The organism is Pseudomonas sp. Kh14, from assembly GCF_900291005.1.
Lineage (GTDB): Bacteria > Pseudomonadota > Gammaproteobacteria > Pseudomonadales > Pseudomonadaceae > Aquipseudomonas > Aquipseudomonas alloputida.
In genome coordinates, this window is sequence record NZ_OLKJ01000012.1 from 113367 (window position 1) to 169973 (window position 56607).

Consider the following 56607-nt stretch of genomic DNA (forward strand, 5'->3'; position numbering starts at 1 on the left):
TCTGAAATTTTTTTTCAGAATTCGTCAAAAAAGGTATGAACGGTCTTATGGCGTTTGGCGATAAAGGTGGGTGTGCTGGATTTCTGGCGTCGGATTAATGGCGTTATGGCGGTTTGCAGCGTGCCCTGTTGCAGGGCAGAGAGGGGGTATGGGCTGCTGGCCTCTTCGCGGGTGAACCCGCTCTTACAGGTAGCGCATTACCTGTAAGAGCGGGTTTGGCTGTGAAGGGGGCGTTCCAGGTTCACTCCGAGGGGTGATCGCGCAGGAACACCAAATGGTCCGGCCTGGACTGCTCGGCACTGTAGTAGTACCCCTGAGCATCGAACTGCTTGAGCTGTTCCGGGTTGCTGATGCGCTGCTGGATGACGAAGCGGCTCATCATGCCGCGGGCTTTCTTGGCGTAGAAGCTGATGATCTTGTACTGGCCGTTTTTCTGGTCCTTGAAGTCGACGTTGATCACCTGGGCTTTCAGTGCACTGCGTTTCACTGCACTGAAATACTCGTTACTGGCCAGGTTCAACAGCACGTCATCGCCTTGGTCGGCCAGGGCCTGGTTCAGCCATTCGCTGATGCGCGTGCCCCAGAAGGCGTACAGGTCCTTGCCGCGGGCGTTGGCCAGCTTGGTGCCCATCTCCAGGCGGTAGGGCTGCATCAGGTCGAGCGGGCGCAGCAGGCCATACAGGCCCGAGAGCATACGCAGGTGGTCCTGAGCGTAGCTGAAGTCGTCTTCACTCAGGCTCTCGGCATCGAGGCCGGTGTATACATCACCCTTGAACGCCAGCAGCGCTTGCTTGGCATTGGCCGGGGTGAAGTCTGGGGTCCAGCTGCCAAAGCGCGCAGCATTCAGGCCGGCGAGTTTGTCGGACAGGTGCATCAGCTCGCTGATGTGCGCCGGCGACAGTTCGCGCAGCTGCTGGATCAGGGCCTGGGATTCATCCAGGTACTGGGGCAGGGTGAAACGCTCGGTCACTGGCGGGGTGTCGTAGTCGAGGGTCTTGGCGGGGGAAATCACCGTCAGCATCGGGTCGGCTCCTGGCATCGTTGGCCGAGGATTCTACGGGGTGGGCGGTACAAGTCCAAACTATGGCGACGATAGTCACAACCCATGGTCGGTGCAGGCGCTATAGTTCGCGTTTTGCCGTTGCGGAGCCTTCCACTGTGCGCATTGCTTCTGCCTTGCTGGCCGGCCTGCTGAGCCTGGCCGTGCAAGCCGCCCCTTCACCTCAGGTCAGCCTGGACCGCAGCCTGTGGCCGGAACAGCTGGACAGCCCGGCGCTGTTCGATGTTGCCTCTCGGGCAGAAATCCTGTCGTTCGCCCAAGTGCTGCACGAAAGCGAGTTGCTGGATGACGCAAGCCTGGCGGCCCGGCTGGGGCTGCGGCAGATCAACCTGCAGAAGGTGCGCCAGGTTCGGGCGCGCATGTGGCAGCGGTTGTGGGAGGGGTATCAACAGGCGCAGCGCAGTTGTGAGCAGGATGCATCATTCTGTTACCCGGTTACGTCCATGGCGGAGTTGCGTACACAAGCGGCGACGTTCGCTGCTGATGTCGGTGCGTTCTATACCGGCTGGATCGAGCCGAGCCATCAGTTCCATGTCCGCTACTTGGACGAGCAACTGCGCAAGGCGGCGTTGCTGCCGCAGACCAGCAGCGAAATTGAGCGGTTGTCTTCGCGTGAGCGCAAGGGTGACGAACTGAACGACCGCATGTTCCTGCTGACCTTTGTCGGCGGGCCCGGGCCCGAGGGGGGCAGTACGGATCTACTCACCGATTACCTGCGCCGGCAAAAGCTCGAAGGCACGTTCTTCACGCTCGGTAACCGCTTGCAGCAACGCCGTGATGGCGCGGCGGCAAACGCCTTGCGCCAGCTCTATGACGGGCAGTGCGTGGGTATCCAGGGGTGGGAGTACCGCTCCCATGCGCAGTGGACCGACTGGCAGGATTCGCTGCGGCGCAGCCAGGCGCGGGTGCAGGCTGATCTGCCCGATCAGTATGTGCCGCTGTTCCGCCCACCTTATGGCCAGCGCCGGGCTGACGGCGAGGCGTTCATGGCCCGCCAGCAGTTGCGGGTATCGTTGTGGGACATTGATGTCCAGGATGACGGTGCATTGAGCGCAGAGGCATCCGCACAGCGCGTATTGACCCTGATGTTGTTGTGGCGCAAGGGCGTGATCCAGTTTCATGACAGCCTTCCCAAGGCGCAGCCGGCGGTGGATTGGCTGCTGCGCAATACCGCGCAAAGCGGCATCGGCTGGGAGGATTGCCGGGAATATGGATACCGCGAATAGAGGGTATGACTTTTGAGCGTAGTCCCCTCTGACGCTGGCGCCAAGGCCTCTTCGTCAATCGGAAAAATAAACTTCAAAAATACGTAAAAGTGCTTTTTTCGGTCATGGTTTTTGCGGTATGAAGAAACCAGACAGCCGATTCCTGCAGCACAGGTGGCGTCATCCAGGCCCACCTAGCCAGGTTCGCTTCCCGCCCGTAACAACGCGGATACGGGGACAGCGGCAGTCACTCTGCGGCGTAACAGACCACGCCGTGTGGCTTCGACATAAGGTGACCGAGTATGGATGACCAAGGACGCAACCCTTCCTCCAGCAAGCCAATCCTGTATGTGCTCGATACCAACGTCCTGATTCACGACCCTAACGCGTTACTGAACTTCGAGGAGCACCATGTCGCCATCCCGATGACGGTGCTGGAGGAACTCGACAAGCTCAAGACCGGCAAACAGAGTATCGCCGCCGAATGCCGCCAGGCCATCCGCCTGATAGACCAGACCCTCGGTGACGCTTCGCCCAGCGATGTCGAGCAGGGCGTACCGATCCAGCGCAACAAGAGCGGCCCCAAGGGGTTCCTGTCCATCCTGATGACCCCGCGCAACGAGCCGAACAAGCTGCTGCCGGAAAACCTCAACGACAACATCATCATCAACCAGTTGCTCGAAGTCCGGGCCCGGCGCACCGACCTGGACGTCGTGCTGGTCACCAAAGACATCAACATGCGCCTGAAGGCGCGCGCTTGCGGTATAGCGGCTGAGGACTACAGCACCGACCAACTGGTCGATGACGTGTCCTTGCTGTCCAAGGGCTACCATTCGGTCACCGGCTCGTTCTGGGACCGCGTGAGCAAGGTCGATACCCGCCAGGAGCGCGGCCGCACCTGGCATCGGGTGCAGATGATCGACAACCTGCCAGCCGTGCACGTCAACGAGTTCATCATCGATGAGCAGGGCTTCGTCGGGTGGATCAAGGGCATTCGTGACGACGAACTGTTGCTGCTCGACCTGCACCAGGAACCGTTGCTGCACCAGGAAGCCTGGGGCCTGAAACCACGCGACATTCACCAGAGCCTGGCGCTGTTCGCCCTGCTGGACCCGGATATCCACCTGGTGAACCTGACCGGCGCCGCCGGCTCCGGTAAAACCATCCTGGCGCTGGCTGCGGCCATCGAGCAAACCATGGTCAGCAAGCGCTACCGGCGCATCATCGCCACCCGCAGCGTGCAGGGGCTGGACCAGGAGATTGGCTTCCTGCCGGGTACCGAAGCAGAGAAGATGGAGCCGTGGCTGGGCGCCATCACCGACAACCTCGAAGCCTTGCACATGGATGACGAAAGCACCCATGGCAGCGTCGAATACATCCTTGAGCGCGTGCCGCTGCAGTTCAAGTCGCTGAACTACATCCGTGGCCGTAGCTTCCAGCAGAGCCTGATCCTGATTGACGAGTGCCAGAACCTGACGCCGCACCAGATGAAAACCATCATCACCCGTGCCGGCTCCGGCTCCAAGGTGGTCTGCCTGGGTAACCTGGCGCAGATCGACACCCCCTACCTGTCCGCGACCAGCTCGGGCCTGACCTACCTGACCGAGCGCTTCAAGGACTTCCCCCATGGCGTGCACATCACCCTGCAGGGCGTGCCTCGCTCGGTGCTGGCCGAGTACGCCGAGTCGCATTTGTAAACCCTGCAGCCGGGCAGATTACTGCCCGGCCTCTTCGCGGGCACGCCCGCGAAGAGGCCAAACCTGGCGACACATACCTCTGCTCAAACCTGACCCACAGGTTTACACTGCGAACTCCCTTCACAGGAGCAGAGCAGTGCTGACACATCTTGATTCCCAGGGGCGGGCCAACATGGTCGACGTCACTGAAAAGGCCGTGACCGAGCGCGAGGCTACCGCCGAGGCGCGGGTGCGCATGCTGCCGCAGACCTTGCAGATGATCGTCGACGGTGAACACCCCAAGGGTGACGTGTTCGCCGTGGCGCGCATTGCCGGGATACAGGCGGCGAAAAAAACCAGCGACCTGATCCCGCTGTGCCACCCGCTGATGCTCACCAGCGTCAAGGTCGAGCTCAGCGCCGAGGGGCAGGATGCCGTGCGCATCGTCGCCCGCTGCAAGCTGGCCGGGCAGACCGGTGTGGAGATGGAGGCGCTGACCGCCGCCAGCGTGGCCGCGCTGACGATCTATGACATGTGCAAGGCTGTGGATAAAGGTATGGTCATCGAGCAGGTGCGCCTGCTGGAAAAACTCGGTGGCAAGAGTGGCCACTACAAGGTGGAGGCGTGATGAAGGTCAAAGTGATGTATTTCGCCCGTTACCGCGAACTGTTGGGCGTGGATGCCGAGCGGGTGGAGGGTGCGTTCAAGGTGCTCGATGATGTGCGCCAGGCCTTGGTTGCCAAGGGCGGGCAGTATGAAGTGCTGGCCGAGCAGAACCTGATGTGCGCGCGCAACGAAGAGCTGTGCAAGCTCGATGAACCGCTGGAAGAGGGCGATGAAGTGGCGTTCTTCCCGCCGGTGACCGGAGGCTGAACATGGCTGTGCGAGTGCAGGAAGGCGCGTTCGACCCGGGGGCTGAGACCAATGCCATGCATGCAGCCAATGTGGGCGTGGGCGCGGTGGTCGGTTTTGTCGGCTATGTGCGGGATTTCAACGATGGCCGCGAAGTGGCGGGGATGTTCCTCGAACACTATTCGGGCATGACCGAAAAGGCCCTGGCCAAGATCGTGGTCGAGGCCGAGCAGCGTTGGCCGCTATTGAAGGTGGAGGTGCTGCACCGCATCGGTGCGCTGGAGCCGGGCGAACCGATTGTGTTCGTGGGGGTGGCCAGTGCCCATCGGCAGGCGGCGTTCGATGCCTGCAACTTCATCATGGACTACCTGAAGACCCGGGCGCCGTTCTGGAAAAAGGAGAATACCCAGGAAGGGCCAAGGTGGGTGGAGGGGAAGCAGAGTGACCAGGATGCGGCGGGGCGCTGGTAATCAAGGCGCCAGCGGTCGCCTGTAGGAGCGGGTTTACCCGCGAAAGGGCCGGCCCTGCTGGCCAATCTCCACCCGCCGTTCACCGTTGCCGCCACTACCGTATTCGCGGGTAAACCCGCTCCTACAGGGGGACCTTGTGTCGCGAAAGGGCCGCGTAGCGGCCCCCGACAACTCCGCATCAAAGCCGAAATCCCGGGGCCGCTGCGCGGCCCAATCGCGACACAAGGCCGCTCCCACAGGGTGGACCGCGCCAGCTTTTAGAAATTGAGCAAGACAGTTGCTCCCAGCGCGCAGGGAGCCCGCTGAAGGTCAGTGGTGCTTGCGCGGCACCGGCTTGAGCAGTTCATCCGGCGGCATCTCGCACTTGATCTTGCGCCCCAGCAGCGCTTCGATCGCCGGCAACTGATACGAGTCATCTTCACCGGCAAAGCTGATCGACACACCACTGGTGCCGGCACGGCCGGTACGGCCAATGCGGTGCACGTAGTCGTCAGGGTCTTCCGGCAGGGTGAAGTTGATCACGTGGCTGATGCCATCGATATGGATCCCGCGCCCGGCCACGTCGGTGGCCACCAGCACGGTGATGCGCCCTTCGCGGAAGCTCTCCAGGGTTCGGATGCGCTTGTGCTGCGGCACGTCGCCCGACAGCTGGGCCGCATTGATACCGTCGCGCACCAGCTTTTCCTCGATGCGCCGCACTTCGTCCTTGCGGTTGGCGAACACCATCACCCGTTCCCACTTGTTTTGGGTCACCAGGTTATACAGCAGTTTGTACTTGTCGCTGCCGGCCACCGCATACACATGCTGCTCCACCGTTTCGCTGGCCACGTTCTCCGGCTCGATCTCGACGATGGCCGGGTTGGTGGTCCACTGCTTGGCCAGGTTCATCACATCGTCGGTGAAGGTGGCGGAGAACAGCAGGGTCTGGCGCTCGCTTTTCGGCGGTGTCTGACGAATGATTTGGCGGACCTGGGGGATGAAGCCCATGTCGAGCATGCGGTCGGCTTCGTCAAGCACCATCACCTCGACCATGTCCAGGTGCACTTCGCCACGCTGGTTGAAGTCCAGCAGGCGGCCCGGGGTGGCCACCAGAATATCGCAGTGGCGCGCTTCCAGGGCTTTGAGCTGCTTGTCGAAGTCCATGCCACCGACGAAGCTCATCACGTTCAGGCCGGTGTACTTGGTCAGGGCAGCGGCGTCCTTGGCGATCTGCACCACCAGCTCGCGGGTGGGGGCGATGATCAGCGCGCGCGGCTCGCCCATGTAGCGCTCTTTAGGCGGTGGCGTCTGCTGTAACTGGGAAATGATCGAGATCAGGAAGGCGGCCGTCTTGCCGGTGCCCGTCTGGGCCCGGCCGATGGCGTCCTGGCCACGCAGGGTGTAACCCAGGACCTGCGCCTGGATCGGCGTGCAGTACGGGAAGCCCAGGTCGTGGATGGCGTGCATCAGCTCGTTGGACAGCTTGAAGTCGTGGAAGCGGGTTTTGCCTTCCTGTGGCTCGACCACGAAGTCTTCGGGCTTCCACAGGCTGGCCTGCGGCTTGGGCTTGCGTTCGCGGCGCGGTTTGTCCTTGGCCGGTTGTTCGGCAGGTGGCGTAGCGGCGGCAGGTTGCTCAGCCTTGGGGGCGGGGTTGGCCTGTGGTGCAGCCGGTTTGGTCGCGGGCTGGGCTTCCGGCGTCACGCTGGCAGCAGGAGCGGCGGCTTGTGGTGTGGCCTCTCCCTTGCCGAATATTTTTCTGAGTGCTTTGAGCACGGTCGTCTCATCAACTGATTAAGGAATGTACGCCGGGCAGTGTAATGCAAGATCCGGGCGCGGCGTAGCGGAATACGCCCACAACTACAAGCGAGGCTGCCTATTGCAGCTGCTTGCTCAGCCAGTCGTGGATATCGTTCAGTTCTTCGACCACCACTTCGTGTTCCATCGGGTATTCGTACCAGCGGGCAGCGACGCCCCAGGTGTTCAGGTACTCGAAGGCGGTACGGCCCATGGACGGTATTACCACCGGGTCATGCACACCATGCAGGCACAGGGCCGGTGTGCGCTGCTGGCAGGCACTCAACTGGTGCTGGTCATTGAAGGTGGGGGCATAGGTGGACAGCGCGATCACCCCTCCCAGCGCTTCCTGCCACTTTATATAGGCAGTGTGCAGCACCACCGCGCCGCCCTGGGAGAAGCCGGCCAGGAAGATCCGCGACAGATTGATGCCTTTAGCCTGCTCGGTCTTGATCAGGGCAACCACTTGCTCGGCAGACGCTTCCAGCTGCGCTTCGTCGATGGCACGGGCCGGGGTCATGGCCTTGATGTCATACCAGCTGGGCATGGCATAGCCGCCGTTGATGGTCACGGGGCGAGTCGGTGCCTGGGGCATGATGAAGCGAGTGCTGAGCAAGCGCTCCTGCATGAATTCGGCCACAGGTAGGAAGTCGTAACGGTCGGCCCCCAGACCGTGCAACCAGATCACACAGGCGTCAGCGGTTTTCTGTGGTTCGAGAATCAGCGGGTTGGTCATGACTGCTCCGAAAGTGTGCGGGTCTTGTTATGGCGTGCGTGAAAAGAAAGCACCGGAAATGATTGTCGGAAAAAGAATGTCGCAACGATACAACTTTTCCTACTTGACGAGCGCTTAAACGCTACAGCCAGAAAATTTGGTACGCGGTTTGCAAATCAATCTGTGATGCAAAGGGCAGGCCGTGACGGTAACACCCTCTGCACGCGAAGGCTGTCACAGAACAGTCCATTGCGCCAATTGACCCAATAACAAGCCAATACGGGTCGGATACGCCTCAAAAGGGTGCGGTGCAATTCCGGCTCGATACAACAAGAGCGATTTGGAGGTTGTGAATGAAGATGTTGAAAACCACCCTGGCAGTCCTGACCGCTGCCGCCGCGCTGGGCGCCGTGAGCACTGCCCAGGCCGGCGCCACCTATGATGCGGTCAAGAAGAAGGGCTTCGTCCAGTGTGGCGTGAGCGACGGTCTTCCAGGCTTCTCGGTACCTGATGCGCAGGGCAAGATCGTCGGCATCGATGCCGATGTCTGCCGCGCCGTGGCCGCCGCCGTGTTCGGTGATGCCACCAAGGTCAAGTTCAGCCAGCTCAACGCCAAGGAACGCTTCACTGCCCTGCAGTCGGGCGAGGTCGACGTGCTGTCGCGTAACACCACCTGGACCAGCTCGCGCGATGCCGGCATGGGCCTGGTGTTCGCGGGTGTCACCTACTATGACGGCGTTGGCTTCCTGGTCAACAAGAAGCTTGGCGTTTCCAGCGCCAAAGAGCTCGATGGCGCGACCATCTGCATCCAGGCCGGTACCACCACCGAGCTGAACGTGTCGGACTTCTTCCGTGCCAATGGCCTGAAGTACACCCCGATCACCTTCGACACCTCTGACGAGAGCGCCAAATCGCTGGAGTCGGGCCGTTGCGACGTGCTGACTTCGGACAAATCGCAGCTGTTCGCCCAGCGCTCCAAACTGGCCGCGCCGACCGACTACGTGGTGTTGCCGGAAACCATCTCCAAGGAGCCGCTGGGCCCGGTAGTGCGTAAAGGCGACGAGGAGTGGTTCAGCATCGTCAAGTGGACCCTGTTCGCCATGCTCAATGCCGAAGAAGCGGGCATCACTTCCAAGAACGTCGAGGCCGAGGCCAAGGCCACCAAGAACCCGGATGTCGCCCGACTGCTGGGCGCGGATGGCGAGTATGGCAAGGACCTCAAACTGCCCAAAGACTGGGTAGTGCAGATCGTCAAGCAAGTGGGTAACTATGGCGAAGTGTTCGAGAAGAACCTGGGCCAGAGCACTGACTTGAAGATCGACCGTGGCATGAACGCCCTGTGGAACAACGGCGGCATCCAGTACGCGCCTCCAGTGCGCTGATGGCTGCACCCTGCGGCGGCATTCCGCCGCCGCAGGCTGTTCGAATCCCTACTGTCCGGGGCACTTCATGCAAAATCAAATCGGCGCACCCAAGGGCTTGTCCCTTAACGATCCGCGTGTGCGCGCGTGGTTGTTCCAGATCCTCACGATCGTCTTCGTGATCGGCCTGGGCTGGTACCTGTTCCACAACACGCAAACCAACCTGCAACACCGGGGCATCACCTCGGGCTTCGACTTCCTCGATCGCAGTGCCGGCTTCGGCATCGCCCAGCATCTGATCCCCTATGTGGAGTCCGACAGTTATGCGCGGGTGTTCGTCATCGGCCTGCTCAATACCCTGCTGGTCACGTTCATCGGCGTCATCCTGGCGACGATTCTGGGCTTCATCATTGGTATAGCGCGCCTGTCACCGAACTGGATGATCAGCAAACTGGCAACCGTGTATGTGGAAACCTTCCGTAACATTCCGCCGTTGTTGCAGATCCTGTTCTGGTACTTCGCCGTGTTCCTGACCCTGCCGGGACCGCGGGGCAGCATCAATATCGATGACATGTTCTTCATCAGCAACCGTGGCTTGAACATGCCTGGCGCGTCCATGGCCGATGGCTTCTGGCCATTTGTGGTGGCATTGGCGCTGGCCATTGCCGCTATTGCCCTGATGGTGCGCTACGCCAACAAGCGTTTCAACGAGACGGGCGAGCCGTTCCACAAGTTCTGGGCGGGGCTGTTGCTGTTCATCGCCATTCCGAGCCTGAGCGTGCTGTTGTTCGGCAGCCCGGTAACTTGGGACATGCCGCAGCTCAAGGGCTTCAACTTCGTCGGGGGCTGGGTGCTGATCCCCGAGCTGCTGGCGCTGACCCTGGCGCTGACTATCTATACGGCAGCCTTCATCGCCGAAATCGTGCGCTCCGGCATCCGTTCGGTCAGTCATGGCCAGACCGAAGCGGCTCGCTCGTTGGGCCTGCGCGAGGGCCCGACCCTGCGCAAGGTGATCATCCCCCAGGCACTGCGGGTGATCATTCCGCCGCTGACCAGCCAGTACCTGAACCTGGCGAAGAACTCTTCGCTGGCGGCCGGTATCGGCTACCCGGAGATGGTCTCGCTGTTCGCCGGTACCGTGCTCAACCAGACCGGCCAGGCCATCGAGGTGATCGCCATCACCATGAGTGTCTATCTCGCCATCAGCATCAGCATTTCGCTGCTGATGAACTGGTACAACAAGCGCATTGCGCTGATCGAGCGGTGAGGATACGCCCGTGAATGCCCATGTTTTCAAACCCGATATGCCGCCACCGGTGAAAACCGTCGGCGTGCTCGCATGGATGCGTGCCAATCTGTTCTCCAGCTGGCTCAACACGCTGTTGACCCTGTTCGCCATCTACCTGGTGTGGCTGATCGTGCCGCCGTTACTGCAGTGGGCGTTGATCGATGCCAACTGGGTTGGCACCACGCGTGCCGATTGCACCAAGGAAGGCGCCTGCTGGGTGTTCGTGCAGCAGCGCTTTGGCCAGTTCATGTACGGTTATTACCCGACTGAACTGCGCTGGCGTGTGGACCTGACCGTGTGGCTTGCCGTGCTCGGCGCCGCGCCGCTGTTCATCAAGCGTTTCCCACGTAAGGCCTTCTACGGCCTGGGCTTCCTGGTGCTGTACCCGGTGCTGGCCTACACCCTGCTGCACGGGGGGTATCTGGGCCTGGAAAGCGTACCGACCAGCCAGTGGGGCGGGCTGATGCTGACCCTGGTGATCGCCACCGTGGGCATCGTCGGCGCCTTGCCGCTGGGCATCCTGCTGGCACTGGGCCGGCGTTCGAGGATGCCGGCCGTGAAAGTGGTGTGCGTGACCTTCATCGAGTTCTGGCGGGGCGTACCGCTGATCACCGTGTTGTTCATGTCGTCGGTGATGCTGCCGTTGTTCCTGCCGGAAGGCATGAGCTTCGACAAGCTGCTGCGGGCGATGATCGGTGTGATCCTGTTCCAGTCGGCGTACATCGCCGAGGTGGTGCGCGGCGGCCTGCAGGCCATCCCCAAGGGCCAGTACGAAGCCGCCGCGGCCATGGGCCTTGGCTACTGGCGCTCGATGGGGCTGGTGATCTTGCCGCAGGCGCTGAAGCTTGTGATCCCCGGCATCGTCAACACCTTCATTGCCCTGTTCAAGGACACCAGCCTGGTGATCATCATCGGCCTGTTCGACCTGCTCAACAGCGTCAAGCAAGCAGCCGCAGACCCGGCCTGGTTGGGCATGGCCACCGAGGGCTACGTGTTCGCCGCCCTGGTGTTCTGGATTTTCTGTTTCGGTATGTCCCGCTACTCCATGCATCTGGAGCGCAAGCTGGACACTGGCCACAAGCGTTAGGAGTTTCGAAATGAGTGAAGCGATCAAGCAGCCTGCTGGCCCCGAAGGCATCATCCAGATGCAGGGTGTGAACAAGTGGTACGGGCAGTTCCATGTGCTCAAGGACATCAACCTGAACGTGCGCCAGGGCGAACGCATCGTGCTGTGCGGCCCGTCCGGCTCGGGCAAGTCCACCACCATCCGCTGCCTTAACCGCCTGGAAGAGCACCAGCAAGGGCGCATCGTGGTCGATGGCGTGGAGCTGACCAACGACCTCAAGCAGATCGAGGCCATCCGCCGCGAGGTGGGCATGGTGTTCCAGCACTTCAACCTGTTCCCGCACCTGAGCATTCTGGAGAACTGCACCCTGGCGCCGATGTGGGTGCGCAAGATGCCACGGCGCAAGGCCGAGGAAATTGCCATGCACTACCTGGAGCGTGTGCGGATTCCGGAGCAGGCACACAAGTACCCTGGCCAGTTGTCTGGCGGCCAGCAGCAGCGTGTGGCCATTGCCCGCGCGTTGTGCATGAAGCCCAAGATCATGCTGTTCGACGAACCGACCTCGGCACTGGACCCGGAAATGGTCAAGGAAGTGCTCGATACCATGGTGGGCCTGGCCGAGGATGGCATGACCATGCTCTGCGTGACCCACGAAATGGGCTTTGCCCGTACCGTGGCGAACCGGGTTATCTTCATGGACAAGGGCGAGATTGTGGAGCAGGCCGCGCCGGATGACTTCTTCGACCGGCCGCGCAGTGACCGGACCAAGTTGTTCCTCAGCCAGATCCTGCATTGATGCTGTTTGGGCTGCGCGGCAGCCCTTCGCGGGCACGCCCGCTCCCACAGGTTTAGCGCTTGCTTTGGAGCCTGCGTAATTCCTGTGGGAGCGGGCGTGCCCGCGAAGGGCCGCAACGCGGCCCTGGGTTTATTTCTCTTCCTGGCTGGCAGCCGGCGCCGGTGGCGGCCGCAGCCCCACCTCGGCGATCAGCTTCAACTGTTGCCCGTTGCGCATCACCTCGATGGTGATCTTCTCGTTGGGTTTGATCCGCGCTACCTGGTTCATCGACTTGCGCCCGTCGCCGGCCGGCTCGCCATTGATGCTCAGGATCACGTCACCCAGGTGCAACCCGGCCTTGGCCGCTGGCCCTTCGCGGAAGATACCCGCCACCACGATGCCTGGACGGTCCTTCATGCCGAACGATTCTGCCAGCTCCTGGCTCAGTGGCTGCACTTCGATACCCAGCCAGCCACGGATCACCTGGCCGTGTTCGACGATCGACTTCATCACCTCCAGTGCCAGTTTTACCGGGATGGCGAAGCCGATGCCCTGCGAGCCACCGGACTTGGAGAAGATCGCGGTATTGATGCCGATCAGGTTGCCATTGGCATCCACCAGCGCACCACCGGAGTTGCCCGGGTTGATCGCCGCGTCGGTCTGGATGAAGTCTTCGTAGTTGTTCAGCCCCAGCTGGTTGCGGCCAGTGGCGCTGATGATGCCCATGGTCACAGTCTGGCCGACGCCGAACGGGTTACCGATGGCCAGCGACACGTCGCCGATGTGAATGGTGTCGGAACGGCCGATGGTGATCGCCGGCAGGTTCTTCAAGTCGATCTTCAGCACCGCCAGGTCGGTTTCCGGGTCGCTGCCGATCACGCGGGCCAGGGTTTCGCGGCCATCCTTCAGGGCTACGACGATCTGGTCGGCGCCGCTGGTAACATGGTTGTTGGTCAGCAGGTAGCCCTCTGGGCTCATGATTACCGCCGAACCCAGGCTTGATTCCCAGCGGCGCTGTTTGGGCAGGTTATCGCCGAAGAAGCGGCGGAACTGCGGGTCTTCGAACAGCGGGTGGGCGCTTTTGTTCACCACCTTGGTGGTGTACAGGTTGGCCACCGCCGGGGCGGCCAGGGTCACGGCGTCGGCGTACGACACCGGGCCTTGCATGATCCGCGTGGTCTGTGGCGCTTGTTGCAGGTTGACGTCCTGGCTGGGCAGCCCGACCCATTGCGGAAAACGCTGGATGATCAGCATGGCGATCAGTATGCCGGTAAGCAGGGGCCAGCCGAAGTAACGCAAAGCCTTGAACATGAACGAATCCTGGAAAGAGCAGGGGCCAGCGGCCTGGCAGTGGGGCATGAGCGCGCGCGATCATACACCGGTTCCCCCAGTGACAGCGACGGCCCATAATGGCCGGCATTATACGGGCGTTCGTCAGGCGTTGCGCCCGAGAAAAGCGCAGTTTTCGAGGAGATTTTCATGGCCGTCGCTCTAAACACCCTGGTCGAGGAAGCCGAGCGTTACCTGGGCAGCGCGAAGATCCAGGATTATTGCCCAAATGGCCTGCAGGTCGAAGGCCGGCCGCAGGTCAGCCGCATTGTCAGTGGTGTTACCGCCAGCCAGGCATTGCTGGATGCCGCAGTCGAGGCCGAGGCCGATCTGGTGCTGGTGCATCATGGTTATTTCTGGAAGGGCGAGAACCCGTGCATCACCGGCATTCGCCAGCGTCGCCTGAAGACCCTGCTGAATAACGATATCAGCCTGTTGGCGTTCCACCTGCCCTTGGACGTGCACCCGGAAGTGGGCAATAACGTGCAGCTGGCGCGGCAACTGGAGATCACTGTCGAAGGGCCACTTGACCCGGAAAACCCCAAGGTGGTCGGGCTGATCGGTTCGCTCGCCGAATCCATGACCGCGCGCGATTTTGCCCGGCGGGTGCAAGAGGTGCTGGGGCGTGAGCCGTTGCTGGTCGAAGGCGATCAAATGATCCGCCGGGTGGGCTGGTGCACCGGCGGCGGGCAGGGCTATATCGACACGGCGATTGCCGCCGGGGTCGACCTGTACCTGACCGGCGAGGCGTCCGAGCAGACCTACCACAGTGCGCGCGAGAATGGCGTCAGCTTCATTGCTGCCGGGCACCATGCCACTGAGCGCTACGGGGTGCAGGCGCTGGGCGATTACCTGGCACGACGGTTTGCCGTGGAGCACCTGTTCATCGATTGCCCGAATCCCATCTGATGGCAGGGCCGGCCTCTTCGCGGGTGAACCCGCGAAGAGGCCGGCCCTGCCAGCCCAAACCCCCAGTCATATCGTTAGACTTTTTCGATCTAGCCAGCCTCCTAAATAGAAGCAGCCGCTGTGATAAAGNGCCCAAACCCCCAGTCATATCGTTAGACTTTTTCGATCTAGCCAGCCTCCTAAATAGAAGCAGCCGCTGTGATAAAGTGGCTCGCTCGAACACGGCCCGCAGGCCGTCCATAAGATCGTTTTTCGTGAGTAGCCATGGTCGACAAACTGACGCACTTGAAACAGCTGGAGGCGGAGAGCATCCACATCATCCGCGAGGTGGCCGCCGAGTTCGACAACCCGGTGATGCTGTACTCGATCGGCAAGGACTCCGCCGTGATGCTGCACCTGGCGCGCAAGGCCTTCTTCCCGGGCAAGCTGCCGTTCCCGGTGATGCACGTCGACACCCAGTGGAAATTCCAGGAGATGTACAGCTTCCGCGACAAGATGGTCGAGGAAATGGGCCTGGAGCTGATCACCCACGTCAACCCCGAGGGTGTGGCGCAAGGTATCAACCCGTTCACCCATGGCAGTTCCAAGCACACCGACATCATGAAGACCCAAGGCCTGAAGCAGGCGCTGGACAAGCATGGTTTCGACGCTGCCTTCGGTGGTGCACGCCGTGACGAAGAGAAGTCGCGGGCCAAGGAACGTGTGTATTCGTTCCGTGACAGCAAGCACCGCTGGGACCCGAAGAACCAGCGCCCCGAGCTGTGGAACGTGTACAACGGCAAGGTCAACAAGGGCGAGTCGATCCGCGTCTTCCCGCTGTCGAACTGGACCGAACTGGACATCTGGCAGTACATCTACCTTGAAGGCATCCCGATCGTGCCGCTGTACTTCGCCGCCGAGCGTGAAGTCATCGAGAAGAACGGCACCCTGATCATGATCGACGACGAGCGCATCCTCGAGCACCTCTCCGAGGAAGAAAAAGCCCGCATCGTCAAGAAGAAGGTGCGTTTTCGTACCCTCGGCTGCTACCCGCTGACGGGCGCTGTCGAGTCGGAAGCCGAGACGCTCACCGACATCATTCAGGAAATGCTCCTGACGCGCACTTCCGAGCGCCAGGGCCGGGTCATCGACCACGATGGCGCCGGTTCCATGGAAGACAAAAAACGTCAGGGCTACTTCTAATTTTCAGGGTTACTCCATGTCGCACCAATCCGATTTGATCAGCGAAGATATCCTCGCTTATCTGGCTCAGCACGAGCGTAAAGAACTGCTGCGTTTCCTCACCTGCGGCAACGTGGATGACGGCAAGAGCACCCTGATCGGGCGCCTGCTGCACGACTCCAAGATGATCTACGAGGACCACCTCGAAGCCATCACCCGCGATTCGAAGAAAGTCGGCACCACCGGCGAAGAAGTCGACTTGGCACTGCTGGTAGATGGCCTGCAGGCCGAGCGCGAGCAGGGCATCACCATCGATGTCGCCTACCGCTACTTCTCCACCGCCAAGCGCAAGTTCATCATCGCCGACACCCCGGGCCACGAGCAGTACACCCGCAACATGGCCACCGGTGCGTCCACCTGCGACCTGGCGATCATCCTGGTCGATGCCCGTTACGGCGTGCAGACCCAGACCCGCCGCCACAGCTACATTGCGTCGTTGCTGGGCATCAAGCACATCGTGGTCGCGGTCAACAAGATGGACCTGAAGGGCTTCGATGAAGGCGTCTTTGAGTCGATCAAGGCCGACTACCTGAAGTTTGCCGAAGCCATCAATCTGACTCCGAGCAGCCTGCACTTCGTGCCGATGTCGGCGCTCAAGGGTGACAACGTGGTCAACCACAGCGAGCAATCGCCGTGGTACGCCGGCCCGACGCTGATGGAAATCCTCGAAACCGTCGAGGTTTCGGCCGACCGCAACTTCACCGACCTGCGTTTCCCGGTGCAGTACGTCAACCGTCCCAACCTGAACTTCCGCGGCTTCGCGGGTACCATCGCCAGCGGCGTGGTGCACAAAGGTGACGAGATTGTCGTGCTGCCGTCGGGCAAGAGCAGCCGGGTCAAGTCCATCGTCACCTACGAAGGTGAACTGGAAAACGCCGGCCCAGGCCAGGCCGTGACCCTGACCATGGAAGACGAGATCGACATCTCCCGTGGCGACCTGCTGGTACATGCCGACAACGTCCCGCCGGTCACCGACCAGTTCGACGCCATGCTGGTGTGGATGGCCGAGGAGCCGATGCTCCCGGGCAAGAAATACGACATCAAGCGTGCCACCAGCTACGTGCCAGGTTCGATTGCCAGCATCACCCACAAGGTCGATGTGAACACCCTGGAGCAGGGCGCTGCCAGCGCGCTGCAGCTGAACGAGATCGGTCGCGTCAAGGTAGCCCTGGACACCTCGATCGCCCTCGACGGTTACGACAGCAACCGCACCACCGGTGCGTTCATCGTCATCGACCGCCTGACCAACGGCACCGTTGGCGCCGGCATGATCATCGCCCCGCCCGTGTTGCCACACGGCAGCACCGGCCATCATGGCAAGCAGGCCCACGTGTCCACCGAAGAGCGCGCCCTGCGCTTCGGCCAGCAGCCAGCCACCGTGCTGTTCAGCGGCCTGTCGGGTGCTGGCAAGAGCACCTTGGCCTATGCCGTTGAGCGCAAGCTGTTCGACATGGGCCGTGCGGTGTACGTGCTCGATGGCCAGAACCTGCGTCACGACCTGAACAAGGGCCTGCCACAGGACCGCGCTGGCCGTACCGAGAACTGGCGCCGCGCCGCCCATGTGGCGCGCCAGTTCAACGAAGCCGGCATGCTGACCCTGGCTGCGTTCGTGGCCCCGGATGCCGAAGGCCGCGAACAGGCCAAGGCGCTGATCGGCAAGGAACGCCTGGTGACCGTTTACGTCCAGGCCTCGCCGCTGGTTTGCCGCGAGCGTGACCCGCAAGGCCTGTACGCTGCCGGTGGCGACAACATCCCGGGTGAAAGCTTCCCGTTCGATGTGCCGCTGGATGCTGATCTTGTGATCGACACCCAGGCCACCAGCGTGGACGAGGGCGTGAAACAGGTGCTGGACGTGCTGCGTCAGCGTGGCGCGATTTAAGCGCTAGCCTGCAAGGAAAACCCCGCTTCGGCGGGGTTTTTTGTCTCGCGTTCAGGATCCTTCTCAATGCTCGGAAAGACCGTCTCAGATATGTTTCTCCGACACCGGTATCACCCGTCTTTCCTTCACCGCTTTGTACGAAAAACTCGAATAGATCTCCTTCACCCCCGGCAACCGCTGCAGCACCTCCCGGGTAAATTCCCCAAACGACTCCAGGTCCCGTGCCAGGATCTCCAGCAGAAAGTCATAGCGGCCGGAGATGTTGTGGCAGGCGACGATCTCGGGGATTTCCATCAGGCGCTGTTCGAACGCCAGCGCCATGTCCTTGGTGTGCGAGTCCATCATGATGCTGACGAACGCGGTCACGCCAAACCCCAGCGACTTGGGCGAGAGGATGGCCTGGTAGCCGGTGATGTAGCCGTTTTCCTCCAGTAACTTGACCCGTCGCCAGCAGGGCGAGGTGGTCAGTGCCACCTGGTCGGCGAGTTCGGCAACGGTGAGACGGGCATTGTCCTGTAAGGCGGCGAGCAGGGCGCGGTCGGTGCGGTCGAGGCTTGAAGGCATTTTTTGCCCTCCTTGTCCGTTGATTATTGTTTTTGTTCCAACAAGCACGTGTATACGTAGGCTATTTTGGAAAAAATCGGGCAGCTCGGTGGCATAAGCTTATAGCAAACCACAAGAGGCTGTTGCCATGCGCGACTCCCACCACAACAACGGTTTTTCCACGCGGGCCATTCATCATGGCTATGACCCGCTTTCCCATGGTGGCGCCCTGGTGCCACCGGTGTACCAGACGGCTACTTATGCCTTCCCCACTGTCGAATACGGTGCTGCCTGCTTCGCCGGGGAGGAGCCTGGGCATTTCTACAGCCGCATTTCCAACCCCACGCTGGCATTGCTGGAGCAGCGCATGGCTTCGCTGGAGGGCGGTGAAGCGGGGTTGGCGTTGGCCTCGGGGATGGGCGCGATTACCTCAACCATCTGGACCCTGCTAAGGCCTGGCGATGAGCTGATTGTCGGGCGCACCTTGTATGGCTGTACCTTCGCTTTTCTGCACCACGGTATTGGTGAGTTCGGGGTGAAAGTTCGCCATGTCGATCTCAACGATGCCAAGGCCCTGAAAGCGGCGATCAGCAGCAAAACACGGATGATCTACTTCGAAACACCGGCCAACCCCAACATGCAACTTGTGGATATTGCGGCGGTTGTGGAGGCGGTGCGGGGGCATGATGTGCATGTGGTGGTCGATAACACCTACTGTACGCCGTACCTGCAGCGACCACTGGAACTGGGAGCGGACCTGGTGGTGCACTCGGCAACCAAGTACCTCAGTGGGCATGGCGATATCACTGCCGGGTTGGTGGTGGGGTGCAAGGCGTTGGTAGACCGTATCCGCCTGGAAGGGCTGAAGGATATGACCGGGGCGGTGCTGTCACCGCATGACGCGGCGTTGCTGATGCGCGGTATCAAGACCCTGGCCCTGCGCATGGATCGGCATTGCGCCAATGCCCAGCAGGTGGCCGAGTTTCTCGCTCGCCAGCCGCAGGTGGAATTGATTCATTACCCCGGGCTACCGTCTTTTGCCCAGTACGCGTTGGCCAAGCGACAGATGCGTTTGCCTGGCGGGATGATTGCGTTTGAGCTCAAGGGTGGCATTGAGGCGGGGCGGCGCTTCATGAATGCGCTGCAGCTCTTTGCCCGGGCGGTGAGCCTGGGGGATGCCGAGTCGCTGGCGCAGCACCCGGCGAGCATGACCCATTCCAGCTATACCCCGCAGGAGCGGGCGCATCACGGGATATCGGAGGGGTTGGTACGTCTGTCGGTGGGGCTGGAGGATGTGGAGGACCTGCTGGCAGATGTCGAACAGGCATTGCAGGCCTGCCGTTAGGTTGCCTGCACTGGCCCCTTCGCGGGCACGCCCGCACAGGTCCCGCGCAATATTTGAAACCTGCGCGGCCCTTGTAGGAGCGGGTTCACCCGCGAAGAGGCCGGGTTGCATCCACAAAAAAGGCCTCTTGCGAGGCCTTTTGCATCTTCAGCAGATCAACGCTTGAGCCCGTAGCTTTCGTCGAGCATGCCCGGCGAGTTAGGCGCTTTCGGTGCATAGTCGCGCGGCACTTCGGCGGTGTCTTTAGGTGGGGTCAGGCGGTCACGCGGGCCTTGCGGTGCATCGGAGTGCAGCGCAGCCAGCAGGCGTTGGCGGGTGACATCATCGAGGGCCAGGCTGTTGGCGCCTTCAGCCAGGTGATCCTGTACGTCCTGATAGCTCTGGGTCAGTTTCTTGACCAGCATGGCGGTGCTGTTGAAGTGGGTGACCACTTCGTTCTGGTAGCTGTCGAAGCGCTTCTGGATGTCGTCCAGTTGACGCTGGGTGTTGCTCGGTGCCGCATTGGGCAGCAGGCGGGCAACAATGAAACCGACTGCCACACCGATGACCAGGGCCAGGGTTGGCAACAACCAAACAAGGAGCGAGAGTTCCACGAGTCCTTCCTCTATAAACGGCTTTGCTTTACGTTAACGGCTCAGACCTGCGCTGTATACCGCGAGCGATCGCAAATCAGAACAGAATTTCACACCTAGACGAATCGACCCTCCCCGAGGTCACGGAGTAGTGCCTTGCTTGTCCGCGAAACCCCCTTGTTCATCGATGGCCCCAGCGGCCAGCTGGAAGCCTTGTACCTGGACGTGGCGCAAGCCCGTGGCGCGGTGCTGATCTGCCACCCTAACCCGGTCCAGGGCGGCACCATGCTCAACAAGGTGGTCTCGACCCTGCAGCGCACCGCACGTGATGCCGGCTATGTGACCCTGCGTTTCAACTACCGTGGCGTCGGCCAGAGCGCCGGCAGCCACGACATGGGCGCTGGCGAAGTGGCCGATGCCGAGGCCGCTGCAGCATGGCTGCGTGCCAGGCACCCCGGGCTACCGCTGGTGCTGATGGGCTTTTCGTTCGGTGGTTTCGTTGCCACCAGCCTGGCCGGGCGCCTTGAAAGTGCAGGCGTCGGGTTGCAGCACCTGTTCATGATCGCCCCGGCAGTCATGCGCCTGACCGCCGAATTCCCGCTGCCGCAGCGCTGCCCGCTCACCGTGGTGCAGCCGGACGCCGACGAAGTCGTCGCGCCGCAGCTGGTTTACGAATGGTCCGACAGCCTGTCGCGTCCCCATGAGCTGCTGAAAGTGGCAGAATGCGGACACTTCTTCCATGGCAAGCTGACCGATCTGAAGGATCTGCTGCTGCCGCGCCTTTCGAACTGAGCCAAGCCTGAATAAGCGAACACCCATGACCACGCGCATTCTTACCGGTATCACCACCACCGGCACTCCGCACCTGGGCAACTACGCCGGCGCCATCCGCCCGGCCATCCGTGCCAGCCAGCAGCCCGGTGTCGATTCGTTCTACTTCCTGGCCGACTACCACGCCCTGATCAAGTGCGACGACCCGATGCGCATCCAGCGCTCGCGCCTGGAGATCGCCGCCACCTGGCTGGCCGGTGGCCTGGACCCGGACAAGGTGACCTTCTATCGCCAGTCCGACATCCCGGAAATCCCCGAGCTGACCTGGCTGCTGACCTGCGTTGCTGCCAAAGGCCTGCTTAACCGCGCGCATGCCTACAAAGCCTCGGTGGACAAGAACGTCGAGAACGGTGAAGACCCGGACGCCGGCGTGACCATGGGCCTGTTCAGCTACCCGGTGCTGATGGCCGCCGATATCCTGATGTTCAATGCCAACAAGGTGCCGGTTGGCCGTGATCAGATCCAGCACGTGGAAATGGCCCGCGATATCGGCCAGCGCTTCAACCACCTGTTCGGTCAGGGCAAGGACTTCTTCGCCTTGCCGGAGGCAGTGATCGAGGAAAGCGTGGCGACCCTGCCGGGCCTGGACGGGCGCAAGATGTCCAAGAGCTATGACAACACCATCCCGTTGTTCACCAGCGCCAAGGACATGAAAGACGCCATCTCGCGCATCGTCACCGATTCGCGCGCGCCAGGTGAGGCGAAAGACCCGGACAACGCGCACCTGTTCACCCTGTACCAGGCCTTCTCCACGCCTGAACAATGCGCCGGTTTCCGCGAAGAGCTGCTGCAGGGCCTGGGCTGGGGCGATGCCAAGCAGCGCCTGTTCCAGCTGCTGGACGGCCAGTTGGCCGAGAAGCGCGAGTACTATCACCAGTTGATCGCCCGGCCGGCGGACCTGGAAGACATCCTGCTGGCCGGCGCCGCCAAGGCCCGCAAGATCGCCACGCCGTTCCTCGAGCAGCTGCGCGAGGCCGTTGGCCTGCGTTCATTCCGCAGCAGTGTGCAGGCCAACGCCGAAGTGAAGAAAAAAGCCACCAAGAGCGCGCGTTTTGTCAGCTTCCGTGATGAAGACGGCAGCTTCCGCTTCCGCCTGCTGGCCGCTGACGGCGAGCAACTGCTGCTGTCGCGCAGCTTCGCCGACGGCAAGAGTGCCGGCGCCGTGAGCAAGCAGCTGCAGCAAGGTGGCGAGGTTGATGTGCGCGTCGAAGGCCTGAGCTTCGGCCTGTGGCTCAATGGCGAGCAGGTTGCCGACGGGCCGCAGTTCGACAGCGCCGAAGCCCGTGATGCTGCCATTCAGAGCCTGAACGAAGCCTTGGCACCACAGCAGGACTGAGGCCGCCAAACGGTGGGAGCAACTGTCTTGCTCAATTTCTGAAAGCTGGCGCCATCCGTGTGGGAGCGGGCGTGCCCGCGAAACAGGCGCCGCGGTGCATGGCACCGGCTTTGCCGGTGTTCGCGGGCACGCCCGCTCCCACAGACTGATTGCCATTAAGCGGGCCTGTCGCTACAGTGACGGCCCGTTTTTTGTTGCCTCGCTAACGAATCATGACTCCCTTAGAACGCTATCAAGCAGATCTGAAACGTCCCGACTTCTTCCATGACGCGGCGCAGGAAACTGCGGTGCGTCACCTCCAGCGCCTGTACGACGACCTGGTGCATGCGCAGAACAACAAGCCGGGCGTGTTCGGCAAGCTGTTCGGCAAGAAGGAGCAGACTCCGGTCAAGGGCCTGTACTTCTGGGGTGGGGTGGGGCGAGGCAAGACCTACCTGGTTGATACCTTCTACGAAGCGCTGCCGTTCAAGCAGAAGATGCGTACGCACTTCCACCGCTTCATGAAGCGTGTGCACGAGGAGATGAAAACCCTCAAGGGCGAGAAGAACCCGCTGACCATCATTGCCAAGCGCTTCAGCGAAGAAGCCAAGGTGATCTGCTTCGACGAATTCTTCGTGTCGGACATTACCGACGCCATGATCCTCGGCACCTTGATGGAAGAGCTGTTCAAGAATGGCGTGTCGCTGGTGGCCACCTCCAACATCGTGCCGGACGGCCTGTACAAGGACGGCCTGCAGCGTGCGCGCTTCCTGCCGGCCATCGCCATGATCAAGCAGTACACCGACGTGGTGAACGTCGATAGCGGGGTCGACTACCGCCTGCGTCACCTGGAGCAGGCCGAACTGTTCCACTTCCCGCTCGATGACGCGGCGCACCAGAGCATGCGCGCCAGCTTCAAGGCGCTCACCCCTGAGTGCACCCAGGCGATCGAGAACGACGTGCTGATGATCGAGAACCGCCCGATCAATGCCCTGCGTACTTGCGACGACGTCGCCTGGTTCGACTTCCGCGCCCTGTGCGACGGGCCGCGCAGCCAGAACGACTACATTGAGTTGGGCAAGATCTTCCACGCCGTATTGCTGAGCAACGTGGAGCAGATGGGCGTCACCACCGACGACATCGCCCGCCGCTTCATCAACATGGTGGACGAGTTTTACGATCGCAACGTCAAGCTGATCATCTCGGCCGAGGTGGAGTTGAAGGACCTGTATACCGGTGGGCGTCTGAGCTTCGAGTTCCAGCGTACCCTGAGCCGGTTGCTGGAGATGCAGTCGCACGAATTCCTGGCGCGCGCACACAAGCCCTGACGCCAGCGGCAAGCTTCAGGCGGCAAGGAAAATTCAGGGCAATGCGCGATCCGCTCTGGTTTTTCTTGTCGCTTGAAGCTCGAAACCTGCCGCTCTGGAAGCCTTTCAGGCTTCCTGCATGAACTGCTGCCGATACTGGTTCGGCGACAACTCGGTGTGCTGGCGGAACAGTCGCGCAAAGAAACTGGCATCGTCATAGCCCACCTCGTAACTGATGGTCTTGATGCTCTTGCGCGTACTCGACAACAACCCCTTGGCTGTCTCGATGCGTAGCCGTTGCAGGTAGTGCAGCGGCTTGTCACCTGTTGCGCCCTGGAAGCGGCGCATGAAGTTGCGGATGCTCATGCCGTGGTTGCGGGCCACATCCTCGAAGCGGAACTTGTCGGCGAAGTGCTCCTCCAGCCAATGCTGGATCTGCAGGATGATCAGGTCCTGGTGCAGCTTCTGCCCGCCAAAGCCCATGCGCCCCGGGGTGTAGTTGCGTTGCACTTCGTAAAGGATATCGCGGGACACCGCACGGGCCACGTTGGCACCGCAGAAGCGTTCGATCAGGTAGATGTACAGGTCGCAGGCTGAAGTTGCACCGCCGGCGCAATAGATATTGTCGGCATCGGTCAGGTGCTTGTCCTGGTTCAGGCGGATCTGCGGGAAGCGTTCGGCAAAGCTGTAGAAGAAGCGCCAGTAGGTGGTCGCCTCCTTGCCATCGAGCAAGCCGGATTCGGCCAGCCAGAACACACCACTGGCCTCGGCGCACAGCACCGCGCCACGCGCGTGCTGTTCACGCAGCCACGGCAGCACCTGTGGATAACGTTGCAGCAGGTTGTCGAAATCATCCCAGTAGGCAGGGAGGATGATCACATCAGCGTCGTCCAGGCCGCCGTCAACCGGTAACTGCACATTGCTGAAGCTGTCCACGGGCTGGCTGTCGGGGCTCACCAGGCGGATTTCGAACATGGGCTGCAAGCCCAGGCCCAGCTGCTTGCTGTAGCGCAGGCTGGCGAGGTGGAAGAAGTCCTTGGCCTGCATCAAGGTCGAAGCGAACACCTTGTCAATGGCCAGGATGCTGACGCGCCGCAGCGACGCTGAGGGTTGGGTAAACATCATTGTCATTGTTCTTATAGGGTAGAGTGGTCAATCACCGGCTGGATCGTCTTATTTTTTGGCGATTGTGTCTACCCCATGTAACAGCGGCGCGAAGCGGGGCGCAGTGTTTGGCTCAAGGCGCCGGGTTGGGCTGCTCCTGATGAATGGCTTCGATCGCTGTCAGCAGATCGGCGCTCAGGTTCAGTTCAAGGCTGGCCAGGTTGCTGTCCAGTTGCTGCAAGCTGGTGGCGCCAATGATGTTGCTGGTCACGAACGGCTGTCGGGTGACGAACGCCAGGGCCATTTGCGCCGGGTCCAGGCCGTGCTCGCGGGCCAACTGCACGTAGCGGCTACAGGCCGCCACGGTCTGTGGGTTGGAGTAACGGGCAAAGCGGCTGAACAGGGTCAGGCGTGCATTGTTCGGCCGTGCGCCGTTCTCGTACTTGCCCGAGAGCATGCCGAAGGCCAGCGGCGAATAGGCCAGCAGGCCACACTGCTCGCGTATGGCCACTTCTGCCAGGCCCACCTCGAAGCTGCGGTTGAGCAGGTTGTAAGGGTTCTGGATCGATACCGCCCGTGGCCAGCCGCGGCTCTCGGCCAGCTGCAGGAATTTCATGGTGCCCCACGGCGTTTCGTTGGACAGGCCGATGTGGCGGATCTTGCCCGCACGCACCTGCTCGTCTAGCACTTCAAGGGTTTCTTCCAGTGGGGTGAAGTGATCTTGGGGCAGGTGCTGGTAGCCCAGCTTGCCGAAGAAGTTGGTGCTGCGCTCTGGCCAGTGCAGCTGGTACAGGTCAATGCGATCGGTCTGCAGGCGCTTGAGGCTTTCGTCCAGCGCCGCGACGATGTGCTGACGGTTGTGCTTGAGCTGCCCGTCACGGATATGGCTGATGCCGTTGCCCGGGCCTGCAACCTTGCTGGCCAGGATCCACGCGTCGCGGTCGCCATGGTCACGGAACCAGTTGCCGATGATGCGCTCGGTGGCCGCGTAGGTCTCCGGGCGGGGAGGGACCGGGTACATCTCGGCGGTGTCGATGAAGTTGACCCCGGCAGCCTTGGCCCGGGCAATCTGTTCGTAGGCCTCGGCCTGGATGTTCTGCTCGCCCCAGGTCATGGTGCCCAGGCACAGGGCGCTGACGTTGAGGTCGGTACGGCCGAGCTTGCGGTATTCCATCGGTTATTCACTCCTTGGCGATAGAAGCCAATCAAAGCAGGTTGAAATTTTTCGCGCAATCTGGATAATTCAGCCCCTCTCCGCGTGGCGGAAGTGATGCACCATCACGCAGGAAGAACCCCGTCGAACATTGGCGTGCCCGACCCGAGCCCCCAAAAGCGTCTGTGTTCGGCTGCGCGCTTGCCCTTGGCAAGCTGTGCACTATCCAGTAAGATTCGCCGTCTATTTTTCGCTGGGCGGCCTCTGAGGCTTTAGAGAATGAAAACTTTTACTGCTAAACCGGAAACAGTAAAGCGCGAGTGGTTCGTAGTCGACGCCGCTGGCCAGACCCTGGGTCGTCTGGCTACCGAAATCGCTACCCGTCTGCGTGGCAAACACAAACCAGAATACACCCCTCACGTTGACACCGGCGACTACATCGTCGTTATTAACGCCGAGCAGGTTCGTGTGACTGGTGCCAAGTCTTCCGACAAAATGTACTACTCCCACTCCGGTTTCCCAGGCGGTATCAAGGAAATCAACTTCGAGAAGTTGATCGCCAAGGCCCCTGAGCGTGTTATCGAAACTGCGGTCAAAGGCATGCTGCCTAAGAACCCGCTGGGTCGCGACATGTACCGCAAGCTGAAAGTGTACGCGGGTGCTGCTCACCCTCACACTGCTCAGCAGCCTCAAGAACTGAAGATCTAACGGGATAGTTCATTATGTCGGCGACTCAAAATTACGGCACTGGCCGTCGCAAGACCGCAACCGCTCGCGTATTCCTGCGTCCGGGTACTGGTAACATTTCCATCAACAACCGTTCTCTGGACGTGTTCTTCGGTCGCGAAACCGCTCGCATGGTTGTTCGCCAGCCGCTCGAGCTGACTGAATCCGTTGAGAAATTCGACATCTACGTCACCGTTTCCGGTGGTGGTGTCAGCGGTCAGGCCGGTGCGATCCGTCACGGTATCACCCGCGCTCTGATGGAATACGACGAAACCCTGCGTGGCGCTCTGCGTCGTGCTGGCTACGTCACCCGCGACGCTCGTGAAGTTGAGCGTAAGAAAGTGGGTCTGCGTAAAGCGCGTAAGCGTCCTCAGTACTCCAAGCGTTAATACCGCTTCGGCAGTCGAAAAAGCCCGGTTCCTTGGAACCGGGCTTTTTTTTTAGCCTTGAACTAACCTGTCAGCAGTCAGTGGCCGCTTGTCGCATAGACGTAGATCAAGCAAAGCGTGGGTTGTCGCCCTTGCCGGGGTAATCACCTTGTCAGTGTGTGGATTTGTTTCTTACCATGGCGGCCAATTTTTAGTGCCATTGACACAACCTAAGTACAGGCCAGGTCCAACTGGCCAAGCAAGCTGATGGGAGAGGACTGAATGAGCAATGACGGCGTCAACGCAGGCCGGCGCCGCTTCCTCGTAGCCGCGACATCCGTGGTCGGGGCGGCGGGGGCAGTGGGGGCTGCGGTACCGTTCGTGGGGTCATGGTTTCCCAGTGCCAAGGCGAAAGCCGCGGGTGCACCGGTGAAGGTCAACATCGCCAAGGTCGAGGCGGGGCAGCAGATGGTGGCCGAGTGGCGTGGCCAGCCCGTATTCATCGTGCGGCGAACGGAGGAAATCCTTGGCAATCTGAAAAAAATCACGGGTGACCTGTCCGACCCTGAGTCCAAGGCCTCGGCACAGCCAGCGTACGTCGACCCTGAGGTTCGCTCGATCAAGCCGGAAATTCTCATTCTCGTCGGCCTGTGCACGCACCTGGGCTGCTCGCCCACCTTCCGACCAGAAGTGGCGCCAGCCGACCTTGGGCCGAAATGGGTAGGTGGTTACTTCTGCCCGTGCCACGGCTCTCACTATGACCTGGCTGGCCGTGTCTACAAGTCCCAGCCAGCGCCTCTCAACCTGCCCGTGCCACCGCACTCTTATGAGTCGGACGAGATCATCGTCATTGGCGTCGACCAGGAGAACGCATGATGAGCAAGTTCATGGACTGGATTGATGCTCGCTTCCCCGCCACCAAGATGTGGGAAGACCACCTCAGCAAGTATTACGCACCCAAGAACTTCAACTTCCTGTACTTCTTCGGCTCCCTGGCATTGCTGGTTCTGGTCAACCAGATCGTGACCGGCGTGTGGCTGACCATGAGCTTCACGCCCTCGGCGGAAGAGGCGTTCGCCTCCGTCGAGTACATCATGCGTGACGTGGAATACGGCTGGATCCTGCGCTACCTGCATTCCACGGGGGCGTCAGCGTTCTTCATCGTGGTCTACCTGCACATGTTCCGCGGCCTGCTCTATGGCTCCTATCAGAAGCCACGCGAACTGGTCTGGCTGTTCGGTATGCTGATCTATCTGGCGCTGATGGCTGAAGCGTTCATGGGCTACCTGCTGCCATGGGGGCAGATGTCGTACTGGGGCGCCCAGGTGATCATCTCGCTGTTCGGTGCCATCCCGGTGATCGGTGATGACCTTACCCAGTGGATCCGTGGTGACTATCTGATCTCGGGCATCACCCTGAACCGCTTCTTTGCCCTGCATGTGGTTGCCCTGCCAATCGTGATTCTTGGCCTGGTGGTATTGCACATCCTCGCCTTGCACGAAGTGGGTTCGAACAACCCTGATGGCGTCGACATCAAGAAGAAAAAGGACGAAAACGGTATTCCGCTGGATGGTATTCCGTTCCACCCGTACTACACCGTCAAAGACATTGTCGGCGTGGTGGTGTTCCTGTTCGTGTTCTGCGCGGTGGTGTTCTTCTTCCCTGAAATGGGTGGTTACTTCCTGGAGAAACCTAACTTCGAGCAGGCCAACGCCTTCAAGACCCCAGAGCACATCGCGCCGGTGTGGTACTTCACACCGTTCTACGCAATCCTGCGTGCGGTGCCTGACAAACTGATGGGCGTCATTGCCATGGGGGCGGCCATCGCCGTGCTGTTCGTACTGCCTTGGCTCGACCGCAGTCCGGTGCGTTCCATGCGTTACAAGGGCTGGATCAGCAAGGTCTTCCTGCTGGTGTTCTGCGTGTCCTTCGTCATCCTCGGCGTGCTGGGCGTACTGGCACCGACACCTGGGCGTACTTTGCTGTCGCAGGTATGCACGGTGCTGTACTTCGCCTACTTCCTGCTGATGCCGTTCTACACAAGGCTCGAGAAGACCAAACCGGTTCCGGAAAGGGTGACTGGCTGATGAAAAAGTTGATTGCAGTATTTTTGCTGGCAGTGATGCCTGCCTTTTCCTTCGCTGCCGAAACTGGCCTTGAACTGGACAAGGTCGATATCGAACTGACTGACAAGGCCGCCATGCAGGACGGCGCGCGTACCTTCGCCAACTATTGCATGGGGTGTCACAGTGCCAAGTTCCAGCGTTACGAGCGGGTGGCTGATGATCTGGGTATCCCGCATGAATTGATGCTCGAGAAGCTGGTGTTCACAGGTGCCAAGATCGGTGACCACATGCAGATCGGCATGAAGCCCAGCGACGCCAAGACCTGGTTCGGTGCCGCGCCGCCCGATCTGACCCTGGTCGCCCGCGTGCGCGGTACCGATTGGCTTTACACCTACCTGCGCAGTTTCTATGAGGACCCATCGCGCCCTTATGGGGTGAACAACAAGGTATTCCCGAACGTCGGCATGCCTAACGTGCTGGTGGGTCTGCAGGGTAACCAGGTGGTGGGTTGCAAGCAGGTGCAGACGGTGGTCGATGGCAAGAAGCAATTCGACCCGTTGACCGGGAGCCCGTTGACCCATGAAGCTTGCGATCAGCTGACCATTACGCCGAATTCCGGTACCCTGACGGCCGAGCAGTTCGACGAGAAGGTCAAGAACCTTGTGACCTTCCTGGCCTATTCGGCCAACCCAGTCAAACTGGAAAGCCAGCGCATCGGCACCTATGTGTTGCTGTATCTGGCTTTCTTCTTCGTATTCGCCTACTTGCTCAAGCGTGAATACTGGAAGGACGTGCACTGATCACGCAGTAGTTTCTGGTTGTTGAACGCGCCCGGGGTGGCCTAGCAGTATTGCCAGGCCACCCCGGGCGCGTTTTCATTTAAAGTTGCACAAGCATCCGTGCGAGGAGCCGCTACATGGGCGCAACCAACAGGTTAGCCTGCTATTCCGATCCCGCTGATCACTATTCTCATCGGGTGCGCCTGGTTCTGGCCGAGAAGGGCGTCAGCGTGCAGTTGATCGATGTCGATCCCGCCCGCCTGCCGCCGAAGCTGGCCGAGGTCAACCCCTATGGCAGCGTGCCGACCTTGGTCGACCGTGACCTGGCGTTGTATGAATCGACCGTGGTGATGGAATACCTCGAGGAGCGTTACCCGCACCCGCCGCTGATGCCGGTATACCCGGTGGCGCGTGGCAACAGCCGTCTGCTGATGCACCGCATCCAGCGCGACTGGTGTGCCTTGGCCGATACCGTGCTTGACCCGCGTAGCAGTGAAGCTGCCCGAACCGAAGCGCGCAAGGCCTTGCGCGAAAGCCTGACCGGGGTCTCGCCGTTGTTCAGCGAGTTCGCCTGCTTCATGAGTGATGAGCAAAGCCTGGTCGATTGCTGTCTATTGCCCATACTCTGGCGTTTGCCGGTGTTGGGTATCGAATTGCCGCGGCAAGCCAAGCCGCTGCTGGATTACATGGAGCGCCAGTTCGCCCGCGAGCCTTTTCAGGCGAGCCTGTCCTCCGTAGAACGTGAAATGCGCAAGCTTTAAGGAGCCGTTGATGAACTCCAGTCGCCCCTATCTGGTTCGAGCACTGTACGAGTGGATCGTCGACAACGATTGCACGCCCCATATGCTGGTCAATGCCGAATTCCCGAAAGTTCAGGTGCCGGATGGTTTCGCCAGTGATGGCCAGATCGTCTTGAATATCTCGCCAAGTGCCGTGCGTAGCCTGCACATGGACAATGACGCAGTCAGCTTCGAGGGCCGCTTCAGTGGCGTGGCTCACTCGCTGTTCGTGCCGGTTGGTGCAATCCTGGGTATCTACGCCCGCGAAAATGGCCAGGGTATGGTCTTCGAGCTGGAGCCGTCTTCGATGGATGGCGACGAGCTGGAAGACGATGATGTGCAGCCGGATGACGATGGCCCGCCAGACGATGGAGGGCAGCCGCCGCGTCCGACTGGCCGGCCAAGCCTGAAAGTGGTCAAGTAACAAAAAAGGCGATCCGGATGGATCGCCTTTTTGTTTGGCCTGTCCAGGCAATCACTGAGTCAATCGATGTACTCGAACAGCTTGACGATCTTCTGCACGCCCGACACGCCCTGCACCACGGCAGTGGCCGAGTTGGCTTCTTGACGGGTGACCAGACCCAGCAGGTAGACGATCCCGTTTTCGGTAATCACCTTGATGCGCGAGCTGGGCACGGCGCTGTCGGTCAGCATCTGGGTCTTGATCTTGGTGGTCAGCCAGGCGTCGTTGTTGCGCGCCAGAATGGAGGAGGGCTGCATCACTTGCAGCTCGTTGTGGACTTTCTTGACCCGCTGGACCTGGCTGGCGGTTTGCTCCGCGAGGCTCTTGAGGTCGGCGCGCGGGGTCTGACCGGCCAGCAGAACGATGCCGTTGTAGCTGCTGACAACGATGTGCGAGCCCTTGTCCAGGTCTGGGTTGGCTTTGGAAATGTTCACGGCGGCCTTGGTCTCGATCAGCGAGTCGTCGATCTTGCTGCCGATGGTGCGCGTGCCGCGATCGTCCTCGATCGGCGAATTGCGGGTAGAGGTGAGTACCGAGCTGCAACCAGTGACGCTCAGGCACAGGGTCAGGGCCATCAGGCCGAGGCGCATAGGGGTCATTCTTCACTCCCGAACAGTTGGCTGTCGATCAGATCGCACAGGCAGTGGATCGCCAGCAGGTGGACTTCCTGGATACGCGCGGTAACTGTCGAAGGTACGCGGATTTCCACGTCCTCGGGCAGCAGCAGCGAAGCCATGCCGCCGCCGTCGCGACCCGTCAATGCTACGACAATCATTTCACGGTCATGTGCGGCCTGGATCGCCTGGATCACGTTGGCCGAATTGCCGCTGGTAGAGATCGCCAGCAGAACGTCACCGGGCTGGCCCAGGGCGCGGATCTGCTTGGAAAAGACTTCGTTGTAGCTGTAGTCGTTGGCGATCGAGGTCAGGGTCGAGCTGTCGGTGGTCAGCGCGATGGCCGGCAGGCTGGGGCGCTCGCGCTCGAAGCGGTTGAGCAGCTCCGATGAAAAGTGCTGGGCATCGCCGGCCGAGCCGCCGTTGCCGCAGGCGAGCATCTTGCCCTCGTTGAGCAACGCATTGACCATGACCAGGCTGGCCTGCTCGATGTGCGGTGCCAGGATGTCCATTGCCTGTTGCTTGGTTTCGATGCTGGCCTCGAACAGCCGGCGAATTCGGGATTGCATGTCCATCTGGTGACCTTAAATGGGGCGGTGGCCTTTGCTACGCGCAACAACGACCAGCCCGCGATACATAGAGCAAAAAAAACGAAGTGGGTTCAGCATTCGAAGGCGTTTTTCAGCCATTGAAGCGGTCTGCCTGCATGGTGGCTACCCTGCAGGGCGACCACGTCGAAGCGGCAGGGATAGTTGCCCCAGTGGGCCTCCTTCTGCAGGAACAGGCTGGCGGCAAGCACCAACCGTTTCTGCTTGCGCCCGTCGATACTGTCGAGGGCGCCTCCGAAGCCCGCGTGCAACCGGTAGCGGACTTCGACGAATACTACTGTATCGGCGTCGAGCATGACCAGATCAAGCTCACCGCCTTTGCATCGCCAGTTGCGTGCCAGCAACTGCAGCCCTTGCCCCTGAAGGTACTCAAGGGCTTGGGTTTCTGCCGCTTGCCCGGCACCGGTAGGCGATGCTGCGGCCATCAACGCACGGTGTCAGGCAGGCGCTTGACCTGGCCGCCGGCAAACTCGGCCCATGGCAGCTGGCGTTCGACGCGCTGGTTGGCATTGATGCTCAGGCTGCCCGAAAGGCCAAGGACGCGGTTGTCCGGTAGCGCTTTCAGTTGGCCCAGGCGCGGCGCCAGGCTGTAGGCATCGACGCCCATGGCATACAGGCGGCCGAGGCTGCCGGCGGCTTGCGGCCATTGCTGTACAACCTGTTGACGCAGGCTGTTGCTGGTGTCGAGCAGCCAGGGTGTTTCGCAGAAGCGGATGCCGTTCATGTCATTGTACTGGTTGACGTCACCGCTGGCGCTGTACAGGTTCGAGGTGGCATAGACCGGCACGTCACCGGCGTACTGGAAGTTCAGGGTCGGCTTGATCTGTTGCGCCTGTTGTGGGGTCGAGGCGAGGAAGATGAAGTCGATGTCCTGGCGGCGCGACGGTTGTGCAGCGATGCTGCCGCCCACCGTGCTTTGCAGGCTCTTGGCGCGGCCTTCGCTCTGGCGCAGCTGGAACAGGTCGGCAATTTGCTGGGCCAGGGCGACTGGCTGGGCGATGCGCTCGGCGGCGAGCAGGGTTCCGCCATTGCCTTCCCAGTCCTGGCGGAAGGCGGCCAGGACGCGGTCACCCCATTCGCCGCTCGGCACCAGGGCAACGGCGCGGACCATGCCATCGGCGCGGGCGCGGCGGGCCACTTCGCGGGCTTCGTCCTCGGCAGCCAGGCCGAACTGGAACAGTTGTGGCGGCGCCTTCTGGCCGGCGTCGGCGTAGTTCAGGGCCAGTGTGGTGATCGGCAGCTGTGGTTTGGCGGCCAGTTGTTTGACCAATGGCTTTTCAAGCGGGCCGATGACCAGTTGCACGCCGGCGGCTTGCGCCTGGCGATAGAAGTCGTCCAGCGAGCCGATGCGTGAGCTGTCGAACACCTGCACCGCAGGCGCTGGCTGGCCGCTTTGCTGGGCCTGGAAGTGGGCGGCCATGAAGCCATCGCGCAGGGCGCGGGCTACACCGGCCAGCGGGCCTTCCTGAGGCAGCAGCAGGGCGATCTTGGTCAGCGGCTGGCTGGCCAGCTCCTTGAGCTTGGTCAGGGCCAGCGGCAGTTGCTGGGCGGCAGGGTGGTCCGGGTGCTGTTTGACCCAGGCTTCGATGGCCGCTTGCTGCTGCTCCAGGGTGCCGGCGCTTTTCACGGCGAAGGCCAGGCTGGTCCAGCCAGCCAGGGTCTGATCGTTGGTTGGCTGCTGCAGTTGCTCTGCAGGCAGCGAGGCGACCAAGGCCCAGATGGCGTCATTGTTGGTGCTGGCGGCCTGGCCGCCAAGCAGCGGGGCCAGCAGGATGCGCTGCTGTGCGGCAGCCAGGGCCTGGCCATCGGCTTCGAGCGCGGCAGCGTGCACACTGTAGGTGCGCGCTTGCAGGTCTGCCGGCAGTTCGGCGAGGCGCTGCAGGCTGGGGTGGGCCAGTGCGGTCAGCGCTGCCTTGGGCTGGTTGCGGCTCATGGCCAGCTCGGCCGCGAGGGTGCTGGCGAACACTTGCTGGGCCGGCTTGAGCGTATCCAGCGGGACCTGCTCGAGAATGCGTGCGGCGCGTGGGAAGTCCTTCTGCTTGTAGGCCAGGTCGGCTGCGCTCAGGCGCAGCAGTGCGGCGTCTTCCGCAGACGTGCTGGAAGCGGCCTTTTCGAGCAGTTGCTCGATGCTGGCGTCCGGGGTGCGTGGCAGTTCGCCCAGGCTGGATGAGGGCGAGCTGGCGCAGGCTGCCAGCAGGGCGGCGAGGCAGAGGGCTGTGAGCAGCCGCAGGCAAGCGATCATGTAAAGGTCCTGTTACTCGATCAAGTTGGCCGGCAATTGTACCCAAGCGCTGGCCGGGGCGCGATGTTGCTGTGTCGATCCTTCACTATAGGTGGCTTGTTCCTGATCGCTGGCGAAGTTCTTTGCGCCCTGTTGCAGGCGCTCGGGCTACAATGGCGCCTTTGATCCGAATGACAGGTGTGCGCAGTGACTGATGTGGCAGGGGCTTCGAAATCCACGGTGGGGACGCTGTATGTGGTGGCAACCCCCATCGGCAACCTTGACGACATGAGCGCCCGGGCGCTGAAGGTGCTGGCGGACGTGGCGCTGATCGCCGCCGAAGACACCCGTCATTCGATCCGCCTGCTGCAACACTTTGGCATCGATACGCCGTTGGCCGCTTGTCATGAGCACAACGAGCGTGACGAGGGCGGGCGTTTTCTCTCCAAACTACTGGCGGGTGAAAATGTGGCGCTGGTCTCCGATGCCGGCACGCCTCTGATTTCCGACCCGGGCTATCACCTGGTGCGCCAGGCCCGTGCTGCGGGGGTGAGTGTGGTGCCGGTGCCGGGCGCCTGTGCCTTGATCGCCGCGCTATCGGCGGCAGGCCTGCCCTCGGACCGCTTCATCTTCGAAGGCTTCCTGCCGGCCAAACAGGCAGGGCGCCGGGCGCGCCTGGAGCAGGTGAGGGAAGAGCCACGCACGCTGATCTTCTACGAAGCCCCGCATCGAATCCTGGAATGCCTTGAAGACATGGAGGCGGTATTTGGTGGCGATCGTCCGGCGTTGCTGGCGCGCGAACTGACCAAGACCTTCGAGACCCTAAAGGGCTTGCCGCTGGCTGAGTTGCGCGCCTTCGTAGCCGGCGACAGCAATCAGCAGCGTGGTGAATGCGTGGTGCTGGTCGGCGGCTGGAGTGCGCCGGAGGGCGAGCAGGCCATCAGTGCCGAAGCACAGCGCGTGCTCGACCTGCTATTGGCTGAGTTGCCACTGAAACGGGCGGCGGCGCTTGCAGCGGAAATTACCGGGGTGCGCAAGAACCTGTTGTATCAACTGGCCCTCGAAAAGCAGAAAGCCGAATAGTGGCAGTTTGATATAAATGGCGTTAGCGCTTGTTCTTGCGCCCGCGTGTCGGTAACCTTGGCGGCGGAGAGTCGATCGGACAGTCGCTGCCTGTTTTTGTTCCGCAACTATTGTTGTGTGAGCAGCAGGGGGAGGAAAGTCCGGGCTCCATAGGGCAGAGTGCCAGGTAACGCCTGGGAGGCGTGAGCCTACGGAAAGTGCCACAGAAAATAACCGCCTAAGCACTTCGGTGCCGGTAAGGGTGAAAAGGTGCGGTAAGAGCGCACCGCACGGCTGGCAACAGTTCGTGGCTAGGTAAACCCCACTCGGAGCAAGACCAAATAGGGTTCCATCAGGCGTGGCCCGCGTCGGAACCGGGTAGGTTGCTAGAGGCGTCCAGTGATGGCCGTCGTAGAGGAATGACTGTCCTCGACAAAACCCGGCTTACAGATCGACTCTCCACCTTTCTTTCCCTGCTTGAATCGATAGCAGATCCTCTCTGGTAATACCGAAAAAATCTTACTCTTAATAAATCACTTTAACTTCGAACTCCATTCGCTTGCGTGGGTTTGATTTTTCTCGTGTTTTTTTCTCTCTGGCAGTCCTTCCACATTCCGTTGTTGCGCTAAATCTCGGTCCTGTAAGGCTTTTCCTTATGAACGTGCCTTGACGGTGCTGCGGGCGGATTCCTATAGTGTGCGCAAGTGGCAGAAAGTGGGATGAAGTGGGTTTTCTGACACAAAAAAGCTAACATTGTGGGGAATCACAGCCGTGTTCCGCGGAGCCAACGCCGTCAGCCTCGATGCAAAGGGCCGTCTCGCCATGCCGAGTCGGTACCGTGACGAGCTCGACTCACGTTGCAATGGCCAACTGATCGTGACCATTGACGCCGTAGACCCCTGCTTGTGTGTTTATCCCCTCGATGAGTGGGAGCAGATAGAAGCCAAGTTGCGTGCCTTGCCATCGTTGCGTGAGGAAAACCGCCGCCTGCAGCGTTTGCTGATTGGTAATGCGGTTGACCTGGAGCTCGATGGCAGTGGGCGTTTCCTGGTGCCGCCCCGCCTGCGTGAGTACGCCAAGCTCGACAAGAAGGCGATGCTGGTGGGGCAACTGAACAAATTCCAGCTGTGGGATGAAGATGCCTGGAACACGGTTTCGGCAGCTGACCTTGCAGCTATTCAACAACCGGGCGCCATGCCCGACGAATTGCGTGACCTGATCCTGTGACCATAGATAGCGGCTTCAACCACATCACCGTCCTGCTCGACGAAGCTGTCGAGGCATTGGCCCTGCGCGCCGACGGTTGCTATCTGGACGGTACTTTCGGCCGGGGCGGACACAGCCGTCTGATTCTCAGCAAGCTCGGGCCGCAAGGGCGGCTCCTGGGCTTCGACAAAGATCCACAAGCGATTGCCACGGGGCAAGCGCTGGCGGCCGAAGACGGCCGCTTTGTCATTGTGCAGCGCAGTTTTGCCGAGTTGGGTGCAGAAGTGGCAGCGCGCGGCCTGCACGGCAAGGTCAGTGGTGTGTTGCTGGACCTGGGCGTGTCCTCGCCGCAGCTGGATGACCCGGAGCGTGGCTTCAGCTTCCTCAATGATGGCCCGCTGGACATGCGTATGAACCCGGACCAGGGCATCAGTGCCGCTGAGTTCATCGCCACTGCGCCCGTGGAAGAAATCGCCCGCGTCTTCAAGGAGTACGGCGAAGAACGCTTTGCCGGGCGCATGGCGCGTGCAGTGGTCGAGCGCCGTGAAAAACAGCCCTTCACCCGTACCGCCGACCTGGCGGAGGTGCTCAAAGTGGCCAACCCGGCATGGGAAAAGGGCAAGAACCCGGCTACCCGTGCCTTCCAGGGCCTTCGCATTCACGTCAACAACGAACTGGGCGACCTGGAGGCCGGCCTTGAGGCTGCGCTCGATGCGCTCGAAGTCGGTGGTCGCTTGGCGGTCATCAGTTTCCACTCGCTGGAAGATCGTATCGTCAAGCTGTTCATGCGCAAGCTGGTGAAGGGTGAAGCCGACAACCTGCCGCGTAACCTGCCGGTTCAGCACAAGGCCTTCGAGCCGAAAATCAAGCTGATCGGCAAGGCTCAGTTCGCCTCCGAGGCCGAGCTCAAGGCCAACCCGCGGTCGCGTAGCGCCGTGATGCGCGTGGCGGAGAAGCTGCGGTGAGCAGGCTACTTGCCAAACCCTTGCCAGGCGGAAGCTTCCTGATGCTTTTGCTGTTCGTCGGCGTACTGGTTTCGGCCATTGCCGTGTCCTACAGTGCGCACTGGAACCGTCAACTGCTCAACACCCTGTACGGTGAATTGAACGAGCGCGACAAGGCTCAGGCCGAATGGGGCCGGCTGATTCTTGAGCAGAGTACCTGGACCGCTGCCAGCCGCATCGAGAGCCTGGCCTCCGAGCAGTTGAAGATGCGCGTGCCGTCAGCTGACGAAGTCCGGATGGTGGCGCCATGATGAAGCTCGAAGGCGCACTCTACCCGTGGCGCTTCCGCGTAGTGATCGGCTTGCTGGCGATCATGGTCGGCGCCATTTGCTGGCGCATCATCGACCTCCAGGTGGTTGACCGTGACTTCCTCAAGGGCCAGGGCGATGCACGCAGCCTGCGTCACATCCCCATCCCGGCGCACCGCGGCTTGATTACCGACCGCAACGGTGAGCCGTTGGCCGTGAGTACCCCGGTCACCACGTTGTGGGCCAACCCCAAAGAGATGCAGGCCTCCAAGGAGCGCTGGCCGCAATTGGCCGCTGCGCTGGGGCAAAACCCGCAGCAGTTGATCGAGCGCCTGACCCAGCAGGCCAACAAAGAGTTCATCTACCTGGTCCGGGGGCTGACCCCAGAGCAGGGGCAGCACGTGCTCGACCTCAAAGTGCCTGGCGTGTACGGCCTGGAAGAATTCCGCCGCTTCTATCCGGCCGGTGATGTGACTGCACACATGGTCGGCTTTACCGACCTCGACGACCACGGTCGTGAAGGGGTGGAGCTGGCCTATGACGAGTGGCTGGCCGGTGTGCCCGGCAAGCGCCAGGTGATCAAGGACCGGCGCGGTCGGCTGATCAAGGACATTCAGGTAACCAAGAACGCCAAGGCCGGGAAGACCTTGGCGTTGTCGATAGACCTGCGCCTGCAGTACCTGGCTACCCGCGAGTTGCGCAACGCCATTGCCGAACAGGACGCCAAGGCCGGCAGCCTGGTGATCATGGACGTCAAGACCGGTGAGGTCCTGGCCATGGTCAACCAGCCGACCTACAACCCCAACAACCGCCGTAGCATGTTCCCGGCGGCCATGCGTAACCGGGCGATCATCGACGTGTTCGAGCCGGGCTCCACGGTCAAGCCGATCTCCATGAGTGCGGCGCTGCAGAGTGGCCGCTGGAAGCCGACCGACAAGGTCGAGGTGTACCCTGGCAGCCTGCAGATCGGCCGCTACACCATCAAGGACGTGTCGCGCAGCGAGGGCCCGATTCTTGATTTGACCGGCATCCTGATCAACTCCAGTAACGTTGGCATGAGCAAGATCGCCTTCGACATCGGCGGCGAGGCCATCTACCGGGTCATGTCCCAGGTCGGCCTGGGCCAGTACACCGGCCTTGGCTTCCCGGGCGAGCGTGTCGGCAACCTGCCCAACCACCGTGAGTGGCGCAAGGCCGAGACCGCCACCCTGTCCTATGGCTACGGCGTATCGGTGACCGCCCTGCAGCTGGTGCATGCCTACGCGGCGCTGGCCAACGACGGCAAGATGGTGCCGCTGTCGATCATCAAGGTCGACAAGGCGCCGGAAGCCGTGCAGGCCATTCCGAAGGAAGTCGCCGAAACCGTTCAGGGCATGCTGCAGCAGGTGATCGAAGCGCCGCGTGGCGTCTTCCGTGCCCAGGTGCCGTTCTATCACGTGGCCGGCAAGTCCGGCACCGCGCGTAAGGCCACCGTGGGTGCCAAGGGGTACACCGAAAACGCCTACCGCTCGCTGTTCGCCGGCTTCGGGCCAATGAGCGACCCGCGCTACGCCATCGTCGTGGTCATCGACGAGCCAAGAAAGGGCGGTTACTTCGGTGGCCTGGTTTCGGCGCCCGTATTCAGCAACGTCATGTCCGGCACCCTGCGCCTGATGAACGTGCCGCCAGACAACCTGCCGCCACCTGCACCAGCCGTGCCATCACAAGTCAATGCAGCAGCCGCCAAGGGAGGGCGTGGATGATGACAATGCCATTAAGCAAACTTTTCGCCCACGCCAGCCGTGATCCGTTGATTCGCGAGCTGACCCTGGACAGCCGTAGTGTGCGCCCGGGGGACTTGTTCCTGGCGGTGCCGGGTGCCAAGGTCGATGGTCGCGAGCATATCGCCGATGCCCTGGCCCGTGGTGCTGCTGCCGTGGCCTATGAAGAGCAGGGCGCCAACGTGCTGCCGCTGACCGATGTGCCCCTGATTCCGGTCAAAGGCCTGATAGCTCAGCTGTCAGATATCGCCGGGCGCTTCTACGGTGAACCGAGCCGCCAGTTGAATCTGGTCGGCGTGACCGGCACCAACGGCAAGACAAGTGTTACCCAACTGGTCGCCCAGGCGCTCGACCTGCTTGGCCAGCGCTGCGGCCTGATTGGCACCCTGGGTACCGGTTTCTACGGCGAGTTGCAGAGCGGCCGCCTGACCACGCCGGACCCGATTGCCGTGCAATCGACCCTCAACGACCTCAAGAAAGGCGGCGCCAAGGCCGTGGCCATGGAAGTGTCTTCCCATGCCCTGGAGCAAGGCCGGGTTGCCGCACTGGAATTCGACATCGCGGTGATGACCAACCTGTCCCGCGACCACCTCGACTATCACGGCAGCATGCAAGCCTATGAGGCCGCCAAGGCCAAGCTGTTCGCCTGGCCGAGCCTGCGTTGCCAGGTGGTCAACCTGGATGACGGGTTTGGTCGTCGTCTGGCCGCCGACTTCGCTCGCCGCCCGAGTGTCGACCATATCGAAACCCGGCTGCTGAGCTACAGCCTGGAAAGCCCTGAGGCCTCGTTGTTCTGCCGCGAAGCCGTGTTCAGTGACGATGGCGTGCGCGCCACGATCGTCACTGCCCAAGGTGAACGTATCCTGCGCAGCCAACTGCTGGGCCGCTTCAACCTGAGCAACATGCTTGCCGCTGTGGCGACCCTGCTGGCGCTGGACTATGCGCTGGACGAGATCCTCAAGGTCACGCCGCAACTGCAGGGGCCGGTAGGCCGCATGCAGCGCCTGGGTGGCGGCGACAAGCCGCTGGTGGTGGTCGACTACGCGCACACACCGGATGCACTTGAAAAAGTGCTCGAGGCCCTGCGCCCGCACGCTCATGGCAAGCTGTTGTGCCTGTTCGGCTGCGGCGGTGACCGTGATCGCGGCAAGCGCCCGCTGATGGCCGAAGTGGCCGAGCGCCTGGCCGACCGCGTACTGGTCACCGACGACAACCCGCGTACTGAAGATCCGTTGCGCATCTTCGATGATATCCGCCCCGGTTTCACCAGGCCTGACGACGTCGAGTTCGTCGCCGGCCGTGGCGAAGCCATCGCGCACCTGATTGCCACCGCCGCTGCCAACGATGTGATCGTGCTGGCCGGCAAGGGGCACGAGGATTACCAGGAGATCAATGGCGAGCGCCATGACTTCTCCGATTTGACCGAAGCCGAAAAGGCACTTGCAGCCTGGGAGGCTCCACATGCTTAAGCCGCTGTCACTCAGCCAGCTGACCACCGCACTGAAGGGGCAACACATCGGTGGCGACGCCACGTTCACCGGCGTCAGCATCGATAGCCGCAGTGTCAGCGCCGGGCAACTGTTCGTCGCCCTGGCCGGCCCGCGTTTCGACGGCCATGACTACCTGGCAGATGTGAAAGCCAAAGGCGCAGTAGCCGCCCTGGTCGAGCGTGAAGTAGCCGATGTCGACCTGCCGCAGTTGCAGGTGGCCGATTGCCGCCTGGCCCTCGGCCAGCTCGGTGCATTGAACCGCGCCGCTTTCGACAAGCCGGTGGTGGCCATTACCGGTTCCAGCGGCAAGACCACGGTCAAGGAAATGCTCGCCAGCATCCTGCGTACCCGTGGCCTGGTGCACGCCACCCGCGGCAACTTGAACAATGACCTCGGTGCACCGCTGACACTGCTGGAGATCGCCCCGGAACACAGCGCGGCAGTGATCGAGCTGGGCGCCTCGCGCATTGGCGAAATCCGCTACACCGTAGGCCTGACGCAACCGCAGGTGGTGATCATCAACAACGCCGGTACTGCCCACGTTGGCGAATTCGGCGGCCCGGACAAGATCGTCGAAGCCAAAGGCGAGATTCTCGAAGGCCTGGGCCAGGGCGGTATTGCCATCCTCAACCTGGACGACAAAGCCTTTGACATCTGGAAGGCGCGTGCCGGTGCGCACAAGGTCGTCAGTTTCGCACGCGGCAACCCGAAGGCCGATTTCCACGCGTCAGACATTGGTCGCGATGCCCGTGGCTGCCCGTCCTTCACCCTGCATGGCGCCGGTGAAACGGTAGCCGTGCAACTCAATGTGCTGGGTGAACACAACGTCAGCAATGCCTTGGCCGCCGCCGCCGCTGCACATGCCGTTGGTCTGAGCCTGAGCGGCATCGCCGCCGGCCTGGCTGCGGTGCAACCGGTCAAGGGGCGTACCGTGGCGCAGATCGCGCCGAACGGGGTACGGGTAATCGACGACAGTTACAACGCAAATCCCACCTCTATGTGCGCAGCGATTGATATACTCGCCGGCTTTTCCGGACGCACCGTTCTGGTGCTTGGGGATATCGGCGAATTGGGGCAATGGGCGGAAGAAGGCCACCGTCAGGTGGGTGACTACGCGCGTGGCAAGGTTGACGCCCTGTACGCAGTGGGTTCCAACATGGCACATGCGGTCAAGGCGTTCGGCGCCAATGGCCGCCATTTCGCTACTCAAGCTGAGCTGATCGATGCGGTTAGCGCCGAGAATGCCAGTGACACCACTATCTTGATCAAGGGCTCGCGCAGCGCTGCGATGGAAAACGTCGTGGCGGCATTGTGCGGTGCCAGCGGGGAGAAACATTAATGCTGCTGCTGTTGGCCGAGTATCTGCAACAGTTCCACAAAGGCTTCGCGGTCTTTCAGTACCTGTCCCTGCGCGGGATTCTTGGTGTACTGACCGCGTTGTCTCTGGCGCTGTGGCTGGGCCCCTGGATGATCCGTACCCTGCAAATTCGCCAGATCGGCCAGGCCGTGCGTAACGACGGCCCGCAATCGCACCTGTCCAAGTCCGGCACCCCGACCATGGGTGGGGCGCTTATCCTGTCGGCCATCGCCGTCAGCACCTTGCTGTGGGCCGACCTGAGCAACCGCTATGTATGGGTTGTGCTGATCGTTACCCTGGCGTTCGGTGCCATTGGCTGGGTCGATGACTACCGCAAGGTGATCGAAAAGAACTCGCGTGGCCTTCCAAGCCGCTGGAAGTACTTCTGGCAGTCGGTGTTCGGCCTGGCGGCGGCGGTGTTCCTGTACAAGACGGCGCCAACCAGCGTCGAGACCACGCTGATCCTGCCGTTCATCAAGGATGTCACCATTCCGCTGGGCGTCGGCTTCGTCGTACTGACCTACTTCGTCATTGTCGGTTCGAGCAACGCGGTCAACCTCACCGATGGCCTTGACGGCCTGGCAATCATGCCGACGGTGATGGTCGGCGGCGCGCTGGGCATCTTCTGCTACCTGTCGGGTAACGTGAAGTTCGCCGAGTACCTGCTGATCCCCTACGTGCCGGGCTCGGGCGAGCTGATCGTGTTCTGCGGCGCGCTGATCGGTGCCGGCCTGGGCTTCCTGTGGTTCAACACTTACCCGGCGCAAGTGTTCATGGGCGACGTCGGCGCGCTGGCGCTGGGTGCCGCGCTGGGCACCATCGCCGTCATCGTGCGCCAGGAAATCGTGCTGTTCATCATGGGCGGCATCTTCGTGGTGGAAACCCTGTCGGTGGTGATCCAGGTCGCCTCCTTCAAGCTGACCGGCAAGCGCGTGTTCCGCATGGCGCCGATTCATCACCACTTTGAACTCAAGGGCTGGCCAGAGCCCCGGGTGATCGTCCGATTCTGGATCATCACCGTGATCCTGGTACTGATTGGCCTTGCAACCCTGAAACTGAGGTAGATGAGCGTGTCTTTGATCGCTTCCGACCAATTCCGCATCGTTGTCGGCCTCGGCAAGAGCGGCATGTCCCTGGTTCGCTTCCTGGCGAGCCGGGGCATTGCCTTTGCGGTCGCCGATACCCGCGAGCAACCGCCGGAACTGGAAACCCTGCGCCGTGATTACCCGCAGGTGGAAGTGCGCTGTGGTGAACTGGACGTGGACTTCCTGTGCCGCGCCAACGAGTTGTACGTGAGCCCCGGTCTGGCCTTGGCCACGCCGGCCTTGCAGCAGGCGGCCGCGCGTGGCGTGAAGCTGTCTGGCGACATAGAGCTGTTTGCTCGCCATGCCAAGGCGCCGATCATTGCCATCAGCGGCTCCAACGCCAAGAGCACCGTTACGACGCTGGTCGGTGAAATGGCCGCCAAGGCCGGCAAACGCGTGGCCGTGGGCGGTAACCTCGGTACCCCGGCGCTCGACCTGCTGGCCGATGACATCGAGCTGTACGTGCTGGAGCTTTCCAGCTTCCAGCTGGAAACCACTGACCAGCTCAACGCCGAAGTGGCGACCGTTCTGAACATCAGCGAAGACCACATGGACCGCTATAGCGGCCTTCCGGCCTACCACCTGGCCAAGCACCGGATTTTCCGCGGTGCCCGCCAGGTGGTGGTCAACCGCCAGGACGCCCTGAGCCGGCCGCTGCCGGTGGAAGGCCGTCCATGCTGGACCTTCGGCCTCAACCCGCCCGACTTCAAAGCGTTTGGCCTGCGTGAAGTGGACGGTGAGAAATACCTGGCATTCGAGTTCCAGACGCTGATGCCGGCGCGCGAACTGAAGGTTCGCGGTGCTCACAACCAGAGCAACGCCCTGGCGGCGCTGGCCCTGGGGCATGCTGCAGGCCTGCCGTTCGAGCCCATGCTCGAGGCCCTGCGCGAGTTCGGTGGCCTGGCCCACCGTTGCCAGTGGGTACGCGAGCGTAATGGCGTGAACTGGTATGACGATTCCAAGGCCACCAACGTCGGTGCAGCCCTGGCCGCCATCGAAGGCCTGGGCGCCGATATCGAAGGCAAGTTGGTGCTGATCGCCGGTGGTGACGGCAAAGGTGCTGAATTCACTGCGCTGCGCGAGCCGGTCAAGCGTTTCTGCCGCGCCGTGGTACTGCTTGGCCGTGATGCCGAGCGCCTGGCCGAGGCCTTGGGCGATGCCGTGCCACTGGTTCGGGTCAAGACCCTTGACGATGCCGTACAGCAGTGTGCCGAGCTGGCCCAGGCCGGCGATGCCGTGCTGCTGTCGCCAGCATGCGCCAGCCTCGACATGTTCAAGAACTTCGAGGAACGGGGGCGCCTGTTCGCCCAGGCAGCGGGAGGCCTTGCATGATCTTCGGCATCTTCAAACCCTACCCGTCGCCGCTGATCAGCGGCCGTGGCGTCGACCTGGACTTCCCGATGCTCGCCGGTTGCCTGGCCTTGCTGGGCCTGGGCCTGGTGATGATTACTTCGGCCTCCTCGGAAGTGGCTGCGGTACAATCCGGCAACCCGCTGTATCACATGTTCCGCCACCTGGTGTACGTGTTCCTTGGCCTGGTGGCCTGTGGTGCAACCATCCTGGTGCCGATCGCCACTTGGCAGCGGATGGGCTTCATGATGCTGCTTGGCGCCTTCGGCTTGCTGGTACTGGTACTGGTGCCGGGTATCGGCCGTGAGGTTAACGGCTCCATGCGCTGGATCGGTTTCAGCTTCTTCAACGTACAGCCTTCGGAAATCGCCAAGGTGTTCGTGGTCATCTACCTGGCCGGCTACCTGGTACGCCGACAGACCGAGGTGCGCGAAACCTGGATGGGCTTCTTCAAGCCGTTCATCGTGCTTCTGCCCATGGCCGCATTGCTGCTGATGGAACCGGACTTCGGCGCCACGGTGGTGATGATGGGCGCGGCGGCGGCCATGTTGTTTTTGGGAGGGGTGGGGCTGTTCCGCTTCAGCCTGATGGTGGTGCTGGCGGTGCTGGCGGTATTTGTTCTGGTTCAGGCGCAGCCCTACCGGATGGCGCGCCTTATTACGTTCACCGACCCCTGGGCCGATCAGTTCGGCTCCGGCTACCAGCTGACCCAGGCACTGATTGCCTTCGGCCGTGGCGAGTGGCTGGGCGTTGGCCTGGGCAACAGCGTGCAGAAGCAGTTCTACCTGCCTGAAGCGCACACCGACTTCGTGTTCTCGGTCCTGGCGGAAGAACTGGGCGTGGTCGGCTCGCTGCTGACCGTCGCGCTGTTCGTGTTCGTCACCGTGCGCGCCCTGTACATCGGCCTGTGGGCCGAGAAGGCCAAACAGTTCTTTGCCGCCTACATGGCGTTCGGCCTGGCTTTCCTGTGGATTGGCCAGTTCCTGATCAACATCGGTGTGAACGTCGGCCTGCTGCCGACCAAGGGCCTGACCCTGCCGTTTCTCAGTTACGGGGGCAGCTCGCTGGTGATCTGCTGCGCCTGCGTAGGGCTGTTGCTGCGCATCGAGTGGGAGAGCCGCACGCATCTGGGCAGTGAGGAGCACGAATTCAGCGAAAGTGATTTTGCCGAGGAGACCAGTCATGGCCGCTGAAGGCAAAAATGTATTGATCATGGCCGGCGGCACCGGGGGGCACGTATTCCCGGCGCTGGCCTGCGCCCGTGAGTTCCAGAAGCGCGGTTACAGCGTGCACTGGTTGGGCACCCCACGTGGGATCGAAAACGAGTTGGTGCCACAGGCGGGTTTGCCATTGCACCTGATTCAGGTCAGCGGCCTGCGCGGCAAGGGCAAGTTGTCGTTGCTCAAGGCGCCTTTCACGTTGGTCAAGGCCGTGCTGCAGGCACGGCGCATCATTCGCCAGCTCAAGCCCGTATGTGTCTTGGGCTTTGGCGGCTATGTGACCGGCCCCGGCGGCGTGGCCGCGCGGCTGTGCGGCGTGCCACTGGTGATCCATGAGCAGAACGCCAGGGCCGGTACCGCCAATCGGTTGCTGGTGCCCCTCTCGGCGCGGGTCTGCGAAGCTTTCCCGAACACCTTCGAGGCCAGCGACAAGCGTCGCACCACCGGCAACCCGGTGCGTCCGGAACTCTTCATGGACGCGCAACGCGTGCCCTTGGGCGAGCGCCGCGCACGCCTGTTGGTGCTGGGTGGCAGCCTGGGTGCGGAACCATTGAACAAATTGTTGCCTAAGGCCCTGTCTGAAGTGCCCGCGGCGCTGCGGCCTGAAGTGTTCCACCAGGCCGGCAAGCAGCACGCACCGATCACCGCCGAGCGTTATCACGAGGTGGGCGTCGAGGCTCAGGTAGAGCCCTTCATCAACGACATGGCCCAAGCTTATGGCTGGGCCGACCTGGTGGTGTGCCGGGCCGGTGCCCTGACTGTCAGCGAACTGGCGGCAGCAGGCCTGCCTTCGATGCTGGTGCCTTTGCCCCACGCGATCGACGACCACCAGACCCACAACGCCCAATATCTGGCCCGCGAAGGCGCTGCCTTCCTGATGCCACAAGCGACAACTGGCGCAGCGCAACTCGCTGAACGCCTGAACGAGGTGCTGATGCAACCCGAGAAACTCAACGTCATGGCTGGCACCGCACGGCGCCTGGCCAAACCTGCTGCAACCAGCACCGTGGTCGATATCTGCCTGGAGGTGGCCCATGGTTGAGAGCCAGAAAGCCATGCCCCAGCCGAAGATGGGCCGTATTCGCCGTATTCACTTCGTCGGCATCGGCGGCGTGGGCATGTGCGGTATTGCCGAAGTGTTGCTGAACCTGGGCTATGAAGTGTCCGGTTCGGACCTTAAAGCCTCGCCGGTCACCGAACGCCTGGAGTCCTTCGGCGCTGAGATCTTCGTCGGCCACCGCGCCGAGAACGCCGCCACCGCCGATGTGCTGGTGGTGTCCAGCGCCATCAACCCGGCCAACCCGGAAGTTGCCACCGCCCTCGAGCGGCGCATACCGGTAGTGCCGCGTGCCGAGATGCTCGCCGAGCTGATGCGTTACCGCCATGGCGTGGCCGTTGCCGGTACACACGGCAAGACCACCACGACCAGCCTGCTGGCTTCAGTGTTCGCCGCCGGTGGCCTGGACCCGACCTTCGTCATTGGTGGCCGCCTTACCGCTGCCGGCACCAATGCGCAGCTGGGCACCAGCCGCTACTTGATCGCTGAAGCAGACGAAAGCGATGCCAGCTTCCTGCACCTGCAGCCGATGGTGGCGGTTGTCACCAACATCGACGCCGACCACATGGCGACCTACGAAGGTGACTTCAACAAGCTGAAGAAAACCTTCGTCGAGTTCCTGCACAACCTGCCGTTCTATGGTTTGGCGGTGATGTGCCTGGACGACCCGGTGGTTCGCGAGATCCTGCCGCAGGTCAAGCGTCCTACCGTGACCTACGGCTTCAGCGAAGAGGCCGACATCCGCGCCATCAATGTGCGTCAGCAGGGCATGCAGACCCACTTCACCGTGCTGCGCCGTGACCGCGAGCCGTTGGAGGTTTCGGTGAACATGCCCGGCAACCACAACGTGCTCAACGCCCTGGCTACCATCGCCATCGCCACTGACGAAGGCATTACTGACGAGGCTATCGTCCAGGGCCTGTCCGGCTTCCAGGGTGTTGGTCGTCGCTTCCAGGTATACGGCGAGCTGCCGGTCGAGGGCGGCAGTGTGATGCTGGTCGACGACTACGGCCATCACCCCACCGAAGTGGCGGCGGTGATCAAGGCTGTGCGCGGTGGCTGGCCAAGCCGCCGCCTGGTGATCGTCTACCAGCCGCACCGCTACAGCCGCACCCGTGACCTGTACGACGATTTCGTCCAGGTACTGGGCGATGCCAACGTGCTGCTGCTGATGGAAGTCTACCCGGCCGGCGAAGAGCCGATCCCCGGTGCCGACAGCCGTCAGCTGTGCCACAGCATCCGCCAGCGCGGCAAGCTGGACCCGATCTACATCGAGCGCGGCGCCGAACTGGCACCGCTGGTCAAGCCACTGCTGCGCGCTGGCGACATCCTGCTCTGCCAGGGTGCCGGTGATGTCGGCGGCCTGGCCCCCCAGTTGATGAAAAGCCCGCTGTTCGCAGGCGCCAAGCAGGAGAAGTCGAAATGACCAGCGCCTACGACAAGCTGCACTCGACCCTGGACGTCAAGGCGTTCGGCCGCGTCGCCGTTCTGTACGGTGGCAAGAGCGCCGAGCGTGAGGTGTCGCTGAAATCCGGCGCGGCAGTGATCGATGCGCTGAGCACTGCCGGCGTCGACGTGGTCGCCATCGACGTCGGTGACGACCTGCTCGCTCGCCTGCAGAGCGAGAAGATCGACCGCGCCTTCATCATCCTCCACGGCCGTGGCGGTGAAGACGGGAGCATGCAAGGTTTGCTGGAGTGCCTGGGCATCCCCTACACCGGCAGCGGCATCCTGGCTTCGGCGCTGGCGATGGACAAGCTGCGCACCAAGCAGGTGTGGCAGAGCCTGGGCATTCCCACGCCACGCCACGCGGTGCTGGCGAGCGAAAGCGATTGTTTGCAGGCCAGTACGGAACTGGGCTTCCCGCTTATCGTCAAACCCGCCCATGAAGGCTCTAGCATCGGCATGGCCAAGGTGAACAGCGCCCAGGAACTGGTCGCCGCCTGGCAGGACGCCGCCAAATACGATTCCCAGGTACTGGTGGAGCAGTGGATCCACGGCCCGGAGTTCACCATCGCGGTACTGCGCGGCCAGGTGCTGCCGCCGATCGCCCTGGGTACGCCGCACGTGTTCTACGACTACGACGCCAAGTACATCGCCAACGATACCCAGTACCGCATCCCGTGCGGGCTGGATAGCGTCAAGGAACAGGAACTGATCGACCTGACCGCGCGCGCCTGCGATGCCATTGGCATCGAAGGCTGGGGGCGGCTGGACGTGATGCAGGACGAGCAGGGCCGGTTCTGGCTGCTCGAAGTCAACACCGCACCAGGCATGACAGATCATAGCCTGGTGCCCATGGCGGCCCGCGCGGCTGGCCTGGACTTCCAGCAACTGGTGCTGGCAATCCTGGCCGAAAGCGTGGCGACGCGAGGTTAATAACCATGCAAGGCGCGATGATACGTCAGCAGCAACCCGTTACCGGCCGTAGCAAGCCGGTGCCGCGTGGTGCCAGCCGGCTGGTGGCCGACGAGCCCGTATCGGCGCGCCTGCCCCGGCCAAGCCTGGGCGGCCTCAAGCGCTTGCTGTGGCCGGTGTTGCTGGTGGCGGCCGGCTTTGGTGCCTACGAGGGCGCCATTCGCCTGATGCCGTACGCCGACCGCCCGATCACCAAGATCGATGTGCAGGGTGACCTCAGCTACATCAGTCAGCAATCGGTGCAGCAGCGTATCGCGCCCTACGTGGCGGCGAGCTTCTTCAGCGTCGACCTGCCGGCGATGCGCGCCGAGCTCGAGCAGATGCCGTGGATCGCCCACGCCGAAGTGCGCCGGGTGTGGCCCGACGAGGTGGTGATCCGCCTTGAAGAGCAACTGCCGGTGGCACGCTGGGGGGACGCAGCCCTGCTCAACAACCAGGGTCAGGCTTTCACCCCGCGCGAGCTGGCCAACTATGAGCACCTGCCGCAGCTGGCCGGGCCGCAGCGTGCTCAGCAACAAGTCATGCAGCAGTATCAGGTATTGAGCCAGATGCTGCGCCCCTTGGGCTTTTCCATCGCTCGCCTGGAGCTGCGCGAGCGAGGCAGCTGGTTCCTGACCACCGGTGCGAGCAGTGCCGGGCCAGGCATCGAGTTGCTGCTGGGGCGCGATCATCTGGTGGAGAAGATGCGCCGTTTCATTGCCATTTACGACAAGACACTCAAAGACCAGATCACCACTATCGCCCGCATTGATCTGCGTTATTCCAACGGACTTGCCGTTGGTTGGCGGGAACCGATTGCACCGACGACGGCCCAACCCGCCGTTGCGAAGAATTAGAGAGAGGCAGGACCATGGCAAACGCGCATAGCGGCAAAATGATCGTCGGGCTGGACATTGGCACCTCCAAGGTGGTGGCGCTGGTGGGCGAAGTGGGCGAAGACGGCACCCTGGAAATCGTCGGGATCGGCACCCATCCGTCCCGTGGCCTGAAAAAAGGCGTGGTGGTGAACATCGAGTCCACCGTGCAGTCGATCCAGCGCGCCGTGGAAGAGGCGCAGCTGATGGCCGGCTGCCGTATCCACTCGGCGTTCGTCGGTGTGGCCGGTAACCACATCCGCAGCCTGAACTCCCACGGCATCGTCGCCATCCGTGACCGCGAAGTCAGCCTGGCCGACCTGGAGCGCGTACTCGACGCTGCCCAGGCCGTGGCGATTCCGGCCGACCAGCGCGTGCTGCATACCTTGCCGCAGGACTACGTGATCGACAACCAGGAAGGCGTGCGCGAGCCGCTGGGCATGTCTGGTGTGCGCCTGGAAGCCAAGGTTCACGTGGTCACTTGCGCAGTCAACGCCGCCCAGAACATCGAGAAGTGTGTGCGCCGCTGCGGCCTGGAAATCGACGACATCATCCTCGAGCAGCTGGCCTCGGCCTACTCGGTACTGACCGATGATGAAAAAGAGCTGGGCGTGTGCCTGGTGGACATCGGTGGCGGCACCACTGACATCGCCATCTTCACCGAGGGTGCCATCCGCCACACGGCGGTCATCCCGATTGCTGGCGACCAGGTGACCAACGACATCGCCATGGCCCTGCGTACACCGACCCAGTACGCCGAAGAAATCAAGATCCGCTACGCCTGTGCCTTGGCCAAACTGGCTGGCGCTGGCGAGACCATCAAGGTGCCGAGCGTGGGCGATCGCCCACCGCGCGAGCTGTCGCGCCAGGCCCTGGCCGAGGTGGTGGAGCCACGTTACGACGAGCTCTTCACCCTGATCCAGGCCGAACTGCGCCGCAGTGGCTACGAAGACCTGGTGCCCGCCGGCATCGTCCTCACCGGCGGCACCGCGAAGATGGAAGGCGCCGTGGAACTGGCCGAGGAAATCTTCCACATGCCGGTACGCCTGGGCGTGCCGCACAGCGTTCGGGGGCTGAGCGACGTGGTGCGCAACCCGATCTATTCCACTGGCGTCGGCTTGCTCACCTACGGCCTGCTGAAGCAGTCCGAGGATTTGGCCCTGACCGGTAACAGCAACAGCAGCAGCAACAGCTATGGCGATGAACCGAAGGCCCCAGTGCTTGAACGCTTCAAGAAGTGGGTCCAGGGCAACTTCTAAGTTTCAAAGCAGTAGTGGTAGGCGCAACAACTAGAGAACTGTAAGGAGAGGGAAAATGTTCGAGCTCGTAGACAACGTCCCGCAAAGTCCGGTCATTAAAGTGATCGGCGTTGGTGGTGGTGGCGGCAACGCCGTCAATCACATGGTCAAGAGCAGCATCGAAGGCGTGGAATTCATCTGCGCCAACACCGATGCCCAGGCGCTGAAAAACATTGGCGCGCGCACCATCCTGCAATTGGGCACGGGTGTGACCAAGGGCCTGGGTGCCGGTGCCAATCCGGAAGTCGGCCGTCAGGCCGCGCTGGAAGACCGTGAGCGCATCGCCGAAGTGCTGCAGGGCACCAACATGGTGTTCATCACCACCGGCATGGGTGGCGGTACCGGTACCGGTGCAGCGCCAATCATTGCCGAAGTGGCCAAGGAAATGGGTATTCTCACCGTAGCAGTGGTGACCCGTCCGTTCCCGTTCGAAGGCCGCAAGCGCATGCAGATCGCCGATGAAGGCATCCGCATGCTGGCTGAAAGCGTCGACTCGTTGATCACCATCCCCAACGAGAAGCTGCTGACCATCCTGGGCAAGGATGCCAGCCTGCTGTCCGCCTTCGCCAAGGCTGACGATGTACTGGCTGGTGCCGTACGCGGTATCTCCGACATCATCAAGCGCCCAGGCATGATCAACGTCGACTTCGCCGACGTGCGCACCGTAATGGGTGAAATGGGCATGGCCATGATGGGTACTGGCTGCGCCAGCGGCCCGAACCGTGCGCGTGAAGCCACCGAGGCGGCGATTCGCAACCCGCTGCTGGAAGACGTCAACCTGCAGGGCGCCCGTGGCATCCTGGTGAACATCACCGCAGGCCCGGACCTGTCGCTGGGTGAGTACTCCGATGTGGGTAGCATCATCGAAGCCTTCGCCTCTGACCACGCCATGGTCAAGGTCGGCACCGTGATCGACCCGGACATGCGTGACGAACTGCACGTGACCGTGGTGGCCACTGGTCTGGGCGCACGCATCGAGAAGCCTGTGAAGGTGGTCGACAATACCCTGCAGACTGCCCAGCAGGCGTACGAAGCGTCCAACCCTGCACCGGTACGCCAGGAGCAGCCAGCGGTCAACTACCGTGACCTGGAGCGCCCGACCGTCATGCGCAACCAGGCGCATGCAGGTGCTGCCGCAGCCGCTAAACTGAACCCTCAGGATGACCTGGACTACCTCGATATCCCAGCATTCCTGCGTCGTCAGGCTGATTAATGGAATTTATCAGGGGTATAAAGGTGATTGGTATTCATCAAAGGTTGGGTCTGTTATCATCCCCAGCCTTTGTTGATACCTGTTCGCAATTTGCGCTGAAGCGGCCAATGCCATGATTAAACAACGCACCCTGAAGAATACCATCCGTGCCACAGGTGTCGGTCTGCACTCCGGGGAGAAGGTTTACCTGACCCTCAAGCCTGCACCTGTTGACACCGGCATCGTCTTCCGCCGCGCCGACCTCGACCCTGTCGTCGAGATCCCTGCGCGTGCGGCCAACGTCGGCGAGACAACCATGTCGACGACGTTGGTCAACGGTGACGTCAAGGTCGATACGGTCGAGCACCTGCTCTCCGCCATGGCGGGTTTGGGCATCGATAACGCCTACGTCGAGCTCTCCGCCTCGGAAGTGCCGATCATGGATGGCAGCGCCGGTCCTTTTGTATTCCTGATTCAGTCTGCCGGCCTGGAAGAACAGGACGCAGCCAAGAAGTTCATCCGCATCCTGCGTGAGGTAACCGTGGAAGAGGGCGACAAGCGCGCCACGTTCCTGCCTTTCGAAGGTTTCAAGGTGAGCTTCGAGATCGATTTCGATCACCCGGTGCTTCGCAACCGGACCCAGAGCGCCAGCGTCGACTTTTCCAGCACGTCGTTCGTGAAGGAAGTCAGCCGCGCGCGTACTTTTGGTTTCATGCGTGACATCGAGTACCTGCGCAAGCACAACCTTGCGTTGGGTGGCAGTGTCGAGAACGCCATCGTGGTCGATGAGGACGGCGTGCTCAACGAAGACGGCCTTCGTTACGAAGACGAATTCGTCAAGCACAAGATCCTCGACGCCATCGGCGATCTGTACCTGCTGGGCAACAGCCTGATCGGCGAGTTCAAGGGCTTCAAGTCCGGCCACGCGCTGAACAACCAGCTGTTGCGCAAGCTGATTGCTGAAACCGATGCCTGGGAAGTGGTCACTTTCGAAGATGCCAGTACGGCACCGATCTCGTACATGCGCCCTGTTGCGGCCGTGTAAGTTCGAACACTCTCTAGTTCATTAAGGCCACCTTCGGGTGGCCTTTTTTATGGCTTGCCCTCGGCGTGGGCGGCCAACCGTTCCAGTGCTGCGCGCAGTTTGGGGTCGGTAATGCCCTCGGCGGTGTCACGCAGGCTCTCGGCCGCGCTGTTCGAAAGCTCGGCCGCATGCCCGCCACGCTTGGCCGGTACCAGCGGCGGTTGCACCTTGTACAGGATGCGCCTGAGGTTGCCGAATGCTTCCATGGCCTGCAGGGCCGCCAACAAGCGCTTCTGCTGGTAGCGCAGGCGGGTTGCCCAATGGCCGTCGGTAACCACCAGCAACAAAGTACCATCGCGCCAGGACGCCACATGGCAGTGCTCGCGGGCAGCCGGTTGCAACTGGCTTTCCAGCAGGCGCTGCAAGTGTTCCAGGCGCTCGGCCTGGTTCAGCAGCAGGCGCAGCGGGCGCACCTGGCGCAGCAGGGCGGAGGGCGGCTGGGCGGGGGAGGGTTTGTAGGCCATGGGGGTACGCGTGAGGTGACGTGGGCACAGTCTAACATCTCCGTTGCCTGTGCCGGCCTCTTCGCGGGTGAACCCGCTCCTACAGGGTTATCGATACCTCGTAGGAGCGGGCTTGCCCGCGAAGAGGCCGGTACGGGCGACACAAGATAGGAGTCATTCTCGATACGTTTCATGATCCCGGGCCTTGAACTCAGGGAAAATGCCCCTATCTAAAACAGGCCCCCGCCAAAACGCTGTATCAGCATCGTGGAAATCCACCACTTTCCTCACCATCGTTTCCGGGTAGAATGCTCGTTCGCATGCGGCCTATGGGCTGCACGGGCGACTCATGGGGCCGCCCTCCATCCCTACGTGTGGAAGATCCTGCCGATATGTTTGCGCCTTTGTTAAAAAAACTTTTTGGAAGCAAGAACGAGCGTGAAGTCAAACGCATGCTCAAGACGGTGAGTATCGTCAATGCCTTCGAAGAGAAGATGGTGGCCCTCTCCGACGAGCAACTGCGGGGCAAGACTGCAGAGTTCAAGGAGCGCCTGGCCAAAGGCGAGACACTGGACCAATTGCTGCCCGAAGCCTTCGCCGTGGCCCGCGAGGCCGGCAAGCGCGTAATGGGCATGCGCCATTTCGATGTGCAGCTGATCGGCGGCATGACCCTGCACGAGGGTATGATCGCAGAAATGCGCACCGGTGAAGGCAAGACCTTGGTCGGTACCCTGGCCGTCTACCTCAACGCATTGTCCGGCAAGGGCGTGCATGTGGTCACCGTCAACGACTACCTGGCGCGCCGTGACGCCAACTGGATGCGCCCGCTGTACGAATTCCTCGGTCTGTCGGTCGGTATCGTCTCTGCCTTCCAGCCGCCGGAAGAAAAGCGCGCCGCCTATGCGGCCGACATCACCTACGGCACCAACAACGAATTCGGGTTCGACTACCTGCGCGACAACATGGCGTTCAGCCAGGACGAGAAGTTCCAGCGTGAACTGAACTTCGCCGTGATCGACGAAGTCGACTCCATCCTCATCGACGAAGCGCGTACCCCGCTGATCATTTCCGGTCAGGCCGAGGACAGCTCCAAGCTGTACATCGAGATCAACCGCCTGATCCCGCGCCTCACCCAGCACATCGAAGAGGTCGAAGGCCAGGTCACCCAGGAAGGCCACTTCACCATCGACGAGAAGAGTCGCCAGGTGGAGCTGAACGAAGCCGGTCACCAGTTCATCGAAGAAATGCTGGCCCAGGCGGGCCTGCTGGCTGAGGGCGAGAGCCTGTACTCCGCGCACAACCTGGGCTTGCTGACACACGTCTACGCCGGTCTTCGCGCACACAAGCTGTTCCACCGTAACGTCGAGTACATCGTCCAGGACGGCCAGGTTCTGCTGATCGACGAACACACCGGCCGTACCATGCCGGGCCGTCGCCTGTCCGAGGGCCTGCACCAGGCCATCGAGGCCAAAGAGAACCTGAACATCCAGGCCGAGAGCCAGACCCTGGCTTCGACCACCTTCCAGAACTACTTCCGCCTGTACACCAAGCTGTCCGGCATGACCGGTACCGCCGACACCGAAGCATTCGAGTTCCAGTCGATCTACGGCCTGAACGTGATGGTCATTCCGCCGAACAAGCCACTGGCGCGCAAGGACTACAACGACCTGGTGTACCTGACCGCTGACGAGAAATACGCCGCGATCATCGCCGACATCAAGGAAAGCATGAAGCTGGGCCGTCCGGTGCTGGTAGGTACCGCGACCATTGAAACTTCCGAGCACATGTCCAACCTCCTGAAAAAGGAAGGGATCGACCACAAGGTGCTCAACGCCAAGTATCACGAGAAGGAAGCCGAGATCATCGCGCAAGCAGGCGCGCCCGGTGCACTGACCATCGCCACCAACATGGCTGGCCGTGGTACCGACATCCTGCTGGGCGGTAACTGGGAAGCCGAAGTGGCTGCCCTGGAAAACCCGACAGCCGAGCAGATCGCCCAGATCAAGGCCGACTGGCAGAAGCGTCACCAGCAAGTGATCGAGACGGGTGGCCTGCATGTAATCGCTTCCGAGCGCCACGAATCGCGCCGTATCGACAACCAGCTGC

54 protein-coding genes and 1 other RNA gene (1 of these 55 cut by a window edge) are annotated in these 56607 nt (G+C 61.8%); 42 read left to right on the forward strand and 13 right to left on the reverse strand.

Features of this window, described 5'->3' with window-relative positions; genetic code table 11:
* Positions 1 to 241: 241 nt before the first annotated feature.
* A complete protein-coding gene (gene yaaA / locus FQ668_RS05870) occupies positions 242 to 1021 on the reverse strand; it encodes a peroxide stress protein YaaA (RefSeq protein ID WP_019439211.1) in 780 nt (259 codons plus the stop codon).
* Positions 1022 to 1158: 137 nt separating this feature from the next.
* Here yaaA and FQ668_RS05875 point away from each other — a divergent pair, with 137 nt between their 5' ends.
* From FQ668_RS05875 to moaE, 5 genes are all read left to right on the forward strand, one after another.
* The gene (locus tag FQ668_RS05875) at positions 1159 to 2286 is read left to right on the forward strand and encodes a polysaccharide deacetylase family protein (protein ID WP_144179933.1); all 1128 of its coding nucleotides are present in this window, start codon (positions 1159 to 1161) and stop codon (positions 2284 to 2286) included.
* A 281-nt stretch (positions 2287 to 2567) separates the two neighbouring features.
* Positions 2568 to 3962 (forward strand): PhoH family protein, encoded by a 1395-nt coding sequence (locus FQ668_RS05880; protein ID WP_003251772.1) that lies wholly within the window; start codon positions 2568 to 2570, stop codon positions 3960 to 3962.
* 136 nt (positions 3963 to 4098) lie between these two features.
* Positions 4099 to 4569, forward strand: a complete 471-nt coding sequence (gene moaC, locus FQ668_RS05885) for a cyclic pyranopterin monophosphate synthase MoaC (protein WP_003251775.1) — start codon at positions 4099 to 4101, stop codon at positions 4567 to 4569.
* Positions 4569 to 4814 (forward strand): molybdopterin converting factor subunit 1, encoded by a 246-nt coding sequence (gene moaD / locus FQ668_RS05890; RefSeq protein WP_003251777.1) that lies wholly within the window; start codon positions 4569 to 4571, stop codon positions 4812 to 4814. Before moaC ends, moaD begins: the two co-directional genes overlap by 1 nt.
* Positions 4815 to 4816: 2 nt before the next feature.
* A complete protein-coding gene (gene moaE, locus FQ668_RS05895; protein WP_019439213.1) occupies positions 4817 to 5263 on the forward strand; it encodes a molybdopterin synthase catalytic subunit MoaE in 447 nt (148 codons plus the stop codon).
* 309 nt (positions 5264 to 5572) lie between these two features.
* On the opposite strand, the gene rhlB is transcribed toward moaE, so the two are convergent.
* Positions 5573 to 7015, reverse strand: a complete 1443-nt coding sequence (gene rhlB / locus FQ668_RS05905; RefSeq protein ID WP_019439214.1) for an ATP-dependent RNA helicase RhlB — start codon at positions 7013 to 7015, stop codon at positions 5573 to 5575.
* A gap of 100 nt (positions 7016 to 7115) precedes the next feature.
* Positions 7116 to 7772: an alpha/beta hydrolase gene (locus FQ668_RS05910; protein WP_019439215.1), complete on the reverse strand. Its 657-nt coding sequence runs from the start codon at positions 7770 to 7772 to the stop codon at positions 7116 to 7118.
* 332 nt (positions 7773 to 8104) lie between these two features.
* On the opposite strand from FQ668_RS05910, the gene FQ668_RS05915 reads away from it, so the two are divergent.
* From FQ668_RS05915 to FQ668_RS05930, 4 genes are all read left to right on the forward strand, one after another.
* Positions 8105 to 9133 carry an amino acid ABC transporter substrate-binding protein gene (locus FQ668_RS05915; RefSeq protein WP_014859324.1) on the forward strand — a complete coding sequence of 343 codons (1029 nt, stop codon included), beginning with the start codon at positions 8105 to 8107 and terminating at the stop codon, positions 9131 to 9133.
* A 67-nt stretch (positions 9134 to 9200) separates the two neighbouring features.
* Positions 9201 to 10379: an amino acid ABC transporter permease gene (locus tag FQ668_RS05920; RefSeq protein WP_019439216.1), complete on the forward strand. Its 1179-nt coding sequence runs from the start codon at positions 9201 to 9203 to the stop codon at positions 10377 to 10379.
* Positions 10380 to 10389: 10 nt separating this feature from the next.
* Positions 10390 to 11487 carry an amino acid ABC transporter permease gene (locus FQ668_RS05925; RefSeq protein ID WP_010952426.1) on the forward strand — a complete coding sequence of 366 codons (1098 nt, stop codon included), beginning with the start codon at positions 10390 to 10392 and terminating at the stop codon, positions 11485 to 11487.
* A 10-nt stretch (positions 11488 to 11497) separates the two neighbouring features.
* Entirely contained in the window at positions 11498 to 12262 is a 765-nt protein-coding gene (locus FQ668_RS05930) for an amino acid ABC transporter ATP-binding protein (protein WP_003251792.1), read from the forward strand.
* A 129-nt stretch (positions 12263 to 12391) separates the two neighbouring features.
* On the opposite strand, the gene algW is transcribed toward FQ668_RS05930, so the two are convergent.
* Positions 12392 to 13552, reverse strand: coding sequence for a Do family serine endopeptidase AlgW (gene algW / locus FQ668_RS05935; RefSeq protein ID WP_014592300.1), 1161 nt, complete (start codon positions 13550 to 13552; stop codon positions 12392 to 12394).
* 168 nt (positions 13553 to 13720) lie between these two features.
* On the opposite strand from algW, the gene FQ668_RS05940 reads away from it, so the two are divergent.
* From FQ668_RS05940 to cysN, 3 genes are all read left to right on the forward strand, one after another.
* Positions 13721 to 14479 carry a Nif3-like dinuclear metal center hexameric protein gene (locus tag FQ668_RS05940; RefSeq protein ID WP_014592299.1) on the forward strand — a complete coding sequence of 253 codons (759 nt, stop codon included), beginning with the start codon at positions 13721 to 13723 and terminating at the stop codon, positions 14477 to 14479.
* Between the two features lie 264 nt (positions 14480 to 14743).
* Positions 14744 to 15661 (forward strand): sulfate adenylyltransferase subunit CysD, encoded by a 918-nt coding sequence (gene cysD / locus FQ668_RS05950; protein ID WP_003251799.1) that lies wholly within the window; start codon positions 14744 to 14746, stop codon positions 15659 to 15661.
* A gap of 16 nt (positions 15662 to 15677) precedes the next feature.
* Positions 15678 to 17579 carry a sulfate adenylyltransferase subunit CysN gene (gene cysN, locus FQ668_RS05955; protein ID WP_003251801.1) on the forward strand — a complete coding sequence of 634 codons (1902 nt, stop codon included), beginning with the start codon at positions 15678 to 15680 and terminating at the stop codon, positions 17577 to 17579.
* 84 nt (positions 17580 to 17663) lie between these two features.
* Here cysN and FQ668_RS05960 read toward each other — a convergent pair whose 3' ends face one another.
* Entirely contained in the window at positions 17664 to 18143 is a 480-nt protein-coding gene (locus FQ668_RS05960) for an Lrp/AsnC family transcriptional regulator (protein ID WP_003251803.1), read from the reverse strand.
* Positions 18144 to 18270: 127 nt separating this feature from the next.
* On the opposite strand from FQ668_RS05960, the gene FQ668_RS05965 reads away from it, so the two are divergent.
* Positions 18271 to 19467 carry a methionine gamma-lyase gene (locus FQ668_RS05965; RefSeq protein ID WP_019439050.1) on the forward strand — a complete coding sequence of 399 codons (1197 nt, stop codon included), beginning with the start codon at positions 18271 to 18273 and terminating at the stop codon, positions 19465 to 19467.
* Positions 19468 to 19622: 155 nt separating this feature from the next.
* Here the strand turns inward: FQ668_RS05965 and FQ668_RS05970 are convergent, their stop codons facing one another.
* Positions 19623 to 20060 (reverse strand): YhcB family protein, encoded by a 438-nt coding sequence (locus FQ668_RS05970; protein WP_010952432.1) that lies wholly within the window; start codon positions 20058 to 20060, stop codon positions 19623 to 19625.
* Positions 20061 to 20195: 135 nt separating this feature from the next.
* Between FQ668_RS05970 and FQ668_RS05975 the strand changes: the two genes are divergently transcribed.
* The 3 genes from FQ668_RS05975 to zapE all read left to right on the forward strand — a co-directional run bounded on the left by FQ668_RS05975 (position 20196) and on the right by zapE (position 23513).
* Positions 20196 to 20831 carry an alpha/beta hydrolase gene (locus FQ668_RS05975; protein ID WP_014592297.1) on the forward strand — a complete coding sequence of 212 codons (636 nt, stop codon included), beginning with the start codon at positions 20196 to 20198 and terminating at the stop codon, positions 20829 to 20831.
* Positions 20832 to 20856: 25 nt separating this feature from the next.
* Positions 20857 to 22206 (forward strand): tryptophan--tRNA ligase, encoded by a 1350-nt coding sequence (locus FQ668_RS05980; protein WP_014592296.1) that lies wholly within the window; start codon positions 20857 to 20859, stop codon positions 22204 to 22206.
* A gap of 212 nt (positions 22207 to 22418) precedes the next feature.
* Positions 22419 to 23513: a cell division protein ZapE gene (zapE, locus tag FQ668_RS05990; protein WP_014592295.1), complete on the forward strand. Its 1095-nt coding sequence runs from the start codon at positions 22419 to 22421 to the stop codon at positions 23511 to 23513.
* Between the two features lie 105 nt (positions 23514 to 23618).
* Here the strand turns inward: zapE and FQ668_RS05995 are convergent, their stop codons facing one another.
* Positions 23619 to 24539 carry a GlxA family transcriptional regulator gene (locus FQ668_RS05995; RefSeq protein ID WP_178095664.1) on the reverse strand — a complete coding sequence of 307 codons (921 nt, stop codon included), beginning with the start codon at positions 24537 to 24539 and terminating at the stop codon, positions 23619 to 23621.
* A 190-nt stretch (positions 24540 to 24729) separates the two neighbouring features.
* Entirely contained in the window at positions 24730 to 25770 is a 1041-nt protein-coding gene (locus FQ668_RS06000) for an NADP(H)-dependent aldo-keto reductase (protein WP_019439048.1), read from the reverse strand.
* A gap of 258 nt (positions 25771 to 26028) precedes the next feature.
* On the opposite strand from FQ668_RS06000, the gene rplM reads away from it, so the two are divergent.
* From rplM to FQ668_RS06035, 7 genes are all read left to right on the forward strand, one after another.
* A complete protein-coding gene (rplM, locus tag FQ668_RS06005) occupies positions 26029 to 26457 on the forward strand; it encodes a 50S ribosomal protein L13 (protein WP_003251819.1) in 429 nt (142 codons plus the stop codon).
* A gap of 14 nt (positions 26458 to 26471) precedes the next feature.
* A complete protein-coding gene (rpsI, locus tag FQ668_RS06010) occupies positions 26472 to 26864 on the forward strand; it encodes a 30S ribosomal protein S9 (RefSeq protein ID WP_003251821.1) in 393 nt (130 codons plus the stop codon).
* Positions 26865 to 27125: 261 nt separating this feature from the next.
* Entirely contained in the window at positions 27126 to 27719 is a 594-nt protein-coding gene (gene petA, locus FQ668_RS06015) for a ubiquinol-cytochrome c reductase iron-sulfur subunit (RefSeq protein WP_019439047.1), read from the forward strand.
* Complete coding sequence (locus FQ668_RS06020; protein WP_010952438.1) at positions 27719 to 28930, forward strand: cytochrome bc complex cytochrome b subunit; 1212 nt, start codon at positions 27719 to 27721, stop codon at positions 28928 to 28930. The genes petA and FQ668_RS06020 overlap by 1 nt, the downstream gene beginning before the upstream one ends.
* Positions 28930 to 29709 carry a cytochrome c1 gene (locus FQ668_RS06025; RefSeq protein ID WP_019439046.1) on the forward strand — a complete coding sequence of 260 codons (780 nt, stop codon included), beginning with the start codon at positions 28930 to 28932 and terminating at the stop codon, positions 29707 to 29709. Before FQ668_RS06020 ends, FQ668_RS06025 begins: the two co-directional genes overlap by 1 nt.
* 116 nt (positions 29710 to 29825) lie before the next feature.
* Positions 29826 to 30449, forward strand: a complete 624-nt coding sequence (locus tag FQ668_RS06030; protein WP_014592290.1) for a glutathione S-transferase N-terminal domain-containing protein — start codon at positions 29826 to 29828, stop codon at positions 30447 to 30449.
* Between the two features lie 10 nt (positions 30450 to 30459).
* Positions 30460 to 30891 (forward strand): ClpXP protease specificity-enhancing factor, encoded by a 432-nt coding sequence (locus FQ668_RS06035; RefSeq protein WP_003251830.1) that lies wholly within the window; start codon positions 30460 to 30462, stop codon positions 30889 to 30891.
* Between the two features lie 59 nt (positions 30892 to 30950).
* Here FQ668_RS06035 and FQ668_RS06040 read toward each other — a convergent pair whose 3' ends face one another.
* From FQ668_RS06040 to FQ668_RS06055, 4 genes are all read right to left on the reverse strand, one after another.
* On the reverse strand, positions 30951 to 31529 hold the full coding sequence (locus FQ668_RS06040) for a BON domain-containing protein (protein WP_019439045.1): 579 nt from the start codon (positions 31527 to 31529) through the stop codon (positions 30951 to 30953).
* The gene (locus FQ668_RS06045; protein ID WP_012053657.1) at positions 31526 to 32119 is read right to left on the reverse strand and encodes a phosphoheptose isomerase; all 594 of its coding nucleotides are present in this window, start codon (positions 32117 to 32119) and stop codon (positions 31526 to 31528) included. The genes FQ668_RS06040 and FQ668_RS06045 overlap by 4 nt, the downstream gene beginning before the upstream one ends.
* An 86-nt stretch (positions 32120 to 32205) precedes the next feature.
* A complete protein-coding gene (locus FQ668_RS06050) occupies positions 32206 to 32577 on the reverse strand; it encodes a YraN family protein (protein WP_019439044.1) in 372 nt (123 codons plus the stop codon).
* Positions 32577 to 34394: a penicillin-binding protein activator gene (locus tag FQ668_RS06055; protein WP_014592288.1), complete on the reverse strand. Its 1818-nt coding sequence runs from the start codon at positions 34392 to 34394 to the stop codon at positions 32577 to 32579. The genes FQ668_RS06050 and FQ668_RS06055 overlap by 1 nt, the downstream gene beginning before the upstream one ends.
* A 186-nt stretch (positions 34395 to 34580) precedes the next feature.
* Here FQ668_RS06055 and rsmI point away from each other — a divergent pair, with 186 nt between their 5' ends.
* From rsmI to lpxC, 18 genes are all read left to right on the forward strand, one after another.
* Positions 34581 to 35456: a 16S rRNA (cytidine(1402)-2'-O)-methyltransferase gene (rsmI, locus tag FQ668_RS06060; protein WP_014592287.1), complete on the forward strand. Its 876-nt coding sequence runs from the start codon at positions 34581 to 34583 to the stop codon at positions 35454 to 35456.
* A 67-nt stretch (positions 35457 to 35523) separates the two neighbouring features.
* Positions 35524 to 35898, forward strand: an RNA gene (gene rnpB / locus FQ668_RS06065) — RNase P RNA component class A.
* A gap of 308 nt (positions 35899 to 36206) precedes the next feature.
* The gene (gene mraZ / locus FQ668_RS06070; protein WP_019439042.1) at positions 36207 to 36662 is read left to right on the forward strand and encodes a division/cell wall cluster transcriptional repressor MraZ; all 456 of its coding nucleotides are present in this window, start codon (positions 36207 to 36209) and stop codon (positions 36660 to 36662) included.
* A 2-nt stretch (positions 36663 to 36664) separates the two neighbouring features.
* A complete protein-coding gene (rsmH, locus tag FQ668_RS06075) occupies positions 36665 to 37606 on the forward strand; it encodes a 16S rRNA (cytosine(1402)-N(4))-methyltransferase RsmH (RefSeq protein WP_172830962.1) in 942 nt (313 codons plus the stop codon).
* On the forward strand, positions 37603 to 37896 hold the full coding sequence (gene ftsL, locus FQ668_RS06080) for a cell division protein FtsL (protein WP_003251845.1): 294 nt from the start codon (positions 37603 to 37605) through the stop codon (positions 37894 to 37896). Before rsmH ends, ftsL begins: the two co-directional genes overlap by 4 nt.
* On the forward strand, positions 37896 to 39635 hold the full coding sequence (locus tag FQ668_RS06085; RefSeq protein ID WP_162912026.1) for a penicillin-binding protein 2: 1740 nt from the start codon (positions 37896 to 37898) through the stop codon (positions 39633 to 39635). Before ftsL ends, FQ668_RS06085 begins: the two co-directional genes overlap by 1 nt.
* The gene (locus FQ668_RS06090; RefSeq protein WP_019439040.1) at positions 39632 to 41122 is read left to right on the forward strand and encodes a UDP-N-acetylmuramoyl-L-alanyl-D-glutamate--2,6-diaminopimelate ligase; all 1491 of its coding nucleotides are present in this window, start codon (positions 39632 to 39634) and stop codon (positions 41120 to 41122) included. The genes FQ668_RS06085 and FQ668_RS06090 overlap by 4 nt, the downstream gene beginning before the upstream one ends.
* Positions 41115 to 42482: a UDP-N-acetylmuramoyl-tripeptide--D-alanyl-D-alanine ligase gene (gene murF, locus FQ668_RS06095; protein ID WP_019439039.1), complete on the forward strand. Its 1368-nt coding sequence runs from the start codon at positions 41115 to 41117 to the stop codon at positions 42480 to 42482. The genes FQ668_RS06090 and murF overlap by 8 nt, the downstream gene beginning before the upstream one ends.
* The gene (gene mraY, locus FQ668_RS06100) at positions 42482 to 43564 is read left to right on the forward strand and encodes a phospho-N-acetylmuramoyl-pentapeptide-transferase (protein ID WP_003251852.1); all 1083 of its coding nucleotides are present in this window, start codon (positions 42482 to 42484) and stop codon (positions 43562 to 43564) included. The genes murF and mraY overlap by 1 nt, the downstream gene beginning before the upstream one ends.
* Positions 43565 to 43570: 6 nt before the next feature.
* Positions 43571 to 44917 carry a UDP-N-acetylmuramoyl-L-alanine--D-glutamate ligase gene (gene murD, locus FQ668_RS06105; RefSeq protein ID WP_026031974.1) on the forward strand — a complete coding sequence of 449 codons (1347 nt, stop codon included), beginning with the start codon at positions 43571 to 43573 and terminating at the stop codon, positions 44915 to 44917.
* Positions 44917 to 46128, forward strand: coding sequence for a putative lipid II flippase FtsW (ftsW, locus tag FQ668_RS06110; RefSeq protein ID WP_172830961.1), 1212 nt, complete (start codon positions 44917 to 44919; stop codon positions 46126 to 46128). The genes murD and ftsW overlap by 1 nt, the downstream gene beginning before the upstream one ends.
* Positions 46118 to 47197, forward strand: coding sequence for an undecaprenyldiphospho-muramoylpentapeptide beta-N-acetylglucosaminyltransferase (gene murG, locus FQ668_RS06115; RefSeq protein ID WP_003251858.1), 1080 nt, complete (start codon positions 46118 to 46120; stop codon positions 47195 to 47197). The genes ftsW and murG overlap by 11 nt, the downstream gene beginning before the upstream one ends.
* Entirely contained in the window at positions 47190 to 48638 is a 1449-nt protein-coding gene (murC, locus tag FQ668_RS06120; protein WP_010952455.1) for a UDP-N-acetylmuramate--L-alanine ligase, read from the forward strand. The genes murG and murC overlap by 8 nt, the downstream gene beginning before the upstream one ends.
* Complete coding sequence (locus FQ668_RS06125) at positions 48635 to 49591, forward strand: D-alanine--D-alanine ligase (protein WP_014592278.1); 957 nt, start codon at positions 48635 to 48637, stop codon at positions 49589 to 49591. The genes murC and FQ668_RS06125 overlap by 4 nt, the downstream gene beginning before the upstream one ends.
* A gap of 5 nt (positions 49592 to 49596) precedes the next feature.
* A complete protein-coding gene (locus FQ668_RS06130) occupies positions 49597 to 50466 on the forward strand; it encodes a cell division protein FtsQ/DivIB (protein ID WP_003251865.1) in 870 nt (289 codons plus the stop codon).
* 14 nt (positions 50467 to 50480) lie between these two features.
* The gene (ftsA, locus tag FQ668_RS06135) at positions 50481 to 51743 is read left to right on the forward strand and encodes a cell division protein FtsA (protein WP_003251867.1); all 1263 of its coding nucleotides are present in this window, start codon (positions 50481 to 50483) and stop codon (positions 51741 to 51743) included.
* A 55-nt stretch (positions 51744 to 51798) separates the two neighbouring features.
* Positions 51799 to 52995, forward strand: coding sequence for a cell division protein FtsZ (ftsZ, locus tag FQ668_RS06140; protein ID WP_003251871.1), 1197 nt, complete (start codon positions 51799 to 51801; stop codon positions 52993 to 52995).
* A 112-nt stretch (positions 52996 to 53107) separates the two neighbouring features.
* Positions 53108 to 54019: a UDP-3-O-acyl-N-acetylglucosamine deacetylase gene (lpxC, locus tag FQ668_RS06145; RefSeq protein ID WP_003251873.1), complete on the forward strand. Its 912-nt coding sequence runs from the start codon at positions 53108 to 53110 to the stop codon at positions 54017 to 54019.
* A gap of 47 nt (positions 54020 to 54066) precedes the next feature.
* Here lpxC and FQ668_RS06150 read toward each other — a convergent pair whose 3' ends face one another.
* Positions 54067 to 54522, reverse strand: a complete 456-nt coding sequence (locus FQ668_RS06150) for a DUF721 domain-containing protein (protein WP_014592276.1) — start codon at positions 54520 to 54522, stop codon at positions 54067 to 54069.
* Between the two features lie 371 nt (positions 54523 to 54893).
* Between FQ668_RS06150 and secA the strand changes: the two genes are divergently transcribed.
* Positions 54894 to 56607, forward strand: the 5' portion of a protein-coding gene (gene secA / locus FQ668_RS06155; protein WP_019439037.1) for a preprotein translocase subunit SecA. 1022 nt of this gene lie beyond the right edge of the window; only the first 1714 of its 2736 coding nucleotides appear in the window; it begins with the start codon at positions 54894 to 54896; its stop codon lies off the right edge, out of view.

What these genes read in the sequence shown, in the direction of transcription:
- yaaA (WP_019439211.1), bottom strand. Translation starts at nt 1,021, where the DNA reads ATGCTGACGGTGATTTCCCCCGCCAAGACCCTCGACTACGACACCCCG.
- FQ668_RS05880 (WP_003251772.1), top strand. Translation starts at nt 2,568, where the DNA reads ATGGATGACCAAGGACGCAACCCTTCCTCCAGCAAGCCAATCCTGTAT.
- moaD (WP_003251777.1), top strand. Translation starts at nt 4,569, where the DNA reads ATGAAGGTCAAAGTGATGTATTTCGCCCGTTACCGCGAACTGTTGGGC.
- moaE (WP_019439213.1), top strand. Translation starts at nt 4,817, where the DNA reads ATGGCTGTGCGAGTGCAGGAAGGCGCGTTCGACCCGGGGGCTGAGACC.
- FQ668_RS05910 (WP_019439215.1), bottom strand. Translation starts at nt 7,772, where the DNA reads ATGACCAACCCGCTGATTCTCGAACCACAGAAAACCGCTGACGCCTGT.
- FQ668_RS05915 (WP_014859324.1), top strand. Translation starts at nt 8,105, where the DNA reads ATGAAGATGTTGAAAACCACCCTGGCAGTCCTGACCGCTGCCGCCGCG.
- FQ668_RS05920 (WP_019439216.1), top strand. Translation starts at nt 9,201, where the DNA reads ATGCAAAATCAAATCGGCGCACCCAAGGGCTTGTCCCTTAACGATCCG.
- FQ668_RS05930 (WP_003251792.1), top strand. Translation starts at nt 11,498, where the DNA reads ATGAGTGAAGCGATCAAGCAGCCTGCTGGCCCCGAAGGCATCATCCAG.
- algW (WP_014592300.1), bottom strand. Translation starts at nt 13,552, where the DNA reads ATGTTCAAGGCTTTGCGTTACTTCGGCTGGCCCCTGCTTACCGGCATA.
- FQ668_RS05940 (WP_014592299.1), top strand. Translation starts at nt 13,721, where the DNA reads ATGGCCGTCGCTCTAAACACCCTGGTCGAGGAAGCCGAGCGTTACCTG.
- cysD (WP_003251799.1), top strand. Translation starts at nt 14,744, where the DNA reads ATGGTCGACAAACTGACGCACTTGAAACAGCTGGAGGCGGAGAGCATC.
- cysN (WP_003251801.1), top strand. Translation starts at nt 15,678, where the DNA reads ATGTCGCACCAATCCGATTTGATCAGCGAAGATATCCTCGCTTATCTG.
- FQ668_RS05960 (WP_003251803.1), bottom strand. Translation starts at nt 18,143, where the DNA reads ATGCCTTCAAGCCTCGACCGCACCGACCGCGCCCTGCTCGCCGCCTTA.
- FQ668_RS05965 (WP_019439050.1), top strand. Translation starts at nt 18,271, where the DNA reads ATGCGCGACTCCCACCACAACAACGGTTTTTCCACGCGGGCCATTCAT.
- FQ668_RS05980 (WP_014592296.1), top strand. Translation starts at nt 20,857, where the DNA reads ATGACCACGCGCATTCTTACCGGTATCACCACCACCGGCACTCCGCAC.
- zapE (WP_014592295.1), top strand. Translation starts at nt 22,419, where the DNA reads ATGACTCCCTTAGAACGCTATCAAGCAGATCTGAAACGTCCCGACTTC.
- FQ668_RS05995 (WP_178095664.1), bottom strand. Translation starts at nt 24,539, where the DNA reads ATGCAGGCCAAGGACTTCTTCCACCTCGCCAGCCTGCGCTACAGCAAG.
- FQ668_RS06000 (WP_019439048.1), bottom strand. Translation starts at nt 25,770, where the DNA reads ATGGAATACCGCAAGCTCGGCCGTACCGACCTCAACGTCAGCGCCCTG.
- rplM (WP_003251819.1), top strand. Translation starts at nt 26,029, where the DNA reads ATGAAAACTTTTACTGCTAAACCGGAAACAGTAAAGCGCGAGTGGTTC.
- rpsI (WP_003251821.1), top strand. Translation starts at nt 26,472, where the DNA reads ATGTCGGCGACTCAAAATTACGGCACTGGCCGTCGCAAGACCGCAACC.
- petA (WP_019439047.1), top strand. Translation starts at nt 27,126, where the DNA reads ATGAGCAATGACGGCGTCAACGCAGGCCGGCGCCGCTTCCTCGTAGCC.
- FQ668_RS06020 (WP_010952438.1), top strand. Translation starts at nt 27,719, where the DNA reads ATGAGCAAGTTCATGGACTGGATTGATGCTCGCTTCCCCGCCACCAAG.
- FQ668_RS06025 (WP_019439046.1), top strand. Translation starts at nt 28,930, where the DNA reads ATGAAAAAGTTGATTGCAGTATTTTTGCTGGCAGTGATGCCTGCCTTT.
- FQ668_RS06030 (WP_014592290.1), top strand. Translation starts at nt 29,826, where the DNA reads ATGGGCGCAACCAACAGGTTAGCCTGCTATTCCGATCCCGCTGATCAC.
- FQ668_RS06035 (WP_003251830.1), top strand. Translation starts at nt 30,460, where the DNA reads ATGAACTCCAGTCGCCCCTATCTGGTTCGAGCACTGTACGAGTGGATC.
- FQ668_RS06040 (WP_019439045.1), bottom strand. Translation starts at nt 31,529, where the DNA reads ATGACCCCTATGCGCCTCGGCCTGATGGCCCTGACCCTGTGCCTGAGC.
- FQ668_RS06045 (WP_012053657.1), bottom strand. Translation starts at nt 32,119, where the DNA reads ATGGACATGCAATCCCGAATTCGCCGGCTGTTCGAGGCCAGCATCGAA.
- FQ668_RS06050 (WP_019439044.1), bottom strand. Translation starts at nt 32,577, where the DNA reads ATGGCCGCAGCATCGCCTACCGGTGCCGGGCAAGCGGCAGAAACCCAA.
- FQ668_RS06055 (WP_014592288.1), bottom strand. Translation starts at nt 34,394, where the DNA reads ATGATCGCTTGCCTGCGGCTGCTCACAGCCCTCTGCCTCGCCGCCCTG.
- FQ668_RS06085 (WP_162912026.1), top strand. Translation starts at nt 37,896, where the DNA reads ATGAAGCTCGAAGGCGCACTCTACCCGTGGCGCTTCCGCGTAGTGATC.
- FQ668_RS06090 (WP_019439040.1), top strand. Translation starts at nt 39,632, where the DNA reads ATGATGACAATGCCATTAAGCAAACTTTTCGCCCACGCCAGCCGTGAT.
- murF (WP_019439039.1), top strand. Translation starts at nt 41,115, where the DNA reads ATGCTTAAGCCGCTGTCACTCAGCCAGCTGACCACCGCACTGAAGGGG.
- mraY (WP_003251852.1), top strand. Translation starts at nt 42,482, where the DNA reads ATGCTGCTGCTGTTGGCCGAGTATCTGCAACAGTTCCACAAAGGCTTC.
- murG (WP_003251858.1), top strand. Translation starts at nt 46,118, where the DNA reads ATGGCCGCTGAAGGCAAAAATGTATTGATCATGGCCGGCGGCACCGGG.
- murC (WP_010952455.1), top strand. Translation starts at nt 47,190, where the DNA reads ATGGTTGAGAGCCAGAAAGCCATGCCCCAGCCGAAGATGGGCCGTATT.
- FQ668_RS06125 (WP_014592278.1), top strand. Translation starts at nt 48,635, where the DNA reads ATGACCAGCGCCTACGACAAGCTGCACTCGACCCTGGACGTCAAGGCG.
- FQ668_RS06130 (WP_003251865.1), top strand. Translation starts at nt 49,597, where the DNA reads ATGCAAGGCGCGATGATACGTCAGCAGCAACCCGTTACCGGCCGTAGC.
- ftsA (WP_003251867.1), top strand. Translation starts at nt 50,481, where the DNA reads ATGGCAAACGCGCATAGCGGCAAAATGATCGTCGGGCTGGACATTGGC.
- ftsZ (WP_003251871.1), top strand. Translation starts at nt 51,799, where the DNA reads ATGTTCGAGCTCGTAGACAACGTCCCGCAAAGTCCGGTCATTAAAGTG.
- lpxC (WP_003251873.1), top strand. Translation starts at nt 53,108, where the DNA reads ATGATTAAACAACGCACCCTGAAGAATACCATCCGTGCCACAGGTGTC.
- FQ668_RS06150 (WP_014592276.1), bottom strand. Translation starts at nt 54,522, where the DNA reads ATGGCCTACAAACCCTCCCCCGCCCAGCCGCCCTCCGCCCTGCTGCGC.